Raw genomic sequence first — 57,671 nt, 5'->3', positions numbered from 1 at the left:
CCGGATGCTCCGACTGAACCGGGTCGTCCTCCCAATTGCACACATCACAAATCTCATATCCGCCCGACTCGCCAATCGTCCGATGTCCACAGCAGGGACAGGGCATCAAGGTATCGTTGATCTCGTTTGTGCTCATGGCTTGTCCTGGTCGTCCTTGCCGCCCGGAAATCTCGCCCCTACGTGAATCTCCGCGGTGCATGACAGTATCGGATCCGCCGATCCTGCCAGGACAGGCGGAAGCTCGTCGCAGAAAGGCCTGCCTGATAGGCATTGGCTGATTCTGGTATCTACGACATCGTCGGTCTGGACATTGTGCCGCCTTGCTGACCATCCCCGTAATGACGTTGACGACAGCATGCGCGCTTCGAGCTGCGCGGTTACACCTTGGCACAGAACTCGCTCGTTCTATCAGCGATCCTGGCCTCGTGCAGCCATTTGTCAGGGGATGAGTGGCGCGGCCCGGGACAATGCGGGCTTGGCCCCGTGCTGACGCATTGCGATACCCCGCTTCACGGGGTTCCTTTGACCGGCCAAGAGCCAAAACCATTACTGGGGGCGGTCTCGGCAGCAGACAGGACTTCCTGTGACTTGAACCTGGTGGGCCCACCAGGATTCGAACCTGGAACCAAAGGATTATGAGTCCTCTGCTCTAACCGTTGAGCTATAGGCCCGCTGCGGGGGCGGGCATTGTAGCGTCCGGGGCGCTCGCGTCGATGTGGTTGGGGGGTGGTGGCGTAGACCGCGTCTGGGCGAGCTGCGCTCTGGCGCTGGTTGCGGTCGAGCGTTGTGTGGAGCGCGGGGACCGGCGGGCGGGACGGGTCCCCTACATGGATGACGCCTGGGCGTGCGGTGCTCAGTCGCGTCGAGCACTCCAGAAAAAGCGAAGACGCCAGAGGTTCGGCATCTCTGGCGCGGCCCGGCTTCTTTGTCATCTCTGACACATCCAGTCGATGTCAGGCATCTGCGCTGCGGCAAGCCGGGCCGGGCCGCTTTGCGCATCGTCATTGCTGCTGCGCAGCACGCGCGAATGCGGGTTTGCAGCTTGCAATCAGCACCGCGGCTGCTATCGTGCAATCGATTGCATGGGGAGGCTCATGCGGCGTCATGTCCGGTTGGGAGGCCGAGGCGATGGCACGAAGCGACAGTGCGCGGGGCTTGGGCTGGATCTACGCGGAGGGTGAACCTTCTCCGTGGCGGGGGCGCTTTTTTTCTCGTTCCAGTGTCCAGCCCGCTGTGGCAATACGCGGGCTGAGGTCTGTGGCCGTTGCCCTCTCGCTGCGGCATGGCCGGCACTCGCCCCAGGCGCGCGCCCTGACCCAGGAGCGCCCCGCATGAACAACGGTCCCACCCGCCGCGATCTGCTGCGCATGGGCGTGCTGGCCGGCGTCGGGCTCGCTTCCTCCGCGTTGCTTCCTGCGTGGGCCGCGGCCCCTGCGGCGGCGCCGTCCGCGCCCAAGGGCCGGCTGAAGCAGTCGGTGGCGCGCTGGCTGTTCCAGCAGCCCATCGACCAGCTGTGCGTGACGGTCAAGCAGGTGGGCCTGTCGGCCATCGATCTGGTCGGGCCCGAGGAGTGGCCGGTGCTGAAGGCGCACGGCATCGACAGTCCGATGTGCAACGGGGCGGAGATCAGCCTGAAGCAGGGCTTCGCCGGCACCGAGTTCCATGACGAGCTGGTCGCGCGCTACACGCGCCACATCGACCTGGTCGCCGACGCGGGCTATCGCAACCTGATCTGTTTCTCCGGCAACCGCAACGGCATGGACCCACTGCAGGGCATGCGCAATGCCGAGGTTGGGCTCAAGCGGGTGCTGGGCCATGCCGAGAAGCGCGGGGTGGTGCTGGTGATGGAGCTGCTGAACTCGCGCGTGGACCACGCCGACTATCTGTGCGACCACTCGGCCTGGGGCGTGGAGCTGTGCAAGCGCATCGGCTCGCCCAACTTCGGCCTGCTGTTCGACATCTATCACATGCAGATCATGGAAGGCGACATCATCGCGAGCATCCGTCGCAACCATGAATACTTCGTCCACTACCATACCGCCGGCGTGCCCGGACGGCATGAGCTGGACGACACCCAGGAGCTCAACTACGCCGCCATCTGCCGCGCGATCCGCGACACCGGCTTTGGCGGCTACGTGGCGCACGAATTCAGCGCCGCCCATACCGACCCGATCGACGCGCTGCGCCAGGCCATCGCCCTGTGCGACGTGTGAGAGACCCACTATCCACCGAGGGAAGCAGTCACCCATGGCAGACAACCACTACGACGCGATCGTCGTCGGCTCCGGCATCAGCGGCGGCTGGGCCGCCAAGGAGCTGACCGAGCGCGGCCTGAAGGTCCTGATGCTCGAGCGCGGCCGCAACATCGAGCACATCAAGGACTACGTCAACGCGGGCAAGGAGGCCTGGGACTATCCGCATCACGACACGCCGACCCAGCAGATGAAGGCCGATCATCCGGTCCTCAAGCGCGACTATCCGCTGTCGGAGAGCACCTACGGCATGTGGGCCGACGAGAAGGACTGCCCCTATACCGAGACCAAGCGCTTCGACTGGTTCCGCGGTTACCACGTGGGTGGGCGCTCGCTGATGTGGGGACGGCAGAGCTATCGCCTGTCCGACATCGACTTCGGCGCCAACGCGAAGGAGGGCATCGCGGTGGACTGGCCGATCCGCTACGCCGACATCGCACCCTGGTACGACCACGTCGAGCGCTTCGCCGGCATCGCCGGCACGACCGAGGGGCTGGACGTGCTGCCCGACGGGCAGTTCCTGCCGCCGATCCCGCTGAACATCGTCGAGCAGGACGTGGCCGCGCGCCTGAAGAAGGCCTTCGGCGGCACGCGCCACATGATCCACTCGCGCACGGCCAACATCACCCAGCCCAAGCCCGAGCAGGGCCGGGTCAACTGCCAGTACCGCAACAAGTGCATCCTGGGCTGTCCGTTCGGCGCGTATTTCTCGACGCAATCGGCCACGCTGCCGGCGGCGATGGCCACCGGCAACCTGACGCTGCGGCCGTTCTCCATCGTCAAGGAAGTGCTGTACGACAAGGACCGCAAGCGCGCCAAGGGCGTGGAGATCATCGACGCGGAAACCGGGCAGACCTACGTCTACACGGCCAAGGTGGTGTTCCTCAACGCCTCGGCCTTCAACTCGACCTGGCTGCTGATGAACTCGGCCACCGATGTGTGGGAAGGCGGGCTGGGTTCGTCCTCCGGTGAGCTGGGCCACAACGTCATGGACCATCACTTCCGCGTCGGCGCCTCGGGCCGGGTGGATGGTTATGAGGACAAGTACTACTACGGGCGCCGGCCGTGCGGCTTCTACATCCCGCGCTTCCGCAATCTGGGCGAGGAGCGGCGCGACTACGTGCGCGGCTTCGGCTACCAGGGCGGCGCCAGCCGCACCGGCTGGTCGCGCGACATCGCCGAGCTCAACATCGGCGCCGACCTCAAGCAGGCGCTGACCGTACCGGGCGAATGGCGCATCGGCATGACCGCCTTCGGCGAGATCCTGCCCTACCACGACAACACCATCAGCCTGAACCGTAACGTCAAGGACAAGTGGGGCCTGCCGGTGCTGGCGATGGACGTGTCCCTGCGCGAGAACGAGCACGCGATGCGCAAGGACATGGGCGCCGACGCGGCCGAGATGCTCGAGGCCGCCGGCGTCAAGGACGTGGAGGTCTACGAGAGCGACTACGCGCCGGGCATGGGCATCCACGAGATGGGCACCGCGCGCATGGGCCGCGACCGCAAGACCTCGGTGCTGAACATGCACAACCAGGTCTGGGATGCGCCCAACGTGTTCGTGACCGACGGGGCGTGCATGACCTCGGCGGCCTGCGTGAATCCATCGCTGACCTACATGGCGCTGACCGCGCGCGCGGCCGACCATGCCGTGCGCGAACTCAAGGCGGGGAACCTGTAATGCAACGACGCGAACTGCTCAAGATGATCACCGCCGCCACCGGCATGGCCATGATCGGCCTGCCCTCGGTGGTGTTCGGCCAGGCCCAGCTGCCGGTGCCGCCGGCCAACAACGCCTTCTCCAAGACGCAGGTGGCGCTGCTGGACGAGATCGCCGACACCATCCTGCCGCGCACCGACACGCCCGGCGCCAAGGACGCGGGCGTGGGGTTGTTCATGGCCCGCTTCGTGACCGATTGCTACGACCCGCAGCAGCAGGCGGTGTTCCGCGCCGGCCTGGCCGATCTGGACAAGCGGGCCAAGGGCGGCTTCCTGGCGCTCAAGCCGGCCCAGCGCACCGAGCTGCTGGACAAGCTGGCCGCCGAGGCCCGGGCCGCCAGCCCCGATCCGAAAAAGGCCGACGACGAGGGCGCCGACAGCGCGGCGATCCCGCCGCATTACTTCACCATGATCAAGCAGCTGGTGCTGTTCGGCTTCTTCACCTCCGAGGTGGGCGCGACCAAGGTGCTGCGCTACGTGCCGGTGCCGGGCCGCTTCGACGGCGATCTGCCCTACGAGCCGGGCACCCCGGCCTGGGCGACCTGAAGGCCAACAACGCGCGATGCCAGGGCATCGCCCAAGGGAGAGCAAGATGAGCAAGCAAGCGATCGCGATGCTGGCCTGTGCGCTGGCCGCCGTGCCGGCGTGTGCGCAGCAGACGCAGGGCGACCCGGCCAAGACCGAGGTGTGGAAGCCGGTGCCGGCGGTCGTGGCCACGCCGGTGGGCGCGGCGCCGTCCGATGCGGTGGTGCTGTTCGACGGCAAGGACCTGTCGGCCTGGGAGGGCGAGGACGGCGGCAAGCCGGGCTGGAGCGTGGCCGATGGCGCGGTCACCGTGGTGCCGGGCAGCAAGGGCATCCGCAGCAAGAAGAGTTTCTGCGATGTGCAGCTGCACGTGGAATGGCGCACGCCGACCGAGACCAAGGGCCTGGAAGGGCAGAACCGCGGCAACAGCGGCATCTTCCTGCAGGACCGCTACGAGTTGCAGGTGCTGGACAGCTACCAGAGCGCGACGTATTCCAACGGCCAGGCCGGTTCGATCTACAAGCAGGCCATCCCGCTGGTCAACGCCTCGCGCGCGCCGGGCCAGTGGCAGACCTACGATGTGATCTGGACCGCGCCGCGCTTCTCGCAGGGCGGCGGCCTGACTGCGCCGGCGCGCATCACCGTTCTGCACAACGGCGTGCTGGTGCAGAACGACACGGTGATCGCGGGCAAGACCGAATACATCGGCGCCCCGTCCTACGCACCGCATGGCTGCGCGCCGATCTTCCTGCAGGACCACAACGCCAAGGTGAGCTACCGCAACATCTGGGTGCGGGAGCTGTAGCCGGTTCGACTCGCCAGCGGCGTCATTGCACCCATCCGTAGAGCGGAGCTTGCTCCGCTGGGGCTTTCCCGACGATCCCGGCGAAGAGCAGCGGAGCGAGCTCCGCTCTACAGGGAGGGAGCGACTCGATCTGAGACAGTTGCTCAAACAAAGGCATCGCTTCAGAAGCCGATCGCCGCGATGCCGGCCAGGACGACGACCGCGCCGGTAACGCGGCGCGCGAGATGGTCCTCGCCGAACAGCAAGCAGGCGAGCAGGGCGCCGATGACGATGGACGACTCGCGCAGCGGCGCGACCAGCGCCACCGGTGCGCGCTGCATGGCGGTGAGCACCAGCAGGTAGGCCAGCGGCGAGAACAGCGCCACCACCAGGATCGGCCTGGCGTCGCTGCGCAGGGTCGCCGCCAGCCGCTGCCTGCGGCGCAGCGCCAGCGGCATCATGATCAGGCCCTGCAGCAGCAGGGTGCCGGCGTAGTAGCTCGCCGGCGCCAGGCGCCAGGTGGTGACCGCGTAGCTGTCCCAGAGCGTGTAGGCCGCGATCGCGGCCCCGGTCGCGCCACCCCAGAGCATTCCCGGCAGCGCATGCCGGCTCCCTGTGCGGAAGGGATTGCCGATGACGACGAGGATGCCGGCGACGATGAGCAGCGCGCCCAGTACCGCCACCGGTGTCAGGCGTTCGCCCAGCACCAGCACCGCGAAGCCCATCGTCAGCATGGGCCCGGTCGCGCGCGCCACCGGATACACCACGCCCAGCGCGGCGCGGTCGTAGCCGGCCTGCAGCGTCAGCGAATATGCCGTGTGCAGCCCTGCCGAGAGGACCGATGCCAGGACCAGCCGCGCATCGAAGGGCTGCTGCTCGCGGATCGCCATCGCAATGCCGAGCGGGACGAACAGCAGCGTGGACGCCCAGGTATAGGCCCAGACGAACAGGAAGGCGTCGCCGCGCTTGGACTTGGAGGCGAGGTTCCATACCGCGTGCGCCCCGGCCGCGCCGAGGACCATCGCGACCGTGCCAGGCGACATCAGGACAGGTCGGGCAGATCGATGCCCGCCCGCTCCGCGCGGCGCGTGCGCGCCGGATCGCGCAGCGCGAGCGCGGCGACCAGCGCATCGACGACGACCAGCTGGGCCAGCCGGCTGCCCGCCGCGGCCATCTGCGCCGGCAGCGGTGGCCCGCCGACGACCAGCGCGATATCGGCCAGCTTCGCCAGCGGCGTGCCGTACTGGTTGCTGATGGCGATGAGCGAGGCACCGGCGGAGGCGGCCGCATCGGCGATGGCGAGCGTGGTGGCGGTGCGCCCCGTCGAACTCACGACGATCACGGCATCGCCTCGGCCGAGCAGGCGCACCGCGATCATCGCCGACAGATGATCCGCGATGCCGATGGTGGTGACGCCGACCGCGCGCAGGCGGAAGACCGCATCGGCGGCCACCGTTGCCGAAGGCCCGGCGCCGAAGACGATGACCTGGCGCGCGGCGTGCAGGACGCCGACCGCCTTGCCCAGCGCCGCCGGTTCCACCGCGCCACCGAGCGCGGTCAGCGCATCGGTGCCCGCGCGGATGGAGGCCTCCAGCACGGCGGCCAGCGGCGCATCGGCGGCGAGCGCGGCGGGAGGCGCGAAGAAGCCGGCGGTGCCGCGGGCGCGCGCGATCTCGAGCTTGAGTTCGGTGAAGCCGGCGAAGCCGATCGCCCGCGCGGCGCGCACCACGCTCGGCGGCGACACGCCGGCGCGTGCGGCGACCTCCGCGGTGGTGCTGGCGCCCACGAACAGCGGATCGGCCAGCAGCAGCGCGGCGACCTTGGCCTCGCTCGCGGCGAGATCGCCGCAGCGCGCCTGGATGCTGCCGAGCCACTGGCCGAGCCGTCCTTCCGCCTGCGTAACGGAGTTACCTTTTTTCCTGCTCATATGGAATATGTTACATATCCGACTCGGCCCGCGCGACTGGCGCGTAAGCAAGCCCTTCCCACCAAGCAACAGGTGCGCGATGTACAGGCAGTCCAATCCTTCCGACATTACCGTCGCAGTTGTCGGCCCCGGCGCCATCGGCACCACGGTCGCGGCGATGCTGCACGAGGTCGGCCGCACGCCCCTGCTGTGCGGCCGCACGGCCCGCGATCAGCTCTGGCTGCAGGACGGCGATCGCCGCATCGGCGTTCCTGGGCCGGTGCTGACCGACCCCGCGCGGTGCGATCGCAGGGTCGACCTGGTCTTCCTGGCGGTGAAGGCGACGCAGAACGCGGCAGCGGCGCCGTGGCTCGCGGCGCTGGGCGGCCCGCGCACGGTGGTGTGCGCGCTGCAGAACGGTGTCGAGCAGGTCGACTCGCTCGCGCCGCACTGCCCGCAGGGACGGATCGTGCCCGCGGTCGTGTGGTTCCCCGCACAGGCGCAGGCCGATGGCAGCGTCCGCCTGCGCGCGCCGGCGCGCCTCAGCCTGCCGGAAACGCCCTATGCCGGCGTCGTCGCCGAGGCGCTGCGCGGCACCCGCTGCGCCATCGAGCTGGTCGCCGACTTCCGTACCGTTGCCTGGCGCAAGCTGCTGCAGAACGCGGTGGCCGGCCTCATGGCGCTGACGCAGCGCCGCTCCGGCATGTTCGCCCGCCCGGACATCGCCGGACTCGCCCTGGCGTATCTGCGCGAAGGCCTCGCCGTGGCGCGGGCCGAGGGCGCCGCACTCGGCGACGAGGTGCCGCAGGCGATCCTGGAGAAGTTTCAGTCCTCGCCGCCCGATCTGGGCACCTCCATCCTCGGCGACCGCCAGGCCGGCAGGCCGCTGGAATGGGACATCCGCAACGGTGTCATCGCCCGCCGCGGCCGCGCCCACGGCATCCCGACCCCCGTCAGCGACATCGTGGTGCCGCTCCTGGCCGCGGCCAGTGACGGACCAGGCTGATCTGTTCGGCGGCCTGCTCCCACCTGTAGAGCGGAGCTTGCTCCGCTGGGGCTTTCCCGATGATGGCCGAAGCGCAGCGGAGCAAGCTCCGCTCTACAGAAATGGCGCGACGTGGAAGGCATCAGAGGCCGTGATGACCACGACCTGCAAAGAACGACGGCGCCCGAGGGCGCCGTCGTTCCGGTCCTGTGCCTGCGTGCCGCGCCTCAGCGCTTCACATCGGCCGGCAGATGCTCGACCAGATAGGCCGCGCCGGCCTTATCCCGACGCCAATCAGCGACATCGTGGTGCCGCTCCTGGCCGCGGCCAGTGACGGTCCAGGCTGATCTGTTCGGCGGCCTGCTCCCACCTGTAGAGCGGAGCTTGCTCCGCTGGGGCTTTCCCGATGATGGCCGAAGCGCAGCGGAGCAAGCTCCGCTCTACAAAAATGGCGCGACGTGGAAGGCATCAGAGGCCGTGATGACCACGACCTGCAAAGAAAGACGGCGCCCGAAGGCGCCGTCGTTCCGATCCTGTGCCTGCGTGCCGCGCCTTAGCGCTTCACATCGGCCGGCAGGTGTTCGACCAGATAGGCCGCGCCGGCCTTGACCACGGCGGCCGGGTCGCGCGGGTTGTCGTGCTCGATGATGTACCACTTGACCCCGGCGCGATCGGCGGCGGGCAGGATCGCCTTCCAGTTCAGCACGCCGTGGCCGACAGCGGCGAAGCCGCTCTCATCGACGGCCTGGCCTTCCGGCGCATTGTCCTTGGCGTGCACCGCGTACAGACGGCCCTTGAGCTTGCCCAGGTACACCACCGGATCGTTGCCCGAACGCGCCACCCAGGCCAGGTCCAGCTCGGACTTCAGTGCCGGGCCGGCGCCCTCGAGCAGCAGCTCCAGGCCGGTCTTGTCGCCGAAGCGGACGAACTCGAAGTTGTGGTTGTGATAGGCCAGCGTCATGCCCTGCGCCTTGAGCGTGGCGGCCAGCTGGCCCAGCGACTTGCCCAGCGCGGTCCAGCCCGCGGCGTCCTTGGGCCGGTCGGCATCGTCCAGATAGGGCACCACCAGCACGCGGTTGCCGATGGCCTTGTTGAAGGCGACCACGCCGGGCAGATCCTTGCGCAGCTCGGCCAGCGGCACGTGCGAGGAGGTGACGATGATCCCGTACTTGTCCAGCAGCGCCTTGAGCTGCGGCGCGGTGGTGTCCTGCGTGCCCACGGTTTCCACCGCGGTGATGCCGGCGTCGTGGACCAGCTTGAGGCGGTCTTCCAGCGAGGGGATGTTGCGCAGCGAGTACATCTGCACGGCGATGGGCAGCTGCGCGGCGGTGCGCTCCTTGGCCAGCGCGGGAAGCGCTGCGCAGAGCAGCAGGGCGGTGGCGGCAAGGCGGCGGGGCAGGGTGAGCGTCATAGGTCCTCCCGGAGATTCGACGATCGAGGATGGCGGCGCGTGGTCACGCGTCGATGGATGTCCAGGCGCGCGTGCGCGCCGAGGCGATCACGCCCTCGACGATGCGCGCCGAGCGCAGGCCGTCGGCGAAGGTCGGCAGTCCTTCGGGCGTCTGCCCGGCGATGGCGCGGTAGGTGTCGGCGACGAAGGCCTCGAAGCACTGCGCATAGCCCTGAGCATGGCCGGGCGGCAGCGAGGAGAGCCGGCGCTGCTCGGCGCTGCCCGCGCCCGGGCCGCGCACGAAGATCTCCTCGCGCTGGTCGGACCGGCCGATCCACAGGCGCTCGCAGTCCTCCTGGTCGAAGGCCACGGCGGCCTTGGCGCCGTCGATCTCGAACCACAGCCGGTTGTGGCGCCCGGCCGAGACCTGGCTCACTGTCAGCGTGGCCAGCGTGCCGCGCGTGGTCTTGAACAGGGCCGCGGCCACGTCCTCGCTGGACACCGCCTGCAGCGCACCGCCGGCGGCCGGCGTGGCGAAGCTCTCGCCGGTGCTCGCGCCGCGCTCGGCGATCACGGTCTCGAAGGCCGCGCTCACCTCGGCGAAGCGCTCGCCGCCGACCCATTCCACCAGGTCGCACCAGTGCGAGCCGATGTCGGCGAAGGCGCGCGACGCGCCGCCCAGCTTAGGGTCCACGCGCCAGTTGTTGCTGGCCGGATCCAGCAGCCAGTCCTGCAGATAGCTGCCGTGGATCAGGCGCAGCGGGCCCAGTTCGCCGTCGGCGATGCGGGCGCGCGCCTCGCGCACCACCGGGTGGTAGCGATAGACGAAGGGCACGGTGGCCACCAGGCCCGTGGCGGCGGCCAGATCGGCCAGCGCCTGGGCGTCGTCCAGCGTGGTGGCCAGCGGCTTTTCGCAGATCACGTGGCGGCCGGATTCCAGTGCGGCCTGCGCCATCGGCCGGTGCAGGTGGTTGGGCGTACAGACGTGCACCACCTGCACCTGCGGATCGGCCAGGGCCTCGTCCAGGTCGCGGTAGGCGCGCGGCAGGTTCCAGGCGCGCGCGGCCTCCTCGCCGCGTGCGGGCGAAGAGCCGACCACGCCGCGGACCTGCGCGCCGGCCAACAGCGCGGCGCGGCGATGCACCGCGCCGATCATGCCGGTGCCGACGATGACGATGCCAAGCGGGGTCATGCGGTGGCGCTCCTCAATGCGTGGCCGAGGCGACGGCGGCCTTGGCCGGCCGATCGCGGAACAGCAGCAGGAAGGCGATCAGCACCACCAGCGCCACGCCGGCCGGGAACAGCCAGATGCTCTGCCAGTCGCGCCCCGCGGCGGTGGTGTAGTGCTCGACCACCGCGCCGGACAGGAAGGTGCCGATCAGCATGCCCACGCCGTAGGTGGCCAGGGTGATGAAGCCCTGCGCGCTGCTGCGGAAGGCCGGACCGGCATGGGCGTCGGTGTAGATCTGCCCGGTGACGAAGAAGAAGTCGTAGCAGATGCCGTGCAGCACGATGCCGATCACCAGCAGCGCGAAGCCGCCGCCGGCATCGCCGTAGGCGAACAGCGCATAGCGCGCCACCCACGCGGCCATGCCCAGCGCCAGCATGGTCTTGACCCCCAGCCGCGCGAACAGGAACGGCATCGCCAGCATCAGCAGTACTTCGGACACCTGGCCCAGCGACTGCAGCCCGGCCGCGCCACGCACGCCCAGGTCGTTGAGATAGGGATTGGTGAAGTTGTAGTAGAACGACAGCGGGATGCAGATGGCGATCGAGGCCAGGAAGAACACCAGGTACGAGCGCGACTTCAGCAGCCCCAGCGCATCCAGGCCGATCATCTTGCCCAGGCTGGCGTTGCGCTGCTGCTCCAGCGGCGGGGTGTGGGGCAGGGTGAAGGCGTACAGGCCCAGCAGCGCCGAGGCCAGCGCGGCCATGCGGAAGGTCAGCTCCAGGCGGTGGGCCTGTTCCCAGCCCAGCCAGCCGATCAGCACGCCGGCCACGATCCAGCCGACGCTGCCGGCCACGCGCACCGGCGGGAACTGCTTCTCCGGCACCTGCATGTGGCGCATGGCGATGCTGTTGGCCAGCGCCAGGGTGGGCATGAACAGCAGCATGTAGCCCATCACGCAGGCGGCGAAGGTGTCGAACGTGGTCGCCACCGAGGCCCCCCACATCAGCGCCGCGCCGGCCAGGTGCAGCACGGCCAGGATGCGCTGGGCGGCGAAGTAGCGGTCGGCGATCAGGCCCACCAGGAAGGGCGCCACGATCGCGCCGATGGACTGGCTCAGGAAGGCCGTGGCGACCTGGCCGGCGCTGGCCTGCAGCGGGCCCTGCACCAGATAGGTGCCCAGGGTCACGAACCACGCGCCCCAGATGAAGAACTGCAGGAACATCATCGCGCCGAGGCGCGACAGGATGGACGTCATGACTTCCCCTCCCAGGTCAGTGGTGTCTTAGAGCCCCAGCAAACCGCGCAGCGCTTCCGGGCTGGCGCCGCTGCCGGCGAAATCGTCGAAGGCGTGTTCGGTCACGCGGATGATGTGGTCCCGGATGAAGGGCGCGCCTTCGCGCGCGCCGTCCTCGGGGTGCTTGAGGCAGCACTCCCATTCCAGCACCGCCCATCCGGGGAAATCGTACTGGGCGAACTTGGAGAAGATCGCCTTGAAGTCGATCTGCCCATCGCCCAGCGAGCGGAACCGCCCGGGCCGGTCGATCCAGTCCTGGTAGCCGGCGTACACGCCGCTGCGCGCGCTGGGGCGGAACTCGGCGTCCTTGACGTGGAAGATGCCGATGCGCGCGTGGTAGCGGTCGATGAAGCCCAGGTAGTCCATCTGCTGCAGCAGCAGGTGGCTGGGGTCGTAGAGGATCTTGGCGCGCGGGTGATGGTCGACCACCTCCAGGAAGCGCTCGAAGGTGGCGCCGTCGTGCAGGTCTTCGCCTGGGTGGATCTCGAAGCACAGGTCCACATCGCAGGCGTCGAACGCATCCAGGATCGGCCGCCAGCGGCGACCGAGTTCGGCGAAGGCCTCATCGACCAGACCGGCCGGACGCTGCGGCCAGGGATAGAAGTACGGCCAGGCCAGGGCGCCGGAGAAGCTGGCGTGGGCCTTCAGGCCCAGGCGCTGGCTGGCCTTGGCCGCCAGCTTGAGTTGTTCGACCGCCCAGGCCTGGCGCGCGGGCGGGTTGCCGCGCAGCGATTCCGGCGCGAAGCCGTCGAACAGCGTGTCGTAGGCCGGATGCACCGCGACCAGTTGGCCCTGCAGATGGGTCGACAGCTCGGTGATCTGCACGCCGTGGCTGGCCAGCATGCCGGCCAGATCGTCGCAGTAGTCCTGGCTCTCGGCGGCCTTGGCCAGATCGAAGATGTGCGGTGCGCTGGTCGGCACCTGCACCCCGCGATAGCCCAGGCCTGCGGCCCACTGCGCCAGCGTGTCCAACCGGTTGAATGGCGCGGTGTCGCCAATGAACTGCGCCAGGAACAGCGCCGGGCCCTTGAGCGTTCGCATGCTTTGCGTTCTTGATGCAATCGATTGCACGATCCTAGCATGGCGTCATGGCCGCGCACGTTGTGCATTGCACCGCACGGCCGCGCCTGCCCCGGCGCCGCCGCCCGCGGCATAGCCATGCCCACCAAGGACGTGACACGCTTGCCCCATGCCGACCATCTACGACATTGCCAAGCACGCGGGCGTTTCGGCCGGCACGGTCTCGCGCGCGCTGTCGCGGCCGGAGAAGGTGCTGCCGGAAACGCGTGCGCGCATCGAGCGCGCCGTGGCCACGCTGGGCTACGTGCCCAACGCGGCCGCGCGCACGCTCAAGACCCAGCGCACCGGCAAGATCCTGGTCACCGTGCCGGACATCGCCAACCCGTTCTTCGCCCAGATCCTGCAGGGCGCCGAGGACGCCGCGCAGGCGGCCGGCTATGCGGTGCTGCTGGGCGATACCCAGCAGCAGCCCGCGCGCGAGGAACGCTATGCGCAGATGCTGCGTCGGAACGAGGCCGATGGGCTGATCGTGCTCGGCCACCGGCTGCCGCCGACCGCGCGGCAGATCGTCAAGCAGCTGGGCGCCGCGGCGCCGGTGGTCAACGGCTGCGAGTTCGATCCGGCGCTGGGCATCCCCAGTGTGCACATCGACAATGCCGCCGCCGCGCGCGCGGCGATGGAGCATCTCTATGCGCTGGGCCACGCGCGCATCGCCGTGGTCGGCGGTCCGCCGGACAACCCGCTGCACCAGCAGCGCCTGCAGGGCGTGCGCGCGGCGGCCAAGGCGCGTGGCCGGGTGCGCCAGCTGCGGCTGGTGCCGGGGGACTTCTCGGTGGAATCGGGCCATGCCGCGGCCAGCGCCTGGCTGGGCACCGACGATGCGCCGACCGCGGCGTTCTGCTTCAGCGACCAGTCGGCGCTGGGCGTGCTGGCGGCCTGCCGCGAACGCGGCCTGCGCGTACCGCGCGACCTCTCGGTGGTCGGCTTCGACGACCTGGCCTCTTCGCGTTATCTCACCCCGCCGCTGACCACCGTGGCCCAGCCGATGCGCGAGATCGGCGTGCGCGCGGTGCAGCTGCTGCTGGACATCCTGGCCGCGGCCGACGTACCGCTGCAGCAGACGCTGACCTTCGAACTGATGCTGCGCGGCTCGACGGCTGCGCCTAAGGCGTAAGCGCCGCGGCGGCTCGGCACCGCTGACCGACGCCGCTCAAAGATCCCCAGCGTCATCCCCCCGAAGCCGAAATCCGCCCCTCCCCTTTCGCGCAGCGAAGGGGGAGGCTGGGAGGGGGTGCTTTTGCCTTTGCCTTTGCCGCGAAGAGCAACCCCTCCCCATCCCTCCCCTTGGCCTTCGGCCAAAGGGAGGGGGCAGAAGCGCGCGCCGCTTCGAGACGGCTGGCGTTCTTAGACCGGGCAGGCCGCCGCCGGTGCGGCGTTGGCGGCGGTGCCCCAGCCCTGCGGGTCGGGCTGCGTGCCCAGGGTGTAGTCCAGCGTGCCGCCCTGCTTGAGCGCGTCCACGTCCATCCACACCGCCGACTGCGGCTTGCCGTTGAAGCGCACGCCCTGCACGTAGCGCGGGCCGGCCTGCGGTGCGGCGTTGCCGCGCACGGTCAGGGTGCGGCCGTCGCCCAGGTCGATGCGCGCGCGGGTGAAGCGCGGCGGGTGCAGCAGCATCTGGCCGGTGCCCGGCATCAGCGGCGAGAAGCCCAGCGTGCTGAACAGATAGAACGCCGACATCGTGCCCAGATCGTCGTTGCCGGTCACGCCGTTGGGCGCGTTGGTGAACAAGGTCTGCACCGAGGACAGTACGGTGGCCGTCTTCCACGGCTGGCCGATCAGGCTGTACAGCGCCGGCACGTGCATGGTCGGTTCGTTGTTGGGGTTGTAGCGGTACTGGCCGTAGTAGCTGTACGGCCCGCCGACCCAGGCCTTGCGCGCCGCGCCCTGCGGATCGGCCACGAGCTGGTCGTAGGCGAAGAAGTCGTCCAGCCGCTTGCCCATCGCCTCGCGCCCGCCCATCGCCGTGGCCAGGCCCGGGATGTCCTGCGGCACCAGCCACTGGTACTGCCACGCCGTGCCCTCATGGAAGCCGTAGTGCGAGCGCGGGTCGTAGGTGCCGGTGGGCGGGGTGAACCACTGGCCATCGGCCAGGCGCGGACGCGGGAAGCCCTGGTAGCCCGAGGCCTGCTCATGCAGGTCCGCATCCCAGACCTTGTGCCAGTTGCCGCCACGCGTGCGCAGCGCGGCCGCGTCGTCGCCATGGCCCAGCCTGCCTGCCATCAGCGACAGCGCGCAGTCGCCCAGCGCGTACTCCAGCGTGGCCGAGCCGCCGTTCTGCGGGTCCACGTCCATGCCCTTGGCGGGGAAGGTGCGGTCGAAGAACACGAAGCCGTTGCGCAGATAGTTCACGTTGCCCGCGCGGCCCTCGTGGCGCGAGGCCAGCGGCGGCACGCCCCAGGCGTTCTTGCGCAGCGCGGCCCAGGCCTGCGGCTCCAGGCCCTTGAGCGCGCCGTAGCGCCACAGGTCCACCAGGAAGGGCGTGACCGGATCGCCGGTCATGGTGTTGGTGTCGAAGTTGGCATAGCCCCAGCGCGGCAGCCAGCCGCCCTGCGCGTCGATGGCCAGCAGCGAACGGCCGATGTCGCGCGCGCGCTGCGGCTCGATCAGCGCCAGCAGCTGGTTCTGCGAGCGGTAGGTGTCCCACAGCGAGAAGAACTCGTAATAGGTCCAGTCCTTGGCCTCGTGGATGGCGTCGTCGTAGCCGCGGTAGCGGCCGTCGGCGTCGTTGCCGGTCATCGGCTGCAGCAGCGCGTGGTAGAGCGCGGTGTAGAACACGGCGCGGTCGTCCTTGCTGCCGCCGTCGATGCGGATCTTGGACAGCGCCTGCTGCCACAGCGCACGCGCGTCGCGGCGCATCGGCTCGAAGGCGCGCAGCTTGCCGCCCTGCATGCCCTCGCTGCGCAGGTTGACGCGCGCGCCCTCGGCATCGACGTGCGAGATCGAGGTGATCGCGGTGACCTGCTTGTTCTTGCTGGTGTCGAAGCTGACCCAGGCGCCGTTGAGCGGCTCGTACTCGCTTTCCATGCTGTCGCGCGCGCCCGGCGTACCGCCGGCCTGGCCCCACACGCCGAAGGCCTTGAACGGGCGGTCGTACTCGATGCGGAACCAGGTCGCGTACTGATGTCCGCCGCAGAAGCTCAGCGTGGTGATCTTGCCCTCGACCACGCGATCGCCGACCACATGCACCTGGCTGCCGATCACCCGATGCTTCTGGTTGGCCTGGCCGACGTTGATCAGCACGTGGCCTTCGCCGGCGGAGGCCGGGTAGGTGTAGCGCTCGCCCGAGGCGCGGGTCAGGGCGGTGGTCTCCACCTCGATGCCGCCGTAGTCGGTCAGGCGCACGCGGTAGTCGCCGGCCTGGCCGGTCGAGCCGGCCTGCGTGTAGCGCGCGCCGTACTTGGTCTGGTCGAAGACGTCGTTCTTGGACGTATCGAAGTCGCCGCCGGGGCCGATGCGGCCGGTCACCGGCAGCACCGAGACCTGGCCGCCCTGTTCCCAGCAGCCGGCGCCGGAGATGAAGGAATGGCCGAAGCCGCGGATGCGCTCGTCGCCATCGCGCCAGCCGGCGTAGTGCGAGCCGATCGGGCTGACCTGGATCATGCCGAACGGTGCGGCGGCGCCGGGGAAGGTGTTGCCCTCATCGCGCGTGCCGATGAAGGTGTTGACCTGCGCGGCCAGGTCGTCGTCGGCGGCGCGCGCCAGCGTGCCGGTGACCGGCAGCGCCAGCAGCAGGGCCACGCAGACGGCGCGGCGGCCATGGCGCAGCAGGGCGCGGCGGCGTGCGTGGGGGGCGGCGGCCGACAGCGGCGCGCGGGTGGGGTGGTCCATCGTGCTTCCCTCGTGATCGATGCAATGGCGGCGCGCCGCGGCGGCGGAGCCAGCCAGGCGTCGGCCGGATTTAGAACGATCCAAATCGACATTTCAAGCCGATTTGCCTTGAGACGACGCAAATGTCAGCCACGCCTGCGAAAACCGGCGATCGTGTCGAACGATGCACCGCGCCGATGCTGCGGACGCACATGGATCCAGCGCGCGGCATGCCGTCGGGGCCGCCATGGCGACGACGCCATCGCCATGCCTGACGCCGCGCCACCGACGCGGCGACTTGCGGCCGGCACCGGCCATCGCGCAGCATGGCCGGTGCTGGGCCGTTCCAGCCAGGCCCAGGGCATGCGACACATGGCCGATACCCCCCGCAGGATCACGCTCAACGACATCGCCCATGCCTGCGGGGTGTCGCGCGCCACCGTCTCGCTCGTCCTGCGCAGCAGTCCACTGGTGCATGCCGACACGCGCGAGCGTGTCGAGGCCGAGATGCGCCGCCAGGGCTACGTCTACAACCGCGCCGCGGCCAATCTGCGCCAGCGCGTGTCCACCGCGGTGGCGCTGGTGGTCAATGACCTGGCCAACCCGTTCTTCGCCGAGTTCGCCGCGGGCGTGGACGAGGCGCTGGGCGCCAAGGGCTATGTCACCCTGCTGGGCAGCAGCGGCGAATCGGCGCAGCGCCAGCGCCAGGTGCTGGGCTCGCTGATGGAGCACAACCCGGCCGGGGTGATCCTCTCGCCGGCCGAGGGCAGCGCCTTCGCCGACCTGGAGACGGTGATCGGCCGGCACACGCCGCTGCTGGTGTTCAACCGCGAGGTGGCCGGCAGCGCGTCCAAGGGCTTCCTCTACGATTTCATCGGCCTGGACAACCGCGCCGGCGCGCGCGCGGCCACCGAACTGCTGCTGGCGCAGGGGCACCGCCGCATCGCGTTCTATGGCGGGCATGCCGACTCGAGCTCGTGCCGCCAGCGCCGCGCCGGCTATCGCGAGGCCATGGCGGCGGCGGGGCTGGACGTGCCCGATGCCTGGATGATCGAGACCGCGCCCACGCGTCTGGAAGGCAATGCCCGCGCCGGCCTGCTGTTCGCCGGTGGCGCCACGCCCACCGCGGCGGTCTGCTACAACGACGCGGTCGCGCTGGGGCTGATGCTGGGCCTGGTGCGCGAGGGGCGTCAGCCGGGCGTGGACTTCGCGGTGACCGGCTTCGACGATATTCCCGAGGCGGCGGTGGGCGTGCCGCCGCTGACCACCATCAGCACCGATCCACGCGAGCGCGGCCGTCAGGCCGCGGCGATGGTGGTCGAACGCGCCGCCCACCCCGGCATGGCCCGCCGCACCAGCGTCGTGCCGGCGCTGTTGACCCAGCGTGCGAGTACATACGGCAAGGCGAAGGCGCGGCGCTGAAGCAGGGCGTACGGGATCGCCATTGGCGATGTGCGTTGCCTACAACGATTCGAAGATGCGCGAAGACGTTTCTTCCCGCCGGCCGCAGCCGTGGCCGCACGCGCTTGCGCAGCCACCGGCCGCGGATGCAATTGCACAGCGCTCCGCACCTGTCAAATGACGTCACTGCGCGACGCGCCTGGTGGGAGCCGCCATGGCGGCGATGAGGCCTTACCTGTAGAGCGGAGCTTGCTCCGCTGCGTTTCGGCCGGATCGTCGGGAAGCCCCAGCGGAGCAAGCTCCGCTCTACAAGGAGGCTGCGATTCGATCTGAGGGACGGTTGCTTCCACAGGGAACTTCGGCGCCACCGCGGGGCGTGCGCGACATGCGCGTGATGCACGCCTTTCAGACGAAACCTACGCGCCACGGACGTGGCAGCGTTTTCAGGCCGCGGGCCTGTCCGGTGTTCGCTGCAGGGCAGCATGCCTTTTCGGAAGCGGCGTGATATTTCTACGCCGCGCCAGTTAGATCGATCCAAATGCGGGTTTCATGAACGGGCCATCGCCAGGCCTGGCTGCCCCGTCGTGGATGCGACCGCCTGGTACACGCCACCGCATCGTCGTGAAGTTCATTCAACGAGAGAGAGACGCAATGAACGACAGCTCATTCCCCAAGCGCCAGCTGCTGGCGCTTGCCATCGCCGCCAGCTGCGCGGCGGCATCCGCGCCAGGCTGGGCCCAGCAGGCCGCCACGCCCGCGCCCGCCAATGCCGCCCCGGCCAACGCGCCGCAGACCGATGCGTCCCAGACCGGCGCGCCGCAGCAGGCGACCGACCTGGACAAGGTCACCGTCACCGGCTACCGCTATTCGATCGAGCAGAGCCTGGATCAGAAGCGTGAGGCCAATGCGGTGGTCGAAGTGGTCACCGCCGAGGACGTGGGCAAATTCCCCGACAAGAACGTGGCCGACGCGCTGCAACGCGTGCCCGGCGTGATCATCACCCGCGACGGTGGCGAGGGTAAGAACGTCAGCGTGCGCGGCCTGTCCTCCGAGTTGACCCTGACCGAGCTCAACGGCAACTACGTGGCCAGCGCCGAGACCAACGGCGATCCCACGCGCTCGTTCAACTACACGCTGCTGCCGTCGAACATGCTCTCCAGCGCCGAGCTGTTCAAGACGCCCGAGGCGCGCCTGGACGAGGGCGGCATCGGCGGCACGGTGATCCTGCACACGCGCCGTCCGCTGGAGCAGGAGGCCAACACCGGCTTCGTCTCGGCCGAAGGCACCTGGGCCGACACGACCAAGAAGACCGATGGTCAGTTCTCCGGCTCCTATTCCTGGCACGACAAGGACGACCGCTTCGGCGTGTTCGTCGGCTATACCCAGCAGAAGCGCACCGTGCGCACCCTGGGCGTGGATACCAGCGCCTGGAACTGGTACAGCGACGACAACGAGGCCCACCCGGCCACCGACGTCAACGGCAAACCCTCCAACTTCGACAGCTACTGGTGGGGCGAGTCGGGCTTCTACGACCAGAACGGCAAGTACTACACGAATTTCATGATGCCCAACGTCGTGAACTTCAAGTCGGAGAAGGAGGAGCGCGAGCGCAAGGGCGGGCAGATCACCCTGCAGTTCAAGCCGACCGACGATCTGACCTTTACCGCCAACTACTTCCGGTTCGACATGGACCGGAACTCCCAGACCAATACCTTGTCGGTGCCGGAGTGGAACCTGGCCCGCTATTCGGGCGACGGCAACTGGCCGGGCGGGCGCCTGCTGGACGGGCTGACCATGGACCCCAGCGGCACCGTGGTCACCGGCGCGCAGTACAGCGTGCACCCGAACAAGACCTACTACTGCAGCGAGGCGGCCGCCGCGGCCGGCGGCATGCGGCCCGGTGGCTGGGGCCCCGACGATTGCACCATCCCCACGCCGTGGCTGACCGGTTCGTACAACCGCGAGAAGGCGCGTTCGCAGATGGCCGACTTCGAGCTGGCCTGGACCAGCGAGCGGCTGGACATCGCGGTCAAGGCCGGTCGCACCTGGGCCGATGGCGGCCCGCAGGTGCAGATGACCATGCCGGTCAAGCCGCGCCTGCCCACCACGGCCGGCAGCAACGGCACCACGGTCAACGGCACCGGCGCCTACACGCTGGGCAACTACTACACCGCCTGGGATCTGACCGGCACGCCCTCGCTGCAGGTCTCGCCCGAGCTGATGAACAACCTGCGCAACGGCATCGGCGAGATCGACCTGGGCTCGACCGGTTCGTCGTGGACGCGCAACAGCACCTGGCAGAAGTTCGCGCAGAGCGACTTCACCTGGCGCGGCGAGACCGGCAGCGTGCTCGATTCGATCCAGTTCGGCATGAAGTACCGCGACGGCGGCACGCGTCGCAGCACCGGCAACAACTACTGGGTCTGCCAGGGCGCCGATCCGTCCGACTACGACAGCCGCTTTCAGAACGGCTGCGATCCGGCCGCCTCGGTGTTCCAGTCGCAGTTCCTGTATCCGGAGCAGATCGGCAACATCGCCGGTGCGTTCAACACCAACGCCTTCCCGGCGATCAACTACCCGGCCTACATCGACTATCTCAACAAGACCTACGGGCCGATGCAGACCCGGCAGGAAGACAACTTCGTCTTCAACGTCGGCGAGAAGATCTATTCGGCCTATCTGCAGGCCAACTTCCGCACCGAGCGCCTGCGCGGCAACATCGGCCTGCGCCTGGTGCACACCGACCAGCATGCCGACTCCACCGACCGGGTCGATTACTACAACGACTACTTCTTCGACGATGCGGCCGGCAATCCCGCGCCCTGCCTGCCGGGCAACCTGCCGGCGGCCGGCGCACCGGCGGGCTCGGGCTGCGTCAGCGGCTTCACCACGCTGCCGGACAGCCAGACCAACCCGGCCAGCGGCCACATCTCCTCGTTCGTGGTCAGCTCGCTGGACCGCAGCTACGTGGACCGCCTGCCGAGCTTCAACATCGCCTACGACCTGACCGACAACCTGGTGTTGCGCGGCGCCGCGTCCAAGGTGATGGCGCGCCCGAGCTACGGCGACATCGCCGCGCCCGGCGGCCTGCAGTACTACAGCCAGGAATACGTCAACGACCGGCGCCTGATCGGCGGCGGCGACGTGACCGGCTGGTACGGCTCGGGCAGCAACAAGGCGCTGGAGCCCTACAAGGCCAACCAGTACGACTTAGGGCTGGAGTGGTACTTCCATCCGGGTTCGGTCGCCGGCGTCGGCCTGTTCCGCAAGGACGTGAGCAACTTCCTGCTGCCGGTGGTCCAGGACGTCACCCAGAACATCGGCGGGCAGAGTGTGGTGGTGCAGAACTACTCCACCACCGCCAGCGGCCGCGACGCGGTGTCCGAGGGCGTGGAGGTCTATGCCCAGCACACCTTCGACTTCGGCCTGGGTCTGCAGTTCAACTACACCTACAACAAGACCAACGAGGCACCGGTCACGCTGGAGGACGGCACCGAGATCGGCAAGTCGCCGCTGGTGGGCAGCGCCAAGAACCAGACCAACCTGACGGTGTTCTACGAAACCGAGAAGCTGCTGCTGCGCGCGTCCTACAACCGGCGCGGCCAGGTGGTCGACGGGCTGGTCAGCGGTCTGAACGTGTACGAGGAGCCGTATCAGCAGATCGACCTCAACGCGGCCTACAACTTCACGCCGGCCTTCAGCCTGACCGCTTCGATCCTCAACCTGACCAAGGAAGAGACGCGCACCTACCTGGGCAACGACACCAAGGCGCGCTTCAACTCCAACGGCTATGCCGGTCGGATCGCGTTCCTGGGCCTGACCTACAAGTTCTGATGCGGGACTCCCCGCGCCTCTCCCCGGGGGCGCGGGGCTTTTTTTGGTTTTCTCCGGATTGAGGCATCTTGGTTTGGGGGTGTCGCGGCTTCCTTCGGAGGGCGGATTCTCCGGCTTCGGAAGGGCGGCGGTCCGGCGGGCGGTGTCCGCTTTTCCCTCAATCAGGGCATCGGCGCCCTGATTCGGGCGCTCGGCTCCTGCCTCGCTCGTCGCTGCCACCGCCCGCCGGCCCGCTGCCTCGTGCGTCGGGTTAGAGCGCTTCGGTTTGAGCCCCCTCCCTTGCGCGTAGCGCAGGGGAGGGATGGGGAGGGGTTGGGGCTTTACCGGGCAAGCCACAGAAGCAAAAGCAACAGCACCCCACCCCCTCAGTCGCTAGTTCGCGACTTCGAGCTCCCCTTCGCCTGCGGCGAAAGGGAGGGGGCAGAGCGCTTGCCCGATGCCTTCGAGTTTTAAGAAGTCCTGATCTATTCGTTGCAGAGCCTCGACCCGGTCGGGCGCGCGGAGAGCGGGCCAGGATGGAACGCGGCGGCGAGTCCGCCGTAGATTGCGGACCGAGCCGAGGAGCCGCGCCTGACCGGGGCGAGGCTGGTCGGCGAAGTCCGCTCACCGGCGCGCGCATGTCGTCAGCAAGCGCACGTCGCCGTACTCCGGCGAAGAAACCTCTTCTTCGAGCATGATGCGGAACAGTGTCTACAGCATCACCAACGGATACACGCATGGGTGACAACCGTATCGGCAGCGTGGTGGTGGTCGGCGGCGGCAGCGCCGGCTGGATGGCCGCCGCGGCGCTGGCCACTTACCTGGGCCGGCAGGCGCGCGTGCGCCTGGTGGAGTCCGAACAGATCGGCATCGTCGGCGTGGGCGAGGCCAGCGTGCCGCATATGCGCACCTTCAACGCGCAAGTGCTGGGCCTGGACGAGCGCGAGTTCGCCCAGCGCACGCAGGCCACGGCCAAGCTGGGTATCGCCTTCGAGGACTGGGGGCGGATCGGCGAGCGCTATGTGCACGGCTTCGGCACGATCGGCCAGTCCAGGGGGCCGCTGCCGTTCCACCAGTTCTGGCTCAAGCAATTCCTGGCCGGACGCGCGGAACCGATCGGGGCGTATTCGCTGCAGACGGTGATGGCACCGCTGGAGCGCTTCGTGCCGGGCGTGGCGAATGCGCCGGCCGGCTCGCCGCTGGCCGATATCGCCTATGCCTACCACTTCGATGCCGGGCTCTACGCCCAGTACCTGCGCCAGGTGTCCGAGGCGCGTGGCGTGGAGCGCATCGAGGGCCGCATCGTGCAGGTGCACCAGCATCCCGAGACCGGCCACGTGACCTCGCTCACGCTGGACGGTGGACAGCTGGTGGAAGGGGAACTGTTCGTCGACTGTTCGGGCTTCGTCGGCCTGTTGATCGAGCAGACCTTGCAGGCCGGCTACATCGACTGGTCGCAGTGGCTGCGCTGCGATCGCGCGCTGGCCGTGCCGTGTGCGCGCAGCGGGCCGATCGCGCCGTACACGCGCGCCACCGCGCGCGGCGCCGGCTGGCAGTGGCGCATCCCGCTGCAGCACCGCACTGGCAACGGCTACGTGTATTCCAGCGCCTATGTGGACGACGACCAGGCCGCCGCCACGCTGCTGGGGCATCTGGATGGCGCGCCGCAAGGACAGCCGCGCCAGCTGCGCTTCACGACCGGCATGCGCCGCAGATTCTGGCAGGGCAATGTGGTGGCGCTGGGGCTGGCGGCCGGGTTCCTGGAGCCGCTGGAATCGACCAGCCTGTACCTGGCCCAGTCCGGCATCAGCCGGCTGCTGGCGCTGTTCCCCACGCGCGACTTCGACCCGCTGCTGGCGCAGCGCTACAACCGCGAATCGGCGTTCGAGTACGAGCGCGTGCGCGATTTCCTGATCCTGCACTACCACGCCACCACGCGCGAGGACACGCCGTTCTGGCGCGACTGCCGGACGATGCAGGTCCCGGAGAGCCTGCGCGAGGCGATGGAGCTGTTCGCTGCCGACGGGCGCTACTTCCGCAACGGCGAGGATTTCTTCGCGCTGCCCAGCTGGGTGCAGGTGATGCTGGGGCAGGGCATCGTGCCGCGTGGCTACCATCCGATCGTGGACGACATGCCGCAGGAGGCGCTGGCCCGCTACGTCGAAGGCACGCGCGAGCGTTTGGCCGAAGCGGTGGCGGCGATGCCGACCCACCAGCAGTTCTTGGATCGTTACTGGAAGGCGGAAGCACCATGATCGAACGTGTGATGGCAAGCGCCCGGCCCGGGCTGCGGTGGTCGCGTGCCTGGCTGGCCGTGTTGCTGTGGCTGGTCGTCGCGCCCCTGCAGGCCATGAACGTGCAGGACCTGGGCGCCATGGGCCACTGGCAGCTGCGCCTGTTGCCTGGCAGCGCGCAGGCCGCGGCGCATCCGCGGTTCACCGCGTGGCAGGAGGCGCAGGTGCCGGGCACGGTGCATACTGATCTGTTCAAGGCCGGCCTGATCGCCGACCCGTATGTCGGCGCGCCGGAGGCCGGGCTGCAGTGGATCGGCCTGGGCGACTGGGAGTACCGCCTGGTGTTCGACGCCGATGCGGCCGCGCGCCAGGCCGCGCGCACCGAGCTGGTGTTCGACGGGCTGGACACCTTCGCCGAGGTGACGCTCAACGGCACGCGCGTGCTGCAGGCCGACAACGCCTTCCGCCAGTGGCGGGTGCCGGTCACCGGCCGGCTGCGCGCCACCGGCAACGAGCTGGGCGTGGTGCTGCGCTCGCCGATCGCCACGCTGCTGCCCAAGGTGCAGGCGATGCCGGTCAAGATCGCCGGCAACTATCCCTCGCCCTACGGCGACGAGCCGCGCGATGCGATGACGGCCAACTTCGTGCGCAAGCCCGGTTATCACTACGGTTGGGATTGGGGTCCGCGCTATGTCACCGCCGGCGTGTGGCAGCCGGTGCGCCTGGAGAGATGGGACACGCTGCGGGTGGCCGACCTGCACCTGCGCCAAGACCAGGTCACCGAGCAGGTCGCCAGGCTCACCGCGCAGGCCACGCTGGAGGTGCAGCGCGCCGGCGACTACCAGGCGAGGCTGTGGCAGACCGCGCCGGACGGCACGCGCACGCTGGCCGCGCAGCAGCGCGTCGCGCTGGCGGCGGGCCAGGCGCAGCTCGCCCTGCCGGCGCAGGTGGCGCGGCCGGCGCGCTGGTACCCGGCCGGCTACGGCGCACAGCCGCTGTACCGCTATACGCTCGAGCTGCTCGATGACCAGGGCCACGGCGTGGCGCAGGTCACGCGCCGCACCGGCCTGCGCAGCGTCGAGCTGCGCCGCGAGGCCGATGCTGGCGGGCGCAGCTTCGAATTCGTGATCAACGGCATCCCGGTGTTCGCCAAGGGCGCCAATGTCATTCCCTTCGACATGTTCGTGCCCAGGGTGACGCATGCGCAGCTGCGGCGCGTGCTGCAGTCGGCGGTGGACGCCAACATGAACATGGTCCGCAACTGGGGCGGCGGTTACTACGAGAGCGACGATTTCTTCGACATCGCCGACGAGCTGGGCCTGCTGGTGTGGCAGGACTTCATGTTCGGCGGCGGCATGCAGCCGGCCTACGATCCGGCCTTCCGCGCCAACGTGGTCGAGGAGGCGCGCCAGCAGGTGATCCGCCTGCGCAACCATCCCTCGCTGGTGCTGTGGTGCGGCAACAACGAGGAGGAGACCGCGTGGAAGTCCTGGGGCCAGGGCAAGACGCTCAAGGAGGCCGATCCGGCCTTCGCCCAGCGCGTCTGGCAGGGCTATGTGCAGCTGTTCGGCACCGACCTGCGCGAGGTGGTGGCGCGCGAAGGCGGCGGCATCGCCTACTGGGCCAGCTCGCCTAGCGATGACCTCGCCGAGCAGGCCAACATCCCCTCCAGTGGCGACATGCACTACTGGGAGGTGTGGGGCAACCCGGCCCGGCCGCCGACCGCCTATCTCGACATCACCCCGCGCTTCATGTCCGAGTACGGGCTGCAGGCCTGGCCTGCGCTGCGCACCATCGACGCGTTCGCCACCAAGGCCGAGCAGGGCGTCGACACGCCGGTGATCCGTGCGCACCAGAAGTTCATGGCCGGCGAGGGCAATACCCGCCTGCTGCACTACATCGCGATGGAGTTCGGCCAGCCGCGCGACTTCCCCAGCTTCGTCCAGGCCAGCCAGGCCATGCAGGCCGAGGGCATCGCGCTGGCCGCGCTGCATCACCGCGCCAGTCGGCCGCATACGATGGGCTCGCTGTATTGGCAGCTCAACGATGTCTGGCCGGGCGCGTCGTGGTCCTCGGTCGACTGGTTCGGGCGTTGGAAGGCGCTGCAGTTCCAGGCGCGGCGCTTCTTCGCACCGGTCACGGTGGCGGCGCTGCGCGCGCAGGGCGAGACCGAAGTGAGCGTGATCTCCGACCGCACCACGCCGCGCACGGGCACCTTGCGCCTGCGGGTGATGGATCTGGATGGCAAGGTGCTGCGCGAGGAGCGCCGCACGCTGACGCTGGCGCCGCTGTCGGCCACGCAGGTGGCCCGCTACAGCGACGCGCAGCTGCTGGGGCAGGCCGATCCGGCGCGCACGGTGGCGGTGTTCGAGCTGCAGGTGGCCGGCGAACCGGACGCGCGCCAGGTGGTGTACTTCAAGCCGGCCTATGCGCTGGCCTGGTCGCGGGCCAAGGTGCAGGCGCGCTGGATGCAGGACGATAGCGGTCTGCGGCTGGAGCTGTCCTCGCCGCAGCTGGCGCGCATGGCGTGGATCGACTTCGGCGCGCTGGATGCGCAGGTCTCGGACAACGCGCTGACCCTGCTGCCGGGCGAGCCGGTGGTGGTACGGGTCGCTTCCAGCGCCGCTCCCGCCGCGCTCAAGGCGGCGCTGCGCGTGAGCAGCGTCGCCGATGTGGTGGGGCCGGCGCCGGCGAGCCCGAACTGATCGGCTCGGTGGGCTCCTCCCTGTAGAGCGGAGCTTGCTCCGCTGGGGCCTTTCCCACGAACTGAACGAAGAACAGCGGAGCAAGCTCCGCTCTACAGGGAGGCTGCTGCGAGACCTTGCTTCTACGCATCAAGGCGCATGCAGCCGGTTGTAGGACACATCCAGCCAGGCGGGCTTCTCGGCGTACATCTCGCGGATCAGGCGCTTGAGCAGGCCGATCAGCGCCTCGTCCTCGTGGTGGCGGTAGCTGAGGATGATGGGCGAGGTCGCGCGTTCGTCGTCGACCAGCCGGTAGTGCAGGTCCGAGCGCTGCAACCGCGCCGAGGCGGGGATCAGGCAGATGCCGGTCTCGGCCGCGACCAGGCCCAGGGCGGTCTGCAGCTCGCGCACCTCCTGCACCTCGGGCGGGCGCACGCCGTGGTCGCGCAGCAGCGAGAGCACGTGGTCGGCGAAGCTGGGGCGCGGATCGCTGGGGTAGACGATCAGCTTCTGCTCCTTCAGCTCGGCCGGCGACAGCGGCGCGTCGTCGCCCGCCAGGGGAAAGGCGGGCGGGATCGCCACCACCAGCCGCTCCTCGCGCAGCACCAGGCGCTCTACGCTGGTGTCGCTGGTGCGCAGGCGGCCGAAGCCGATATCGATGCGGCCGCTCTTGAGCGCCTCGACCTGCTGGCCGGACATCAGTTCCACCAGCCGCACGTCGGTGTCGGGCAGCGCCTGGCGCAGGCGACGCACCACGGTGGGCAGGCCGCCGTAGAGGGTGGAGGCGACGAAGCCGATGTTGATCACCCGGCGCTGGCCATGGCCGACGCGGCGCGCGGCGTCCTTCATCTGCTCCACGCGGCCCAGTACCTGCTGGGCCTCCTCGTAGAACAGCCGGCCGGCGTCGGTGAGGCGGATGGGGCGGCTGCTGCGCACGATCAGGGTCACGCCCAGGTCCTCTTCCAGCTGCTGGATCTGGCGGCTCAGCGGCGGCTGGGCGATATGCAGCAGTTCGGCGGCGCGGGTGAAGTTGCGCTCGCGGGCGACGGTCACGAAGTACTTGAGCTGGCGCAGGTCCATGGGCATTCGACCAAAGTTTGGCCATGACGGAAAGGTAATGATGCGGCGCAATAAAGCATAAGAATCGCGGCTCTAGGCCTAGATCATACCTTCAGGGTATCGATCCAGATCAAACATGTCTTGGACGCGGCGCGCGGTCGGTCCCAAGAATCCACCCCATGGAACCGCGCACCCTGTCCCCCGTCCCCACCTCCGCCGCGACGATCGAGCGGGTAGAGACGCTGCTGATCGATCTGCCCACCATCCGACCGCATCGCCTGTCGGTGGCCACCATGAGCGGCCAGACGCTGATGCTGGTGCGCCTGCACTGCAGCGACGGCGTGGTCGGGCTGGGCGAGGGCACCACCATCGCCGGCCTGGCCTATGGCGCCGAGAGCCCCGAAGGCATGAAGCTGGCCATCGACACCTATGTCGCGCCGGTCCTGCTGGGCAGCGACGCCCGCCGCGTGCAGGCGCTGATGGCGCGCGTGGGCAAGCTGGTCAAGGGCAACCACTTCGCCAAGTGCGCCGTCGAGACCGCGCTGCTGGACGCGCAGGGCAAGCGCGTGGGCCTGCCGCTGTCCGAGCTGCTGGGCGGACGCGTGCGCGACCGACTGGGCGTGGCCTGGACGCTGGCCTCGGGCGATACCGCCCGGGACATCGCCGAGGCCGAGGCGATGCTGGCCGCGCGCCGGCACAACGTGTTCAAGCTCAAGATCGGGCGCAAGCCGGTGGCCGAGGACGTGGCGCACGTGGCCGCGATCAAGCGCGCGCTGGGCGATGCCGCCAGCGTGCGCGTGGACGTCAACATGGCCTGGAGCGAGACCGAGGCGGTGCGCGCACTGCCGGCGCTGGCCGATGCCGGCTGCGAGCTGGTCGAACAGCCGGTGGCCTCGGCCTCGGCCCTGACTCGGCTGATGCGCCGCTTCCCCATCGCGCTGATGGCCGATGAAGTGCTGACCGGCCCGGACAGCGCGTTCGAACTGGCCAGGGTGGGCGGGGCGGACGTGTTCGCGGTCAAGACCGAGCAGTCCGGCGGCCTGCTCGCCGCGCAGAAGGTCGGCGCCATCGCCGATGCGGCCGGCATCGAGCTCTACGGCGGCACCATGCTCGAAGGCAGCGTGGGCACGATCGCCGCCGCGCATGTATTCGCCACCTTCCCGCGCCTGCAATGGGGCACCGAGCTGTTCGGACCGCTGCTGCTGACCGAGGAGATCCTGGCCACGCCGCTGGTCTACCGCGACTTCCATCTGGAGGTGCCCAGCGCGCCGGGCCTAGGGATCGCCCTGGACGAGGAGCGCATCGCCGCCTTCCGCCGCGACCGCAGCCGCACCACGGTCGCGCCCACCGGCACGGAGGGCTGAGCCATGCTCTTCCACGTACGCATGGATGTGAAGCTGCCGCTGGACATGGATCCGGCCCGCGCGGCCGAGCTCAAGGCCACCGAGAAGGCGCGCTTCCAGGAGCTGCAGCGCAGCGGCCAGTGGCGCCACATCTGGCGCATCGTCGGCCAGTACTCGAACGTGTCGATCTTCGACGTGGACAGCCCGGCGCAGCTGCACGAGCTGCTGCTGTCGCTGCCGCTGTTCCCTTACATGGACATCGCGGTGATGCCGCTGTGCCGGCATCCGTCCTCGCTGCACGAGGACGACCGCTAGAGATTTCGCATTCCCGCGTGCGCTCCCTGGGAGGGAACGTCACAAGGCAGCCTTCGCCACCAAGAGGAGACATCGCATGAGCGTCAGCATCTTCGCCAGCCAGGACGTGCAGGATTTCCTGCGCACCGTGGCCAATCTGGACGGCCAGGACGGCGATGCCCGGACCAAGCAGGTCCTGCACCGCATCCTGTCGGACCTGTTCAAGGCCATCGAGGACCTGGACCTGACCCCGGACGAGATCTGGGCCGGCATCAACTATCTCAACAAGCTCGGCCAGGACAACGAGGCGGCGCTGCTGGCCGCCGGCATCGGCCTGGAGCACTACATCGACATGCGCCTGGACGAGGAGGATCGCCTGGCCGGGATCAGCGGCGGCACGCCGCGCACGATCGAGGGCCCGCTGTACGTGGCCGGCGCCCCGGTCACCGTGCGCAGCGCGCGCATCGACCGCGATCCCGATCCGGACGCCGGCCCGCTGCGCATCCACGGCGTGGTGCGCGGCCAGGACGGCGCGCCGCTGGCCGGGGCGCTGGTGGAGTGCTGGCATGCCAATTCCAAGGGCTTCTATTCGCACTTCGACCCGACCGGGGCGCAGAGCGAGTTCAACCTGCGCGGCACGGTCAAGACCGGGCCGGACGGGCGCTACGAGTTCCTGACCCGCATGCCGGTGGGCTATGGCTGCCCGCCGCAGGGCGCGACCCAGCAGCTGCTCAACCGTCTGGCGCGGCACGGCAACCGTCCCGCGCACGTGCACTTCTTCGTCAGCGGCGACGACCACCGCAGGCTGACCACGCAGTTCAACATCGACGGCGATCCGCTGCTGTGGGACGACTTCGCCTTCGCCACGCGCGATGGACTGGTGCCGCCGGTGAAGACCGGCGAGGGCGGCAAGGCGCTGGGCTTCGAGGCCGAGACCTACCAGGACATCGAGTTCGACTTCGACCTGCTTCCGCTGGAAGCGGGCAAGGACGTCCAGGCCGTCCACCGGCTGCGCGCCGCCGCCTGAGCACCACCCGCGGGCGCCGCCGGACGCGCCGCCCGCGCGCCTTTCAAGCCTTCGGCCCCGCGCGCATGCGCGCGGCGCCCTTGCCATCCTCGAACGGGAGGACCCTGCATGTCCGCGATCATCGAACCCACCCACGACGTCGAGCAGCTGCTGGCCACCGCGCTGCAGGACGATCCGCAGGCCGGCGTCTTCCGCTGCCGGCGCGACATCTTCACCGACCCGGAGCTGTTCGAGCTGGAGATGAAGGCCCTGTTCGAGTCGAACTGGGTGTATCTGGCGCACGAGAGCCAGATCCCGAACAACAACGACTACTTCACCACCTACATCGGCCGCCAGCCGGTGGTGATCACCCGCGACAAGACCGGCGAGCTGCACGCGGTGATCAACGCCTGCGCGCACCGCGGCGCGATGCTGTGCCGGCGCAAGCACGGCAACAAGGGTAGCTTCACCTGTCCCTTCCACGGCTGGACCTTCAGCAACACCGGCAAGCTGCTCAAGGTCAAGGACGAGAAGACCACCCAGTATCCGCCGCAGTTCGGCGAGGGCGGCTCGCACGATCTCAAGCGCGTGCCGCGCTTCGCCAGCTATCGCGGCTTCCTGTTCGGCAGCCTGTCCGAGGACGTGCTGCCGCTGGAGGAGCATCTGGGCCAGACGCGGGTGATCATCGACCAGATCGTCGATCAGGCGCCCGAGGGCCTGGAGGTGCTGCGCGGCAGCTCGTCCTACATCTACGACGGCAACTGGAAGCTGCAGATGGAGAACGGCGCCGACGGCTATCACGTCAGCTCGGTGCACTGGAACTACTCGGCCACCATGGGCCGGCGCAAGGAGACCGGCACCAAGGCGGTGGACGCCAACGGCTGGAGCAAGAGCATCGGCGGCGTCTACGGTTTCGAGCACGGTCACATCCTGCTGTGGACCCAGTCGCTCAACCCGGAGGTGCGGCCGGTGTGGGCGCACCGCGAGGAGATCGCCCGGCGCGTGGGCGCCGAGCGCGCCGAGTTCATCACCCGGCAGACGCGCAACCTGTGCCTGTATCCCAACGTCTATCTGATGGACCAGTTCTCCACGCAGATCCGCGTGGCCCGCCCGATCAGCGTGGACAAGACCGAGATCACCATCTACTGCTTCGGCGTCAAGGGCGAGAGCGCCGAAGAGCGCGCCACGCGCATCCGCCAGTACGAGGATTTCTTCAACGTCTCGGGCATGGGCACGGCCGACGACCTGGAGGAATTCCGCGCCTGCCAGCAGGGCTATGCCGGCACGGCGGCCCTGTGGAACGACCTCAGCCGCGGTGCGCCGCTGTGGGTGGAGGGGCCGGACGAGAACGCCAGGAAGATGGGCATGCAGCCGCTGCTGTCCGGCGGCCGCAGCGAGGACGAGGGCCTGTTCGTGCGTCAGCACGCGTACTGGGCGCAGGCCATGCGCCGCGCGCTGGCGCGCCAGGACGATGGAGCGGCCGCGTGAGTCACGAGATCGCCACCATCGCGGCCTTCCTGTATCGCGAGGCGCGCCTGCTCGACGATCGCCAGTGGGACGAGTGGCTGACGCTGTACGCCGAGGACGTCACCTACTGGATGCCGGCCTGGGACGACGACGACCGGCTGACCGAGGACCCGCAGTCGCAGATCTCGCTGATCTATTACCCCAGCCGCGACGGCCTGGAAGACCGCGTGTTCCGCATCAAGACCGAGCGCTCCAGCGCGTCCACGCCCGAGCCGCGCACCGGCCACAACACGACCAACATCGAGGTGCTCGCCGAGCGCGGCGACGAGGTGGACGTGCGCTACAACTTCCACACGCTCAACCACCGCTACAAGGTCACCGACCACTTCTTCGGCACCTGCTACGCGACGCTGCGCCGCGAAGGCGGCGGCTATTTGATCGCCGACAAGAAGATCGTGCTGAAGAACGACTACATCCGCCAGGTCATCGACATCTACCACGTCTGAGCCGGGCGCGAAGGAGGACACCATGAGCTACCGCATCGCGTTGAACTTCGAGGACGGCGTCACCCGCTTCATCGACTGCAATCCCGGCGAGAAGGTGCTGGACGCCGCGTTTCGCGCCAAGGTCAACCTGCCGATGGACTGCTCGGACGGGGTGTGCGGCACCTGCAAGTGCCGCGCCGAGGCCGGCGCCTACGACCTGGGCGAGGACTACATCGACGATGCGCTGAGCGCCGACGAGGCCGCCGCCGGCCTGGTGCTGACCTGCCAGATGGTACCGTCCAGCGATTGCACGATCGCCGTGCCGACGACCTCGGCGGCCTGCAAGACCGGCACCTCCCGCTTCAAGGCCGCAGTGGTGGACGTGGTGCCGCATGCGGACGCCGCGCTGGAACTGAAGCTGGAGGCGCTGGAAGGCGCGCCGGCGTTCCTGCCCGGCCAGTACGTCAACATCGCCGTGCCCGGCAGCGGCGGGCAGACGCGCTCGTACTCCTTCAGTTCGCCGCCGGGCTCGGATGCACCGTCGTTCCTGATCAAGCGCGTGCCCGGCGGGCTGATGAGCGGCTACCTGGACAGCGCCAGCCCGGGCCAGGTGCTGGAGCTGACCGGCCCGCTGGGCAGCTTCTACCTGCGCGCGGTGACGCGGCCGGTGCTGATGCTGGCCGGCGGCACCGGCCTGGCGCCGTTCCTGTCGATGCTGGCCCAGCTCGCGCAGACCGGCAGCGCGCATCCGGTGCATCTGATGTACGGCGTCACCCGCGGCGCCGACCTGGTGCTGGTGGAGCAGCTGCAGCGCTTCGCCGAGCGGCTGGACTTCTTCAGCTTTACCACCTGCGTGGTCGATCCGGCCTCGCGCCATCCCAAGCTGGGCTACGTCACCGACCATCTGCCGCCCGAGGCGCTGCACGCCGGCGAGGTGGACGTCTATCTGTGCGGCCCGCCGCCGATGGTCGATGCGGTGCGCAACCACTTCAGCGCGGTCGCGCTGACGCCTGCCAACTTCTACTACGAGAAATTCACGCCCAACGCGCCGGCCAGCGCGCCGCAGGACCTGGCCGCGTGAGCGGACGCTTCGCCGGGCAGGTGATGGTGGTGACCGGGGCCGCGCAGGGCATCGGCCAGGGCGTGGCGCAGCGCGCCGCGGCCGAGGGCGCGCAGGTGGTGCTGGTGGACCGCGCGGACTTCGTGGGCGAGGTCGCCGCGGCGATCGGGTCGCAGGCGGTGGGTTTCAACGCCGACCTGGAGACCCATGCCGGCGCGCAGGCGGCGATGGATTTCGCCGCGCGCCACTTCGGCGGCATCGACATCCTGGTCAACAACGTCGGCGGCGCGATCCGCATGCGGCCTTACGCGGCCTTCGAGCCGGCGCAGATCGATGCGGAGATCCGCCGCTCGCTGATGCCCACGCTGTACGGCTGCCACGCCGTGCTGCCGCACCTGCTGGCGCGCGGCGGCGGCACCATCGTCAACGTCTCCTCCAACGCCACCCGTGGCATCCACCGCGTGCCGTACTCGGCGGCCAAGGGCGGCATCAATGCGCTGACCCAGTCGCTGGCCATGGAGCTGGGGGAACACCACATCCGCGTGGTCGCCACCGCGCCGGGCGGCACCGCCGCGCCGCCGCGGCGGGTGCCGCGCAATGCCGAAGGCGACAGCGCGCAGGAGCAGGCGTGGATGGCGCAGGCGGTCGAGCAGGTCACCGCCTCCACCTTCCTCAAGCGCTACGCGACCGTGGACGAGCAGGTCGCGCCGATCCTGTTCCTGGCCTCGCGCGAGGCCTCCTACATCACCGGCTCGATCCTGCCGGTGGCCGGTGGCGACACCGGCTGAAGCACTCGACGCCAACGACCGCATCCACGCCACGCACGACCTGGGAGGGAACATGCCCGCGCACCACACGTACACCACCGGATACCTCATGTCGCTGATCGAGCCCGCGCACGGAGGCCGGCCATGAGCGCATCGGCGCCGCTGCGCATCGGCATCGTCGGCGGCGGCATCGCCGGCGTGGGCCTGGCGCTGGGGCTGGCGCGCCGGCCGCATCTGGAGGTGCGCCTGTTCGAGTCGGCGCGCGCCTTCGGCGAGATCGGTGCCGGCGTGTCCTTCGGCCCCAACGCGGTGCGCGCGATCCAGGGTCTGGGCATGGGCGAGGCCTATGCCGAGCTGGCCGATCGCACGCCGGCGCCGCATGGCGATGTGTGGTTCGAATGGCGCCGCGGCGAGGATGCGCGCCTGCTCGGCGCCACGCGCGCGCCCGGGGTCGGGCAGTCGTCGGTGCATCGCGCCGATTTCCTCGACGCGCTGGCCACGCGCCTGCCGCTGGGGATGACCGCCTTCGACAAGCGCGCGGTCGGCGTGGAGCAGGGCGACGACGCGGCCCGCGTGCACTTTGCCGATGGCAGCCACTACGAGGGCGATCTGCTGATCGCCGCCGACGGCATCAAGTCGGCGCTGCGCGCCGAGGTGCTGCGGCCGCTGGGGCAGGCGCCGGTGGCGCCGCGCTTCACCGGCACCTGCGCCTACCGCGGCATGATCGAGAGCGAGCGCCTGCGCCGGGCCTTCATCGCCGCCGGCGTGGACACGCATCTGGTCGACGTGCCGCAGATGATCCTTGGATTGGACGCCCACATCCTGACCTTCCCGGTCAAGCAGGGGCGGCTGATCAACGTGGTGGCCTTCGTGTCCGACCGCAGCGATCCGGACCCGCAGTGGCCGCAGGGCCAGCCCTGGGTACGCGAGGCCAGCCGCCGCGAGATGCTCGAGGCCTATGCGCACTGGGGCATCGCCGCGCGCACGCTGCTCGAATGCATCGACGCGCCCACGCATTGGGCGCTGCACGAGGGCGCGCAGCTGTCGCGCTACGTGCACGGCCGCCTGGCGCTGATCGGCGATGCCGCCCACGCCATGCTGCCGCATCAGGGCGCCGGCGCCGGCCAGGGGCTGGAAGACGCCTACTTCTTCGCCCGGCTGCTGTCCGACCCCGCGCTGACGCGGGCGCAGCTGCCGGCGCTGCTGGAGGCCTACGACACGATCCGCAGGCCGCGCGCGTGCCGGGTGCAGCGCACCTCGTGGGAGGCCGGCGAGCTCTACGAACTGCGCGATCCCAAGGTCGGCAGCGACGACGCGGCGCTGGGCGCCACGCTGGCCTCGCGCTTCGACTGGATCTGGAACCACGACCTGGACGCCGAGGTGGAACAGGCGCGCCAGGCCATCAACACCGTCGCGGCCTGAGGGGACGCAGGCCGCGACGCCATCAACGCCGCGCCGCACCTGCCTGCCGGCAGGCCAGCGCGGTCAATCAGCAGTGTCATCGGTCTTCGGAGGGAGGAGACATGCACAGCGTCGACGTGAACCAGGCAATCGAACGCGGCCGCTTCGGCCGGCTGCAGTGGACGGTGGTGGCCCTGTGCGGGCTGCTGCTGGTGGTGGATGGCTACGACGTGTTCATCGCCGGCACGGTGCTGCCGACGCTGATCAAGGAATGGGGACTGACCAAGCCCGAGGCCGGCGTGCTGCAGGCCTGGGCGCTGTTCGGGATGATGTTCGGCGCGCTGATCTTCGGCTCGCTGGCCGACCGCTTCGGCCGCAAGAAGGGGGTGGTGATCAGCTTCCTGCTGTTCACCGTGGCCACGCTGCTGACCGGCTTCGCCCAAGACCCGACCCAGTTCAAGGTGGCGCGCTTCTTCGCCGGCATGGGCTGCGGCGGGCTGATGCCCAACGCGGTGGCGCTGGTCAACGAGTACTCGCCCAAGCGGCTGCGCGGCACGATGGTGGCGCTGATGTTCAGCGGCTACTCGGTCGGCGGCATGGTCTCGGCCGGGCTGGGCATCTGGATGATCCCCAACCTGGGCTGGCGCCCGATGTTCTGGATCGCGGTGCTGCCGCTGCTGTTCCTGCCGCTGGTGTGGTGGAAGCTGCCCGAGTCGCTGGGCTTCCTGATCCGGCGGGGCGAACAGGCGCAGGCGCGCGCCATCCACGCGCGTCTGCCCGGCGCCACACCGCTGGGGCCACAGGACGTGCTGATCTACGACGCACCGAGCGGGGCGACGGCGTCGGTGGCCGAGCTGTTCCGCGGCGGCCGCGCGCTGCGCACGCTGATGCTGTGGACGGCGTTCTTCTGCTGCCTGCTGCTGGTCTTCCTGCTCAGCTCGTGGCTGCCCAAGGTCATGCAGGAGGCCGGTTACGCGGAGAAGGCCAGCCTGCTGACGCTGTTCTCGCTCAACTTCGGCGGCATGGCCGGCGCGATACTGGGCGGGCGCCTGGGCGACCGCTTCGGCCTGCCGCGGGTGGTGGTGGCGTTCTTCGTCGCGGCCACGCTGTCCATCGCGCTGATCGGCTTCAACCTGCCGGTGGCGGCGCTGTTCACGCTGGTCTTCGTCGCCGGCGCGGCGACCATCGGCACGCAGATCCTGCTCTACGCCAGCGTGGCGCAGCTCTACGAGTTGTCGATCCGCTCCACCGGCCTGGGCTGGGCGTCGGGCGTGGGCCGAATCGGCGCGATCGTCGGGCCGACGCTGGGCGGCGTGCTGCTGGCCAGGGAGCTGCCGCTGCAGCAGAACTTCCTGATCTTCGCCATCCCCGCGGCGGTGGCCACGCTGGCGACCCTGGTCTACGCGCTCGCCAGCCAGCCGGCGGCCGCCGCGCCCCGCGTGGCGGTGGCCGACGCGCCCTGACCATGCGTGCGGCGCTGCGCCAGCTCGGTCGCGATGCCTCCCTGTCGGCGGTCCTGGCCGGGGTGGTGGCCACGCTCATCTCCTTCGCCGGGCCGCTGGTGATCGTGGTCCAGGCCGCGGCCGGGCTGCCGGCGCCGCTGCTGGCCTCGTGGGTCTGGGCCATCTGCATCGGCAGCGGCGTGCTGGGGATCGTGCTGAGCCTGCGCCATCGCGTGCCGGTGGTGATCGCCTGGTCGATTCCCGGCTCGGTGCTGCTGGTCAGCCTGTTGCCCACGGTCGACTACGCGGTGGCGATCGGCGCCTACCTGGTGGCCAGCGCGCTGCTGCTGGTCATCGGGCTGTCCGGCGCCTTCGACCGGATCGTGGCGCGGCTGCCGCCGGCGATCACCGCGGCGATGCTGGCCGGGGTGCTGTTCGGCTTCGCCACCAAGGCCTTCGTCGGCATGGCCGCGCAGGTGTGGCTGGTGCTGGCGATGTTCGCGGCGTTCTTCATCGGCCGGCGCTGGTTCGCGCCTTACGCGGTGATGGCGGTGCTGGTCACCGGCGTGCTGGTGGCGGCGCTGTGCGGGCAGTTGCAGGGGCCGCTGCCGACGCTGGCGCTGACCGCGCCGGTGTGGGTCGCGCCGCGCTTCGAGTGGCAGGCCATCGTCGGCCTGGGCCTGCCGCTGCTGGTGGTGGCGCTGACCGGGCAGTTCCTGCCGGGTATCGCCGTGCTGCGCACGGCCGGCTATGCGCGGCCGGCGGCCAGCACGCTGCTGGTGTGGTCGGGCGCGGCCTCGGCGCTGCTGGCGCCGTTCGGCTGCCATGGCCTCAACCCCGGCGCGGTCACCGCCGCGCTGTGCACCGGGCCGGAGGCGCATCCGCGCGCCGAGCGGCGCTATGTGGCCGGAGTCTCGGGCGCGTTGGCCTACCTGCTGCTGGGCAGCGTCGCGGGCACCGTGGTGGCGCTGTTCTCCACCTTGCCCAAGGAACTGGTCGCCACGCTGGCCGGGCTGGCACTGTTTCCGAGCATCGCCCACGCGCTCAGCACCGCGCTGGCCGCGCCGCGCGAGCGCGACGCGGCGCTGGTGACCTTCATCGTCGGCGCCTCGGGCATGTCGCTGCTGGGGCTGGGCGCGGCGTTCTGGAGCCTGGTGTTCGGCCTGGCCGCGCATCTGCTGCTGGCGTGGCGACGACCGCGTCTGCTGGTGGGCGTCGAACAGCCGCGCTGAGCCCATCCGTCTTGTATTGGCCCGTCCCGCTCAGTGCGCGGCGCGACGGGGAGGTCTTGCCGCACGCCTGTCATCGCGCGCCCGCTGCCGGGTCGCGCCCGTGCTTCATCACACCTGGTTTGGGGAGAACCACATGCCGTCATCCATCGTCACGCCGCGCCGCGCCACCCTGGCCTGCGCGCTCGCTCTTGCCCTCTGCGCGCCGGGCCTGGCCCAGGCGCAGGACACCACCGATGCGCGCCAGGACGCGCGCATCGCCCAGCTGGAAAGCGAGGTGCTCGCGCTCAAGCAGATGGTCGAACAGCAGCAGACCCAACTGGTCGATGCCCGCACCCGCCTGGCGGAGGCCACCGCGCCAGGCGCACCGCCGCTCAAGGGGCCCGGCGTGCAGGCCAGCGGCGCGCTGCCGCCGGCGCTGACCTCGGCCACCGCGGCCGGCACCGTGGCGCCGGCGACCGCGCCGGGCAAGGCGCCGATCCAGAACACCGCCATCGTCGCCGGCGGCGACAGCCACTTCAGCTTCGGCGGCTTCATCAAGCTGGACATGCTCTCGACCTGGACCAGCGATGGCCCGATCGCCGACAGCACGCCGGGGCGGCTGTTCTATTTCCCCGCGGCCACGCCGGTCGATGCCGGCCCCGGCAAGCAGTACGCCGACTTCCATGCGCAGTTCTCGCGGGTGTGGTTCGGCGTGGACCGCGTCACCGACGCCGGCGACAAGCTCAAGGGCTATGTCGAGTTCGACTTCTTCGGCGGCGGCAACAACAACGTGGGCAACGAGAAGTTCTCCAACGGCTATCCGCCCACGCTGCGCCACGCCTATGTGCAGTGGAACCACTGGCTGGCCGGCCAGACCTGGACCAATCTGATGGACCTGGGCTCGCTGCCGGAGACGGTGGACTTCGTCGGCATCGTCGACGGCACGCTGTTCGCGCGTCAGGCGCAGATCCGCTACACCACCGGCAACTGGTCCTTCTCGCTGGAGAACCCGCAGACCTGGTACCAGAACCGCAGCCCGACCCAGGTCAGCTCCGGCGAGAACGATCTGCCCGACCTCACCGCGCGCTGGACGACCAAGGGCGACTGGGGCCACTTCACCGTCGCGGCGCTGGCCCGGCAGCTGCGCACGGCCGACGACAGCACCTCCGGCTTCGGCCTGAGCGTGGCCGGCTCGATCAAGGCCGGGCCGAAGGACCTGCTGCAGTACACGGTCAGCGGCGGGCCCGGACTGGGGCGTTACATCGGCTTCGGCCTGATCCCCGATGGCTACATCGACACCGCCGGCCGGCTCAAGGCGCAGGACGGCTATGCGGGCTTCGCCGCGTGGCGCCACAACTGGACCGCCAACCTGCGCAGCACGCTGGCCTATTCGGCCGCCTACATCGCCGTGGACGAGCGGGCGGTCGGCGTGCAGGCCACCGAGCGCACCCAGTCCTGGCGCGTGAACCTGATCTACTCGCCGTTCCCGCGGCTGGACGTGGGCGCCGAGCTGAGCTGGGCGCGACGCGATCTGGGCAACGATGCCGAGGGCGAGCTGGGCCGCGTGCAGACCACGGTCAAGTACACGTTCTGAGCACGCGCGGGTCGGTGTGGCCGATGCCGCGAACAGGTGCGCGCGCTGCTGCCACAGCGCGCCACCGATGCACGTCGGCACATCGAACGAGGCACCGCCGCCATGGCGGTCGCCGCATCGATGGCGCCAGCTCAGCGCGGTCGATGCTTGCCGCGCGGCTTGGCAGGCCCGGGCAGGGTGAGCCGGTAGACCAGCACGCGGTTGTCGTTGTCGAAGGCCGAATCGCAGCCATGGCCCTGCATCACGCAGCGGCGGGCGATGAAGTCGTTGTCGTTGCCGACCAGCAGCAGCCAGTCGTCCGGCCGCGCCGGGTCCAGCGCCGGCAGCAGCGCCATGGCTTCCCATTTCTCCGACATCAGCCCGGGGTGTGGGCCCGCGGCGACGTCGAGGTCCAGGCCGACCTGCGCCAGCCGGTCCGGGTCGAGCAGGTTGATCAGCTCGGTCCAGCGCATGGGCTTGATGCCGGGCTTGAGCGCCGTGGACGCGGGCGATGCCAGCAGCGAGGTGTCGCCGCGCTCGTAGCGCGAGCCAGCCAGATTGCTGGCCCCGGCAGTGTCGACCAGCAGGATCGACTTGTAAACGACCGGCTCGGGCTTGTCCGCGCCCAGCCCGGCGCCGTCGCGGGCCAGCAGCAGGAAGCGCGTGTCGTCCAGCACGCGCAGTTCGCTCTGCGCCGCGGTGCGATCGGCCGGCTTGCCGTTGCCCTTGTGCGTGTAGATCGGCAGCTGCACCACGTAGTGGCCGATCGGCCGCTTCGGCAGCGCGTGCCCGGAGACGTCGTAGACCAGCACGCGCGTGTCGCGGCGGCCGGCGTGTTCGCCTGCGGCGGTGTCCTGCACCAGCGCGCTCTGCAGCGCCACGAACAGGCGCGTGCCATCGGGCGACAGGCCCAGGCCCTCGACGCCCTGGTTGTTGCGGCGCCCGTGCTGCGGCGCCTGCAGCGAGCCGAATGCGGGCAGCCCGTCGCGGCGTGGCACGATCGCCGGCGGCGGCTCGATCACCCCGCGCAGACGGCCGGCCGGATCGAAGTAATAGACGTTGGCCGTGTACTCGTCGCCGATGTAGAAGTGCCCGTCGGCGGTGAACTGCAGCGACTCGGCATCGAGCGAGATCTTGCCCGCGCCCGGCCCGCTGGCCGGTGAGGGCAGGGTGAAGCCACCCTGCACCACGGTGTGCGCGCCGGGGTCTGCCCCGGTGAAGGGCTGGCCTTCGAAGTCGCGCAGCGTCAGCCCGCCATCGGGCACCAGGGTCAGCGTCTCGCCCGCCGTCTGGCCCGCGCGCGGTAGGCGCAGCGTCATGCGCAGGCGTTCGAGACGGCCGGCGTAGTCGTAGAACAGGCCGGCGTCCGGATCGTTGCGGCCGCGGTCGGGCAGGGTCCACAGCACGCCCTCGTAGCCATCGCGCGTATGCCGCCACTGGCCGGCCTGCACGCCCAGCGAGGAGAACGACCCCAGCGTGTCGCCCATGAAGTCCAGCGTGCCGGCCGGCACGCGCCCGGCGGCGACCAGGCCGTGATCGACATAGGTCTTGCCGTCGAACTGCACCGCATGCGGCGGCGGTGTGGTGGCCAGGTGCGGCGTGGTGAAGCCCGCCGTGCTGGCCGCGGCCGCCAGCAGCCAGGGCGCCAGACTCATGCGCGCACCCGCGTGCGGGAGCAGGACGTTGCGTGGACTGCGGAACAACAGCGGAATGCAGGCATGGCAGGATCGGAAGAAGAAGAGGGCAGCGAGGCGGCCACGGCCGCACGGCGCGAGCGTAGCAGCCGCCCGCGCCGTGCCGCATGACCGCAGCGCCCTGGCCGCGACGCGTCGGCGCACAGTAAAACGCCCCGGCAGAGAGAGGGGCCGGGGCGTCTTGGGGATTGGCTCGCGCGATCTTGGGAGCCCGTGGGCTTTCCGCGACGCGGAAAGGATCGCGCACCAACTGCCGGGGTTTTGCTCTGGACGGCACTCCCGGCTAATCCGTCTGTCGCCTCGCGCAGGTCCTGGCCGTCGATCACGCACCGCGCCGGACCTGCGGGCACAGGATGGCGAGCGCGTGCGTCGCCGATGTGACGGTCGGACGATGATTTGGTTGCAGCCTGCCGCGCGCTGATGGCGCGCTCACGGCCGCGCGTGCAGGCTGGCCGTACTGAAGTCACCCAAGGTGCGCTCCGATGGAAGAACCCCGCAAGCACTGGCGGTCCGGCACGGTCGAGGACACGCCGTTCCGCGTGGAGATCTGGAGCCACGACGGCAAGACCATGATCAAGTCGCTGCAGATCGACGATCTGCCGCCCGAGCTGTACGGCGACGACGAACTGCACGTGGCCGATGCCGAGGCCGCCTTCGCCAAGGCCGAGCGCATGGTCGCCGAGCAGCTGCAGCAGCGGCGCCAGATCGAGCAGGACCAGGCCGACCTGGGCCGCGCTCCGGACGCCGACTGACGCCCGGGGGCGCGATCGCCGCGCGCCCCGCAGGTGCGGCAGAACCTGCCGAGACGGCACAATGGGCGCCCTCCGTCCGCGGGACGCGGCGCCGCATCGGCGTCGCCGTGCCGGACGCCCTTCCTGCCCGGGATCAACGCCGGCCATGCGCCTGACCGACTCCGCCGTGCCGCGCTTCGACTGTGACGACCCCCCGGTCGACTCGCACGGCCCCTGTCTTCGACTCGATGGCCGAGCTGGCGCAGGCATGCGGCGGGTGCGCGCGTGATCGATCGCCTGCCGCGGCTGGACCGCATCGATCTGAACATCCTGGCCGAGCTGCAGCGCCAGGGACGGATCACCAACGCCGACCTGGCCGACCGGGTCGGTCTGTCGCCCAGCCCGTGCCTGGCGCGGGTCAAGCGCCTGGAGCGCGCCGGCTACATCGCCGGCTACGGCGCGCGGCTCGACCTGGCCAAGCTGTTCCGCGTGCAGGTGGTCTATACCTCGGTGACCCTGGACAACCACCGGCGCGAGGACTTCGACACCTTCGAGGCCGGCCTGCGCAGCGTGGAGGAGCTGACCGAATGCCACCTGGTCAGCGGCGGCTTCGACTACCTGCTCAAGTTCGTGGTGCGCGACGTGGCCCACTACCAGTCGCTGGTCGAAGGCCTGCTGGATCGGCACATCGGCATCAGCAAGTACTTCTCCTACATCGTGATCAAGTCGCCGATCCTGCGTGGCGAGGTGTCGGTGAAGTCCTTGGCCTGAGCGCCGCGTTGAGCCGCGGTTGGGGTGTGGGTCGGCAGGATCTGCTGCATGGTAGATGCGGAAATTCTCCGTGAAATCGCCGATAATTCTCACGCCAAGAGCTTCCTTCCCGAATGAGCGCAGCAGCATGTGCCGCGCAACCGCGCCAGACCTCAAGCTTTCACCGCGCAGGGGTGGCGAACGCGGCCAATCTGCCGGAGGGGTTCGGGTAAGGTTTTCTCCGCTGGCCGCGATGGGCCTGACGAACGACAAGGTGAGGCCATGCGTGTGCTGGTGATGGGAAGTGGCGTGATCGGCACGACCACCGCGTGGTACCTGGCTCAGGCCGGGTTCGAGGTGTGCGTGGTCGATCGCCAGCTCGGCCCGGCCCTGGAGACCAGCTTCGCCAACGCCGGCCAGATCTCGCCGGGCTATGCCTCGCCGTGGGCGGCGCCGGGCGTGCCGGCCAAGGCCTTCAAGTGGCTGTTCCAGAAGCACGCGCCGCTGGCGATCAAGCCCGGCCTGGACCCGCGCCAGTACAGCTGGCTGCTGCAGATGATGGCCAACTGCACCAGCGCGCACTACGCGCGCAACAAGGCGCGCATGGTGCGCCTGTCCGAATACAGCCGCGACTGCCTGGACGAGCTGGTCGCCGCCACCGGCATCGCCTACGAAGGCCGGCGCCTGGGCACCATCCAGCTGTTCCGCACCCAGGCCCAGCTGGACGGCGCGGCCAAGGACGTGGCGGTGCTGGACGAGTACGGCGTGCCCTACGAACTGCTCGACCCGGCCGGCATCGCCCGCTACGAGCCGGCGCTGGCTTCAGCGCCGGTGGCGCTGGTCGGCGCGCTGCGCCTGCCCAACGACCAGACCGGCGACTGCCATCTGTTCACCCGACGGCTGGAGGCGATGGCGCGCGAGGCGGGGGTGGAGTTCCGCTACGACACGCGCATCGAGGCGATCGAGGCCGACGGCCGCCGCATCACCGGTGTGCGCCTGGACGGCCGGCTGGAGACCGCCGACCGCTACGTGCTGGCCCTGGGCAGCGAGTCGCCGCGGCTGCTGGCGCCGCTGGGCCTGGACCTGCCGGTGTATCCGCTCAAGGGCTATTCGCTGACCCTGCCGATCCTTGAGCCGGCGATGTCGCCGGTGTCCACGATCCTGGACGAGAGCTACAAGGTCGCCGTGACCCGCTTCGATGCGCGCATCCGCGTGGGCGGCATGGCCGAGGTGGCCGGCTACGACCACGTGCTCAACCCGCAGCGCCGCGAGACGCTGGAGCTGGTCGTGCGCGACCTGTATCCGCAGGGCGGCGCGCTGGAGCAGGCGCAGTTCTGGACCGGGCTGCGCCCGGCCACGCCGGACGGTACGCCCGTGGTCGGGGCCACGCCGCTGGACAATCTCTACACCAACACCGGGCACGGCACGCTGGGCTGGACCATGGCGTGCGGCTCGGGCCGCTACCTGGCCGACCTGATGGCGGGCCACGCGCCGGCGATCGACACCGAAGGCCTGGACATGTCCCGTTACCGCAACAGCGCCGCCCGCGGCGCGGCCGCCTGATGCGCCCGGCCCGTGCACTGATCGACCTGGGCGCGCTGCAGGACAACTACCTGCTGGCCAAGCGCCTGCGCGGCGGCAAGGCCGTGGCGGTGGTCAAGGCCGACGCCTACGGCCACGGCGCGGTGCGCTGCGCGCGCGCGCTGACCGGCATCGCCGACGCCTTCGGCGTGGCCTGCCTGGAGGAAGCCATCGAGCTGCGCGAGGCCGGTATCGAGACGCCGATCCTGCTGCTGGAAGGCTTCCTCGAGGCGGCCGAGCTGCCGCTGATCGATCACCACCGGCTGTGGACCGCGGTGGCCTCACCCTGGCAGCTGCAGGCGCTGGCGCGCTACAGCCCGCAGCAGCCGCTGCACGTGTGGTTGAAGCTGGACAGCGGCATGCACCGCCTCGGCCTGTCGCCGGCGCAGTTCGCCGAGGCGCTGGTCGCGCTGCAGCGCGATCCGAAGATCGCCTCGGTGGTGGCGATGAGCCACCTGGCGCGCGCCGACGAGCTGGACAGCGACTTCAGCGAGGTCCAGCGGCGCGTGTTCGAGCAGGCCACGGCCGACTTCGCCGGGCCGACCAGCTTCAACAACTCGCCGGCGCTGTTGGGCTGGCCCGGCATCCGCAGCGACTGGGTGCGCCCCGGGCTGATGCTCTACGGCGCCAGCCCGTTCGCGCTGGACGCGGGGCCGGCGCACCCGCTGCGGCCGGTGATGCAGCTGGAATCGGCGCTGATCGCCGTGCGCGACCTGCCGGCCGGCGAGTCAGTCGGCTATGGCGCGCGTTTCACCGCGCCTGTGCCGATGCGCATCGGCGTGGCCGCGATGGGCTATGCCGACGGCTATCCGCAGCGGGCGCCCAACGGCACGCCGGTGCTGGTCGATGGCCAGACCACGCGCGTGATCGGGCGCGTGTCGATGGACATGCTGACCGTGGACATCACCGATCTGCCCGGCGCCGATGTCGGCAGCCGCGTGACCTTCTGGGGCGCATCGCCCACCGCGACCCGGATCGCCGAGACCTGCAGCACCAGCCCTTATGCGCTGCTGTGCGGCCTCAAGCGTGTGCGCCGCGAATATCTCGATGCCCCGATGGGATCCGCCGCGCGCGTTGCGTCTACGGCGTCGGCGTCTGGCTGATCGAGTCGCGCGCTTCCGCTGCTCTGCAAGCCTAGGGTCTCGCTGTCTTCCGAGCTTGGAGCCTCGTCTTCCTCCGAGTCTCGAAGCTCGCCATCTCAAAAGCCTCAAAGGTCGCCATCCCTCAAGCCTCCAAGTCGTCATCCCCGCGAACGCGGGGTCCAGCGACTTCATCTTCTCCGCGCGCAAGGCACTGGATCCCCGCCTTCGCGGGGATGACGGGGGATGTGTGCGATATCGAGCGCGCGTTCCGGCGCACGGGCAGATCCCCGGAACCGTCACTCCCGCGAAAGCGGGAGTCCATGGACGTCGCGCGGCCTGGGTCAGCGTCCATGGATCCCCGCGTTCGCGGGGATGACAAGACAGATCTGCGATATCGAGCACGCTCTTCGGCGCACGGAGGATCATCGGACCCGTCGCTCCCGCGAAGGTGAGAGCCCATGGACGTTGCGCGATCTGGACGAACGTCCCTGGATCCCCGCGTTCGCGGGGATGACGCCTTCAAGCCAAGTTTGCTGAGGGCGGGTCTCGACGTGCCCGCGCGGATTTCCAATCGCCCGGCTACCGCCAGGGCAGGCAGACCGGCTACCGCGTCTCGGCCAGCTCGAACATCCGCATGACCTCGCAGAAGCCGGCCTGCACGGCGGCGCGTTCGCCCGGCGGCAGGTCGCGGGTGGCGGCAGCCAGCAGCTTGATCGCCCAGGTGCGCTGATCGTCGCGGCTGCTGCGCGCGAAGCCAGCCAGCTGCGTTGCGGCCGTGGACACACGTTCCTGTACGAGTTCGCGTTGGATCGGCATGGTTCCCCCTGCAGGGCCGCTCCCCAGCGGCCCGGCCATCCTAGCGCGGCCGCGCCGACGATCAAGCCGGCGAGCCCCGGGGCCGGTGCGATGTCGCGCCCGATGGCGCCCGGATGACCGCGCCATGGCCCAAAAGGGACATGCGCTGTCCGCTGGCGGCCCCCGATTTTTTGCGCAGTTGGCGAGGAAGGCGCGGCACAGGCGCAGGGTCCGCTTCGGCAACTGCGCAAAACCCCAGACTGGCCTCTGATCCGAAACCCTTAAGAATCCGTTATTTGGTGCATGCGCACCCGTGTGGTGCGCAATGACACATCCGGGCCCGGATGTGCATCTTGCGGCGCAGCATGTAAGCGGTTGCAACTCCTGATACGGTGCCGCCCGCCAACGAACCCGAGGCCCGGAAGAGGAGAGCTTCCAGTGCCAAACGCCACAGCCAATCCGCACGCCACGCACCAATTTGATGCTGCACTGCAGCAGGCCGCCGGGTCCCGGACGGGCGGTCGTTCCCTGTGTGTCACCGCCGGCACGTCGCGTCGATGAACGTCACGATCAAGGACGTCGCCCGCGCCGCCGAGGTGTCCGTGGCCACCGTGTCGCGTGCCCTCAACGGGCGCCAGTACGTCGCCGACGAGGTGCGGGCCCGCATCCTGCAGGTCGCCAGTGAGCTGCGCTACAGCCCGCACCATGCCGCCCGCGCGCTGAGCAGCCGCCGCACACACACCATCGGCGTGGTCCTGCCCGACCTGTACGGCGAGTTCTTCTCCGAGCTGATGCGCGGCATCGATCACGCCGCGCGCGAACGCGGCCTGCACCTGCTGGTCTCCAGCTGCCACGGCAGCCTGGCCGAGCAGCGCGATGCGCTGCGCGCCACGCCCGGGCGGGTGGACGGCGTGCTGGTGATGTCGCCGTTCCTGGGCAGCGTCGAATCCCTGGACGAGGCCCTGGCGCCGGACGTGCCGGCGGTGCTGATGAACTGCGCCGGCAGCCCGCGCGCGGCCGTGCTCAACGTGGACAACCACGGCGGCGCCTTCGCCATGACCCGGCACCTGCTGGACGTCGGCCATCGCCGCATCGCCTTCATCGCCGGGCCCGAGGACAACTTCGATGCCCGCGAGCGCCTGCGCGGCTACTGCGAGGCGCTGGCCACGGTCGCCGATGCGGCCGAACCCTGGGTGGTGCAGGGCAACTTCGACGAGGCCTCCGGCTATGCCGCGGGCGAGGCCTTCGCCGCCGGCGAGCGCCCCGATGCGGTGTTCGCGGCCAACGACATGACCGCGCTGGGCTGCCTGTTCGCCCTGCGCAAGGCCGGCCTGCGCGTGCCCGAGGACATCGCGGTGGCCGGCTTCGACGATGTGCCGATGGCGCGCTACGTCAACCCGGCGCTGACCACCATGCGCGTGGACATCGCCAGCCTGGGCGCGCGCGCCCTGCATCTGCTGCTGCAGCACCCGGCCCTGGGCGGCGAGTCCGGCACGCCGGTCGATACCGCCCCGCTGATCCCGCACCTGGTCGTGCGCGACTCCAGTGCCACCCCGGAGCGCCGCATGGCCTGACCCCTCCGTCCAGCCGCTGTCTTCTTCCCGCTTTCCCGCACGACACGTCCCACAAGAAAAACACGCGATCCGACTGCCCTAAGGAGGGCACCGTCATGAAGAATAAGCACGCCATCTCCCGCTCCCCGTCCCGCAGCATCCTGGCCATCGCACTGGCCGGCTGCATGGTCGCCTCGGTGCCTGCGTTCGCGCAGTCGTCCAACGCCACGCTTCGCGGCAAGGCCGAAAGCGGCGCGGACGTCACCGCCACCAACACCGCCACCGGCCTGAGCCGCCGCGTGACCGCCAGCGCCGACGGCAGCTACGCCCTGGTCGGCCTGCCGCCGGGTACCTACAAGATCCAGGCCGGCGGCGTGGAAAAGACCGTCACCCTGGCCGTGGCCACCTCGGTCAGCCTGGACATGCAGGCCGCGGACGCGGCGCCGGCCGGCGACGCCAAGGAGCTGGACACGGTGCGCGTCAAGGCGCCGCCGCTGCAGGAGGTCAAGACCTCCGAGGTCGGCACCAACGTGTCGCTGCAGCAGATCAACTCGGTCCCGCAGCTGACGCGCAACTTCCTCGAGTTCGCCGACACCGTGCCGGGCATGCAGTTCACCACCGACTCCTCGGGCCATAGCGATATCCGCGGCGGCGCGCAGCAGACCTCGGCGGTCAACGTCTACATCGACGGCGTGGGCCAGAAGAGTTACCTGTTTGGCGGCGTGTCCGGTCAGCAGCAGAGCGCGGGCAACCCGTTCCCGCAGCTGGCCATCGGCGAGTACAAGGTCATCACGTCCAACTACAAGGCCGAGTTCGACCAGGTCGGTTCGGCGGCGATCGTGGCGGCGACCAAGTCGGGCACCAACGAGTTCCACGGCGAAGTGTTCGGTCGCATGACCAACTCCGACTGGCGCAAGCCGACCGTGGCCGAGGAGCAGTCCGCCGACGGCAAGCAGAAGACCCACCAGAACGAGTACGGCTTCGCGCTGGGCGGTCCGATCATCCAGGACAAGATGCATTTCTTCGTGGCCTACGAAGGCAAGGGCTTCGAGATCCCGGCCGACCCGGTCGCGGTGACCAACAACAACTTCCTGTCTTATTCCGATGACCTGCCGGCGTCGGTGCAGGCCAAGTACGGCCCGATCACCCGCCCGTTCAACGAGGACCTGTACTTCGGCAAGATCGACTGGGAGATCGGCGACAACGATCGCCTGGAGCTGACCGCCAAGGTGCGCCGCGAGGACAGCATCGACAGTATCGGCGGCAGTACCACCGCGCAGGCGGCCAAGATCAACAACAACAAGGAACACCGCTACGACCTGAAGTGGGAACACTACGGTGAGGGCTTCTTCAACGAGGCGCGGATCACTTACGAAGATGTCCTGTTCAACCCGACCGCCAGGGTGTTTGGTGGTCAGCAGGTCTACACGGCCCGACAGAACCAGAACGATGTCCTGATCTACGACGGTGCGACCTCGGGCTTGTCCATCCAGCAGAAGGGGCAGAAGGGCCCGGCGTTCCAGGACGACCTGACGTTCAACAGCTTCAGCTGGCACGGCGACCATGTCATCAAGATGGGCGTCAAGTACAAGGATGTGGAGCTGACCCAGAGCGAGAATTCCACCGTCAATCCGTCGTTCTATTACGCGGTGACCGATGGTGGTGGTACTCAGTCCATCCCCTATCAGGTCGTCTTCAACTATCCCTACGAGGGCTTCTCGCCCAAGGTCACCACCAAGGACAAGCAGATCGGCCTGTACATCCAGGACGACTGGGACGTCAACGACAAGCTGCAGCTGAACCTGGGCGTGCGCTGGGACTACGAGAAGGTGCCCTCGTACCTCGATTTCCAGACGCCGCAGGCTGTCGTCGACGCGATCAATTCGCAGGATCCCAATGCGCCGGCCGGCCAGACCTTCGCCCAGACGATGGCCAAGGGCGGAGTGGACATGAACGACTACATCAGCACCGGCAACAACCGCAAGGCGCAGAAGGGCAACATCGCTCCGCGCCTGGGCTTCTCGTATGACTTCAACGCCGACCAGCGCTGGGTCTTGTTCGGTGGCGCCGGCCGCAGCTACGACCGCAATCTCTACGACTACCTGGGCCTGGAGCAGGTCAAGGGCGCGCTGTCGCAGTACACGGTCAAGTTCATCGAGTCCGGGTCCTGCGCCGCCCTGGTGCCGCAGGAGTGCGTGAACTGGAATCCGTCTTACCTGTCCGGCATCGATGCCGTGTCGGGCCTGGTGGTCGACCCGACCTCGCGCGCTGGCACCGAGGTCGACATGCTCAACAACGACCTCAAGACGCCGTATTCGGACCAGTTCTCGCTGGGCCTGCGCCACCAGATGGGCGACTGGAACACCTCGGCCACGCTGGCCTACGTGCACAGCAAGGACGGTTTCGCTTTCACCCTGGGTGCCCGCTATCCGGATGGCAGCTTCTGGGATGGCAGCAGCCAGCCCTGGGGCCACAACGCCACCGGCCTTGGGACCATCATCCTGGGCGACAACGGCATCGAGACCAAGACCAAGCAGCTGCTGCTGTCGGCCGACAAGCCGTACACCAAGGAATCGGGCTGGGCCTTCTCGGCGGCGTATACGTTCTCCGACGCCAAGGGCAACCGCGGCGGCGACGAGCATTACTCGTTCGATGCGGCGAGCATCCATGACTACCCGTTCATCAACCTGCAGGCGGTACCCAAGCATCGCCTGGTGCTGACCGGGACCTACGACCTGCCGTGGGAGATCAGCCTGTCCGGCAAGCTGACCCTGGCTACGACCCAGCCCCTCAACGTCTCGGCCACGCCGGACACCTGGGGTGCGGCGCCTGGCCCGGCGTACGTTGCCGCGCTGAAGGACCTGCCGGGTCAGAAGTTCCTGGTGGGCGGCCCGATCTTCGGCACCCGTCAGTTCGACCTGTCCCTGTCCAAGGACATGCACGTCACCGAGAACGTCACCGTCCAGGTGCGCGCCGACATGATCAATGTCTTCAACTGGGACAACCTGAGCAGCTACTTCATCAACTACGGCTCCGGCGGCGTGTACTCGCCTATGGTCACCTACAACGACACCAACACCGCCGTCAGCTACACCCCGCCGCGTACGCTGTTCCTCAGCGCGCGTGTGACCTGGTAAGCACTGCGGCATTGGCATCGTAGTAAAGACATGGCCCGCGCAAGCGGGCCTTGTCTTGTGAGGACATGGGGAGCGCGCACGTGGCATCAGAGAGCATCGCCAGCATCGTGGTGGTCGGCGGGGGCGCGGCCGGTTGGTCGGCCGCCGCGGCCTTGATCCGTCATCTGCCCCATTGCCGGGTCCAGCTGGTGGAATCGGAGGAGATCGGCATCGTCGGCGTGGGCGAGGCCACCGTGCCGAACGTGCGCTATTTCAACCGGCAGGTCCTGGGACTGGAGGAGGGGGAGTTCGTCCGGCGCACGCAGGGCACGTTCAAGCTCGGGATCGAGTTCCGCGACTGGCGCCGGCCCGGAGATGCCTACATGCATGGCTTCGGGGCGGTCGGTTACGACATGGGGCCGCTGGCCTTCCATCAGCTCTGGCTGCACGAAGTCCGCGCGGGGCGGGCCGATGCCGATATCGGGCGCTACGTCCTGCAGAACCTTGCGGCCCGGCAGGGGCGCTTCATGACCGCGCCCGCCGATGCGCCGGCGGGCTCTCCGTTGGCCGATATCGCCTATGCCTACCACTTCGACGCCACGCTCTATGCCGGCTATCTGCGCGAGCGGGCCGAGCGCCAGGGCGTGGTCCGTGTGGAAGGGCGCGTGGTCGAGGCGACGCTGCGCGCGCAGGACGGATTCGTCGAGGCCGTCGTGCTGGCCGACGGTCGCCGCATCGAGGGCGACCTGTTCATCGATTGCTCCGGCTTCCGCAGCCTGCTGCTCGGCGAGGCCCTGCAGGTGCCCTGGGTGGACTGGAGCCACTGGCTTCCCTGCGATCGCGCCGTGGCCGTGCCCTGTGCGCCGGCCGGGCCGCCCGAGCCTTTCACCCGCTCGACCGCACGGACGGCGGGCTGGCAGTGGCATATCCCGCTGCAGCATCGCGTCGGCAATGGCCACGTCTACAGCAGCGCCTTCATGGACGATGCGACCGCCACCGAGCAGCTGATGTCCAGCCTGGAAGGGCCGGCGCGCGCCGAGCCGCGCCTGCTGCGTTTCGCCACCGGGCGGCGCGCGCGCTTCTGGGAGCGCAACGTGGTGGCGATGGGGCTGGCCAGTGGTTTCATGGAACCGCTGGAATCCACCAGCATCCTGCTGGTCCACAACGCGGTGTTGCGCCTGCTCGACGTCTTCCCCGACAAGCGCTTCGATCCGGCCCTGCTGCGGCGCTACAACGAGACGACCGTGTTCGAATGGGAGCGCATCCGCGACTTCCTGATCCTGCACTACAAGGCGACCGAACGCGACGACAGTGACTTCTGGCGGCATTGCGCCGCCATGGCGATCCCCGATTCGCTGCAGCAGGTCATCGACCTGTTCGCCGGCAGCGGGCGCTATCACCGCAATGGCGAGGAATTCTTCTCGACCAGCAGCTGGGTTCAGGTCCTGCTCGGACAAGGCATCGTGCCGCGGCGGGAGCATCCACTGCTGGCGGCCATCCCCGAGCCGCAGATCCAGCAGTTCGTCGGTCGCGTCGCCCAGGTCCTGGACAACTGCGTGGCCGCGATGCCGCCGCACGAGCAGTTCATTGCGCGGACATGCGCCGCACCGCCGCCGCGCCTCAGCTGAACCGGGCGCGGTTTCTGCACGCGACACGCAGGGCGCGACAGGCATCATGAGCGCCCGACCCAAAGCGGCAGGTGTGCGTCATGGCCAGCGATGAACCGAACGTCCCCGGCGTCGAGGACTACGAGGCCGCCGCGGGCGGCTGGGGCGCGCTGCGCGCGGTGGCCAAGGCGCTGAAGGACCAGATGGACGTGCCGCGCGAGACCTCGGCGCTGCGGCGGGTCAACCAGCCCGATGGCTTCGACTGTCCGGGCTGCGCTTGGCCCGATCCGGCGCATACCTCGTCCTTCGAGTTCTGCGAGAACGGGGCCAAGGCGGTCAGCTGGGAGGCCACCGCCAAGCGCGCGACCCCCGAGTTCTTCGCCCGGCACCGTGTCAGCGAGCTATGGGCGTGGAACGACCACCAGCTTGAGGACGCCGGTCGCCTGACCGAGCCGATGGTCTACGACCACCAGAGCGACCGCTACATGCCGATCGGCTGGGACGAGGCGTTCGAGCGCATCGGTCGCGCGCTGCGTGCACTGCCGTCGCCGGACATGGCCGAGTTCTATACCTCGGGGCGCGCGTCGAACGAGGCCGCGTTCCTGTACCAGCTGATGGTGCGCGAGTTCGGCACCAACAACTTCCCCGACTGCTCCAACATGTGCCACGAGGCCACCAGCGTGGGCCTGCCGCAGTCCATCGGCGTGGGCAAGGGCACGGTGACGCTGGAGGACTTCGATCACTGCGACGCGCTCTTCAGCTTCGGACACAATCCGGGCACCAATCATCCGCGCATGCTCACCACGCTGCGGGCGCTGGCCAAGCGCGGCGTGCCAATCGTCGCGGTCAATCCGCTCAAGGAACGCGGCCTGGAGCGCTTCGTCTCGCCGCAGCATCCGACCGAGATGCTGACCAACCACGGCACGCAGATCGCCCAGGCCTACTACCAGGTCAAGGTCGGCGGCGACGCGGCCATGCTCAAGGGCATGATGAAGTGGCTGCTGCAGGCCGATGCGGACGACATCGCGGCCGGCGGCACGGGGCTGCTCGACCGCGCCTTCATCGGCGAACACACAGAGGGTTTCGAGGCGCTGCGCGCGGACATCGAGGCCACGCGCTGGGAGGACATCGTGCAGGCCTCGGGCCTGGCCCGCGCCGACATCGAGGCCGCGGCCCAGGTCTATGCCAAGGCCGAGCGCGTGATCCTGTGCTACGGCATGGGCATGACCCAGCACCTGCGCGGCACGCAGAACGTGCACCTGATGGCCGACCTGCTGCTCCTGCGCGGCAACATGGGCAAGCCCGGCGCCGGCATCGCGCCGATCCGTGGCCATTCCAACGTGCAGGGCGACCGCACGGTCGGCATCACCGAAAAGCCCACCCAGGCGCTGCTCGACGGCATCCAGGCCAAGTACGGGTTCTCCTTCCCACTCAGCCATGGGCACGATGCGGTGGAGGCGATGAAGGCCATCCGCGACGGCCGCTCCAAGGCCTTCGTCGCGCTGGGCGGCAACCTGGCCGTGGCCATGCCCGATCCGCAGGCCTGCTTCGCCGCGATGCGTTCGCTGGACCTGGCCGTGCATATCGCCACCAAGCCCAACCGCTCGCATCTGATCCCGGCCAGGGAGACCTTCCTGCTGCCGTGCCTGGGCCGCACCGAGCGCGACGAGCAGGCCGGCGGCCCGCAGTCGGTGACGGTGGAGGATTCGATGTCGATGGTGCATGCCTCGCAGGGCGCGCTGACGCCGGCGTCGGAGCAGCTGCGCTCGGAGCCGGCGATCATCGCCGGCATGGCCGGTGCGCTGCTGCCGCACAGCAAGGTCGACTGGGCGTGGCTGGTCGAGGACTACGACCGCATCCGCGACGGGATCGAGGCGGTGTTCCCGATCTTCCGCGACTACAACCAGCGCATCCGCACCCCGGGCGGGTTCCGCCTGCCCGTCGGCGCCTCGGTGCGCGATTGGGGCGGGCCGGGCAAGAAGGCGCAGTTCCTGGTCGTCGAAGGGCTGGCCGAAGACGCGCCGGTGGCGCAGCCGGGCCTGCTGACCCTGACGACGCTGCGCGCGCACGACCAGTACAACACCACGCTCTACGGCCTGAGCGATCGCTACCGCGGTGTGCACGGGCGGCGCGACGTGGTGTTCCTCAACGCCGAAGACCTGGCCATGCTGGGGCTGGAGCAGGGCGATCTGATCGACGTGGCCTCGCGCCTGCCCGGCGCGAACGGCGAGGACCACACCGTGCGCGGCTTCACCGCAGTGGCCTACGACATCCCGCGCGGCTGCGCGGCGATGTACTACCCGGAAGGCAATTGCCTGGTGCCGCTGGAGAGCTACGACCGGCAGTCCGGCACGCCGACCTACAAGTCGGTGCCGGTCAAGGTCAGCGCCGCGGCCTGAGGGCGGGTGCTGCGCATCGCCGGAGCGGTGCTCAGTCGAAGCGCCAGCCGCCGTCGGAATCGCGCGGATAGACCTCCACGCGTGCGCCGGCGGGCAGCGCGTCGGCGTCGGGCGCCAGCGTCGCCCAGGCGTTGGCCTGTAGCAGCGAGGCGATACGGAAGGACTCCTGCCCGGCCAGGACGCGCACGCGCAGCGTGCCGTCCCCGTCGTGGCTGACGCGCGCCTTGAGAAAGCCACGCAACGCCCCGCTCCCGCGCACCGGTTCGGCAAGGCGGGCCAGCAACGGCCGTTCGGGCGGTCTACCCCGCCAGTGCCGCAGCAGGGGCACGGCGAAGAAGCGAAATCCCAGCACGGTGGCGACCGGATTGCCCGGCAGCCCCAGCAGGAGCGGGCCCTGCGCCAGACGCGCGGCCAGCAGCGGTTTGCCCGGACGGATGGCCACGCCCTGGAACAGCAGCTGCGCACCGGCCTTGCCCAGCGCGGCCGGAACGAAGTCGTGCACGCCGGCCGAGACCGCGCCGGTGGTCAGCACCAGATCGGACTCGACCACGACCTCGGCCAGCGCGGCGGCGAACTGCGCCGGGTCGTCGCCCAGGGTGCGGCAGGCCATCACGCGCGCGCCGAGCTCGGTCAGCGCGGTCTGCAGGAAGGGACCGTTGCTGGCGCGGATCTGGCCCGGCCGCAGCGGGGCGTCCGCATCGGTGACCAGTTCGTCGCCCGTAGACAGGATCGCCACGCGCGGCGCGCGCCCGACCTGGACCTGCCCGATCCCCGCCGCGGCCAGCAACATCCGCAGCGTGGCATCGACCGGCGTGCCGGCCGTGGCGATCGGGTCGCCGGGCTGCAGGTCGCTGCCGGCGCGGCGGATGTGGCGCCCCGGTGCGAGGTCTTCCAGGACGCGCATGCGCGCCGCGTCCAGGCGCTCGGTGCGCTCGTAGGGCACCACGCTGTCCGCGCCCGGCGGTAGCGCCGCGCCGGTCATGATCTCCCAGGCCGCGGCCGGCGCCTGCGGCGGCGCGTCGCCGGCGACCACGCGTCCGGCGATCGGCCACACGCTGCCGGCAGCGATGGCCCGGCCATCGCTGCGCAGCGCGTAACCGTCCATGGCGGCGTTGTCGAACGGCGGCAGCGCCGCCTGCGCGCGCACCGCTTCGGCCAGCACGTGCCCGGCCGCCTGGTCGGTGGCGCAGGCTTCGGCCGGCAGCGCGCCGGCCGAGGCGATCAGCCGGGCCAGCGCGGCTTCGTAGGACAGCAGGCCTTCGCCCGCGCAGGGATCAGCCATGCCGCACCTCGCCGCGCAGCCGCGCCAGGTCCTCGGGCGTGTTGGCGTTGTCCAGCACCTGCGCCGCCTGCGGCGCGAGCAGGCGCACGTCGTCGGCGTCCATTGCGCGGCGCAGACCGAAGTGTCCGCCCTCGACCTGGCGGCGCAGGCGCTGCAGCGCGGGCGGTGCCCAGAGCGCGCACAGCGGCTCGGGCAGGCCGTCGCCGGCGCTGCGGAAGGCCACCGCACCGTCGCCCGGGACGAAGGCCGCGGTCAGCCGCCGCAGCGTGGCCGCCTCGAGCCCCGGCAGGTCGCAGGCGATGACCAGCCACGCGGCCTGGGGCGCGGACGCATGCGCGGCGAGCAGGCCGGCGGCCGGGCCGATGTCGTGATGCCGATCGAGCAGCTGCGGGAAGCGCGCCCGCAGCGGGTCGTCCTGCTGGTTGGCGCGCACCGATACCAGGCAGCGCTGCACCTGCGTCTGCAGCAGGGCGAAGGCCACCTCGAGCTGCGGCTGGGTGTCGTAGACCAGCGCCGCCTTGTCGCGGCCCATGCGCCGGCTCGCGCCGCCGGCCAGGACCAGGCCGTGCAGTGCGAGGGGGGCGTCGGTCGAGGCAGGCCGAGGCGTGGTCATCGCGACCGATGTTAGCGCCGGCCGCCCGGCGCGCCTGTGGCCCGTGCTTGTGTTCGCGATGTCGCCTCCACGCGCCGGCTCATGAGCGCATCACCATGCGATTGCGGCCGCCGGCCTTGGCGTCGTACAGGGCCAGGTCGGCCAGATGGATCAAGGTGGCCGGGCCTTCGTCCTCGCCCATGCGGCTCGGCCACAGCGCCACCGCGCCGACGCTGATGGTGACCACGCTGGCGCTGTAGCTCTCGGCGTGGGGAATCTTCAGCGCGCGCACGTTGCGGCACACGGCCTCGCCCATCGCGCGCAGGGCGTCGGCAT

42 protein-coding genes and 1 tRNA gene (1 of these 43 only partly in view) are annotated in these 57,671 nt (G+C 69.7%); 29 read left to right on the top strand and 14 right to left on the bottom strand.

The features are described from left to right. Positions 1-595: 595 nt before the first annotated feature. Positions 596-671 (bottom strand) — tRNA-Ile (locus WFQ05_RS11770). A gap of 660 nt (positions 672-1,331) precedes the next feature. Here WFQ05_RS11770 and WFQ05_RS11765 point away from each other — a divergent pair. The 4 genes from WFQ05_RS11765 (at position 1,332) to WFQ05_RS11750 (ending at position 5,301) form a co-directional block, all read left to right on the top strand. After that, a complete protein-coding gene (locus WFQ05_RS11765) occupies positions 1,332-2,213 on the top strand; it encodes a TIM barrel protein (protein WP_337053948.1) in 882 nt (293 codons plus the stop codon). A 34-nt stretch (positions 2,214-2,247) separates the two neighbouring features. After that, positions 2,248-3,933, top strand: a complete 1,686-nt coding sequence (locus tag WFQ05_RS11760) for a GMC family oxidoreductase (protein ID WP_130528336.1) — start codon at positions 2,248-2,250, stop codon at positions 3,931-3,933. Next, on the top strand, positions 3,933-4,517 hold the full coding sequence (locus tag WFQ05_RS11755) for a gluconate 2-dehydrogenase subunit 3 family protein (protein WP_130516903.1): 585 nt from the start codon (positions 3,933-3,935) through the stop codon (positions 4,515-4,517). Before WFQ05_RS11760 ends, WFQ05_RS11755 begins: the two co-directional genes overlap by 1 nt. 67 nt (positions 4,518-4,584) lie before the next feature. After that, entirely contained in the window at positions 4,585-5,301 is a 717-nt protein-coding gene (locus WFQ05_RS11750) for a DUF1080 domain-containing protein (RefSeq protein ID WP_130517626.1), read from the top strand. 161 nt (positions 5,302-5,462) lie between these two features. On the opposite strand, the gene WFQ05_RS11745 is transcribed toward WFQ05_RS11750, so the two are convergent. Together WFQ05_RS11745 and WFQ05_RS11740 are read right to left on the bottom strand one after the other, a co-directional pair. Next, a complete protein-coding gene (locus WFQ05_RS11745) occupies positions 5,463-6,323 on the bottom strand; it encodes a DMT family transporter (RefSeq protein ID WP_337053947.1) in 861 nt (286 codons plus the stop codon). Beyond that, entirely contained in the window at positions 6,323-7,345 is a 1,023-nt protein-coding gene (locus WFQ05_RS11740) for a MurR/RpiR family transcriptional regulator (protein ID WP_337053946.1), read from the bottom strand. The genes WFQ05_RS11745 and WFQ05_RS11740 overlap by 1 nt, the downstream gene beginning before the upstream one ends. A gap of 19 nt (positions 7,346-7,364) precedes the next feature. On the opposite strand from WFQ05_RS11740, the gene WFQ05_RS11735 reads away from it, so the two are divergent. Further along, the gene (locus tag WFQ05_RS11735; protein WP_337053945.1) at positions 7,365-8,192 is read left to right on the top strand and encodes an oxidoreductase; all 828 of its coding nucleotides are present in this window, start codon (positions 7,365-7,367) and stop codon (positions 8,190-8,192) included. A gap of 532 nt (positions 8,193-8,724) precedes the next feature. On the opposite strand, the gene WFQ05_RS11730 is transcribed toward WFQ05_RS11735, so the two are convergent. Genes WFQ05_RS11730 through WFQ05_RS11715 form a run of 4 tightly spaced genes read right to left on the bottom strand, consistent with a single transcriptional unit; the run spans position 8,725 to position 13,067 of the window. After that, the gene (locus tag WFQ05_RS11730; protein WP_337053944.1) at positions 8,725-9,582 is read right to left on the bottom strand and encodes a sugar phosphate isomerase/epimerase; all 858 of its coding nucleotides are present in this window, start codon (positions 9,580-9,582) and stop codon (positions 8,725-8,727) included. Positions 9,583-9,625: 43 nt separating this feature from the next. Further along, the gene (locus tag WFQ05_RS11725; protein WP_337053943.1) at positions 9,626-10,753 is read right to left on the bottom strand and encodes a Gfo/Idh/MocA family oxidoreductase; all 1,128 of its coding nucleotides are present in this window, start codon (positions 10,751-10,753) and stop codon (positions 9,626-9,628) included. A gap of 13 nt (positions 10,754-10,766) precedes the next feature. Next, the gene (locus tag WFQ05_RS11720) at positions 10,767-11,987 is read right to left on the bottom strand and encodes a nucleoside permease (protein ID WP_130516913.1); all 1,221 of its coding nucleotides are present in this window, start codon (positions 11,985-11,987) and stop codon (positions 10,767-10,769) included. A 27-nt stretch (positions 11,988-12,014) separates the two neighbouring features. Further along, on the bottom strand, positions 12,015-13,067 hold the full coding sequence (locus tag WFQ05_RS11715; RefSeq protein WP_337053942.1) for a sugar phosphate isomerase/epimerase family protein: 1,053 nt from the start codon (positions 13,065-13,067) through the stop codon (positions 12,015-12,017). A gap of 148 nt (positions 13,068-13,215) precedes the next feature. Here WFQ05_RS11715 and WFQ05_RS11710 point away from each other — a divergent pair, with 148 nt between their 5' ends. Beyond that, positions 13,216-14,220 (top strand): LacI family DNA-binding transcriptional regulator, encoded by a 1,005-nt coding sequence (locus WFQ05_RS11710; RefSeq protein ID WP_131659033.1) that lies wholly within the window; start codon positions 13,216-13,218, stop codon positions 14,218-14,220. A 230-nt stretch (positions 14,221-14,450) separates the two neighbouring features. On the opposite strand, the gene WFQ05_RS11705 is transcribed toward WFQ05_RS11710, so the two are convergent. After that, on the bottom strand, positions 14,451-16,934 hold the full coding sequence (locus WFQ05_RS11705) for a GH92 family glycosyl hydrolase (RefSeq protein ID WP_337053941.1): 2,484 nt from the start codon (positions 16,932-16,934) through the stop codon (positions 14,451-14,453). Between the two features lie 351 nt (positions 16,935-17,285). Between WFQ05_RS11705 and WFQ05_RS11700 the strand changes: the two genes are divergently transcribed. The 4 genes from WFQ05_RS11700 to WFQ05_RS11685 all read left to right on the top strand — a co-directional run bounded on the left by WFQ05_RS11700 (position 17,286) and on the right by WFQ05_RS11685 (position 27,066). Then, positions 17,286-18,335 (top strand): LacI family DNA-binding transcriptional regulator, encoded by a 1,050-nt coding sequence (locus WFQ05_RS11700; protein WP_337053940.1) that lies wholly within the window; start codon positions 17,286-17,288, stop codon positions 18,333-18,335. 630 nt (positions 18,336-18,965) lie between these two features. Further along, entirely contained in the window at positions 18,966-22,148 is a 3,183-nt protein-coding gene (locus tag WFQ05_RS11695; protein WP_130528345.1) for a TonB-dependent receptor, read from the top strand. Positions 22,149-22,864: 716 nt separating this feature from the next. Next, entirely contained in the window at positions 22,865-24,382 is a 1,518-nt protein-coding gene (locus WFQ05_RS11690) for a tryptophan halogenase family protein (RefSeq protein WP_337053939.1), read from the top strand. Further along, complete coding sequence (locus tag WFQ05_RS11685) at positions 24,379-27,066, top strand: glycoside hydrolase family 2 protein (protein ID WP_337053938.1); 2,688 nt, start codon at positions 24,379-24,381, stop codon at positions 27,064-27,066. The genes WFQ05_RS11690 and WFQ05_RS11685 overlap by 4 nt, the downstream gene beginning before the upstream one ends. Before the next feature lie 129 nt (positions 27,067-27,195). Here the strand turns inward: WFQ05_RS11685 and WFQ05_RS11680 are convergent, their stop codons facing one another. Continuing rightward, positions 27,196-28,125, bottom strand: coding sequence for a LysR family transcriptional regulator (locus WFQ05_RS11680; protein WP_337053937.1), 930 nt, complete (start codon positions 28,123-28,125; stop codon positions 27,196-27,198). A gap of 158 nt (positions 28,126-28,283) precedes the next feature. On the opposite strand from WFQ05_RS11680, the gene WFQ05_RS11675 reads away from it, so the two are divergent. The 11 genes from WFQ05_RS11675 (at position 28,284) to WFQ05_RS11625 (ending at position 40,174) form a co-directional block, all read left to right on the top strand. After that, complete coding sequence (locus tag WFQ05_RS11675) at positions 28,284-29,468, top strand: muconate/chloromuconate family cycloisomerase (RefSeq protein WP_337053935.1); 1,185 nt, start codon at positions 28,284-28,286, stop codon at positions 29,466-29,468. 3 nt (positions 29,469-29,471) lie between these two features. Beyond that, on the top strand, positions 29,472-29,762 hold the full coding sequence (gene catC / locus WFQ05_RS11670; protein WP_130528348.1) for a muconolactone Delta-isomerase: 291 nt from the start codon (positions 29,472-29,474) through the stop codon (positions 29,760-29,762). 76 nt (positions 29,763-29,838) lie between these two features. Further along, positions 29,839-30,768, top strand: a complete 930-nt coding sequence (gene catA, locus WFQ05_RS11665) for a catechol 1,2-dioxygenase (RefSeq protein ID WP_337053933.1) — start codon at positions 29,839-29,841, stop codon at positions 30,766-30,768. Positions 30,769-30,876: 108 nt separating this feature from the next. Next, positions 30,877-32,235, top strand: coding sequence for a Rieske 2Fe-2S domain-containing protein (locus WFQ05_RS11660; protein ID WP_131659026.1), 1,359 nt, complete (start codon positions 30,877-30,879; stop codon positions 32,233-32,235). Further along, entirely contained in the window at positions 32,232-32,720 is a 489-nt protein-coding gene (benB, locus tag WFQ05_RS11655; RefSeq protein ID WP_130516934.1) for a benzoate 1,2-dioxygenase small subunit, read from the top strand. The genes WFQ05_RS11660 and benB overlap by 4 nt, the downstream gene beginning before the upstream one ends. A gap of 22 nt (positions 32,721-32,742) precedes the next feature. Continuing rightward, the gene (gene benC / locus WFQ05_RS11650) at positions 32,743-33,780 is read left to right on the top strand and encodes a benzoate 1,2-dioxygenase electron transfer component BenC (RefSeq protein WP_337053931.1); all 1,038 of its coding nucleotides are present in this window, start codon (positions 32,743-32,745) and stop codon (positions 33,778-33,780) included. Next, the gene (gene benD / locus WFQ05_RS11645; RefSeq protein ID WP_131659024.1) at positions 33,777-34,547 is read left to right on the top strand and encodes a benzoate diol dehydrogenase BenD; all 771 of its coding nucleotides are present in this window, start codon (positions 33,777-33,779) and stop codon (positions 34,545-34,547) included. The genes benC and benD overlap by 4 nt, the downstream gene beginning before the upstream one ends. A gap of 123 nt (positions 34,548-34,670) precedes the next feature. After that, complete coding sequence (gene salA, locus WFQ05_RS11640; RefSeq protein ID WP_337053930.1) at positions 34,671-35,948, top strand: salicylate 1-monooxygenase; 1,278 nt, start codon at positions 34,671-34,673, stop codon at positions 35,946-35,948. 101 nt (positions 35,949-36,049) lie between these two features. Further along, positions 36,050-37,390, top strand: coding sequence for an MFS transporter (locus WFQ05_RS11635; RefSeq protein ID WP_337053929.1), 1,341 nt, complete (start codon positions 36,050-36,052; stop codon positions 37,388-37,390). A 2-nt stretch (positions 37,391-37,392) separates the two neighbouring features. After that, the gene (locus WFQ05_RS11630) at positions 37,393-38,601 is read left to right on the top strand and encodes a benzoate/H(+) symporter BenE family transporter (protein ID WP_337053928.1); all 1,209 of its coding nucleotides are present in this window, start codon (positions 37,393-37,395) and stop codon (positions 38,599-38,601) included. Between the two features lie 133 nt (positions 38,602-38,734). Next, on the top strand, positions 38,735-40,174 hold the full coding sequence (locus WFQ05_RS11625) for a DcaP family trimeric outer membrane transporter (RefSeq protein ID WP_337053926.1): 1,440 nt from the start codon (positions 38,735-38,737) through the stop codon (positions 40,172-40,174). A gap of 131 nt (positions 40,175-40,305) precedes the next feature. Here WFQ05_RS11625 and WFQ05_RS11620 read toward each other — a convergent pair whose 3' ends face one another. Beyond that, on the bottom strand, positions 40,306-41,808 hold the full coding sequence (locus WFQ05_RS11620; protein WP_337053925.1) for an esterase-like activity of phytase family protein: 1,503 nt from the start codon (positions 41,806-41,808) through the stop codon (positions 40,306-40,308). Between the two features lie 521 nt (positions 41,809-42,329). Between WFQ05_RS11620 and WFQ05_RS11615 the strand changes: the two genes are divergently transcribed. From WFQ05_RS11615 to alr, 4 genes are all read left to right on the top strand, one after another. Continuing rightward, complete coding sequence (locus WFQ05_RS11615; protein ID WP_130524319.1) at positions 42,330-42,599, top strand: hypothetical protein; 270 nt, start codon at positions 42,330-42,332, stop codon at positions 42,597-42,599. A gap of 267 nt (positions 42,600-42,866) precedes the next feature. Beyond that, positions 42,867-43,349 carry a winged helix-turn-helix transcriptional regulator gene (locus WFQ05_RS11610; protein ID WP_205954359.1) on the top strand — a complete coding sequence of 161 codons (483 nt, stop codon included), beginning with the start codon at positions 42,867-42,869 and terminating at the stop codon, positions 43,347-43,349. A gap of 261 nt (positions 43,350-43,610) precedes the next feature. Then, positions 43,611-44,891, top strand: coding sequence for a D-amino acid dehydrogenase (locus tag WFQ05_RS11605; RefSeq protein WP_337053924.1), 1,281 nt, complete (start codon positions 43,611-43,613; stop codon positions 44,889-44,891). Continuing rightward, positions 44,891-46,012: an alanine racemase gene (gene alr, locus WFQ05_RS11600; protein ID WP_337053923.1), complete on the top strand. Its 1,122-nt coding sequence runs from the start codon at positions 44,891-44,893 to the stop codon at positions 46,010-46,012. The genes WFQ05_RS11605 and alr overlap by 1 nt, the downstream gene beginning before the upstream one ends. A gap of 582 nt (positions 46,013-46,594) precedes the next feature. Here the strand turns inward: alr and WFQ05_RS11595 are convergent. Then, a complete protein-coding gene (locus WFQ05_RS11595) occupies positions 46,595-46,807 on the bottom strand; it encodes a hypothetical protein (RefSeq protein ID WP_130516958.1) in 213 nt (70 codons plus the stop codon). 536 nt (positions 46,808-47,343) lie between these two features. Between WFQ05_RS11595 and WFQ05_RS11590 the strand changes: the two genes are divergently transcribed. From WFQ05_RS11590 to WFQ05_RS11575, 4 genes are all read left to right on the top strand, one after another. Continuing rightward, the gene (locus tag WFQ05_RS11590; RefSeq protein ID WP_130524315.1) at positions 47,344-48,360 is read left to right on the top strand and encodes a LacI family DNA-binding transcriptional regulator; all 1,017 of its coding nucleotides are present in this window, start codon (positions 47,344-47,346) and stop codon (positions 48,358-48,360) included. 95 nt (positions 48,361-48,455) lie between these two features. Next, the gene (locus tag WFQ05_RS11585; RefSeq protein WP_337053922.1) at positions 48,456-51,476 is read left to right on the top strand and encodes a TonB-dependent receptor; all 3,021 of its coding nucleotides are present in this window, start codon (positions 48,456-48,458) and stop codon (positions 51,474-51,476) included. Between the two features lie 80 nt (positions 51,477-51,556). Continuing rightward, positions 51,557-53,083, top strand: a complete 1,527-nt coding sequence (locus WFQ05_RS11580) for a tryptophan halogenase family protein (protein ID WP_337053921.1) — start codon at positions 51,557-51,559, stop codon at positions 53,081-53,083. Positions 53,084-53,163: 80 nt separating this feature from the next. Next, positions 53,164-55,461 carry an FdhF/YdeP family oxidoreductase gene (locus WFQ05_RS11575; protein ID WP_337053920.1) on the top strand — a complete coding sequence of 766 codons (2,298 nt, stop codon included), beginning with the start codon at positions 53,164-53,166 and terminating at the stop codon, positions 55,459-55,461. A 31-nt stretch (positions 55,462-55,492) separates the two neighbouring features. Here WFQ05_RS11575 and glp read toward each other — a convergent pair whose 3' ends face one another. From glp to WFQ05_RS11560, 3 genes are all read right to left on the bottom strand, one after another. Continuing rightward, a complete protein-coding gene (glp, locus tag WFQ05_RS11570; protein ID WP_337053919.1) occupies positions 55,493-56,743 on the bottom strand; it encodes a gephyrin-like molybdotransferase Glp in 1,251 nt (416 codons plus the stop codon). Next, positions 56,736-57,356, bottom strand: a complete 621-nt coding sequence (locus WFQ05_RS11565) for an NTP transferase domain-containing protein (protein WP_337053918.1) — start codon at positions 57,354-57,356, stop codon at positions 56,736-56,738. Before WFQ05_RS11565 ends, glp begins: the two co-directional genes overlap by 8 nt. Before the next feature lie 79 nt (positions 57,357-57,435). Next, positions 57,436-57,671 carry the 3' portion of a sensor domain-containing diguanylate cyclase gene (locus tag WFQ05_RS11560; RefSeq protein WP_337053917.1) on the bottom strand. The gene runs 1,249 nt beyond the window's last position, so 236 of the gene's 1,485 nt are visible here — the last part of the coding sequence; its start codon lies beyond the right edge, outside the window — the gene reads right to left on this strand; its stop codon occupies positions 57,436-57,438.

The organism is Pseudoxanthomonas sp. USHLN014, from assembly GCF_037153335.1.
GTDB classification, from domain to species: domain Bacteria; phylum Pseudomonadota; class Gammaproteobacteria; order Xanthomonadales; family Xanthomonadaceae; genus Pseudoxanthomonas_A; species Pseudoxanthomonas_A winnipegensis.
This window is presented reverse-complemented; position numbering and strand designations above follow the sequence as displayed.

Excerpts from the sequence above, each read along its gene's own strand:
- WFQ05_RS11690 (WP_337053939.1), top strand. The coding sequence starts at position 22,865 with ATGGGTGACAACCGTATCGGCAGCGTGGTGGTGGTCGGCGGCGGCAGC.
- WFQ05_RS11685 (WP_337053938.1), top strand. The coding sequence starts at position 24,379 with ATGATCGAACGTGTGATGGCAAGCGCCCGGCCCGGGCTGCGGTGGTCG.
- WFQ05_RS11585 (WP_337053922.1), top strand. The coding sequence starts at position 48,456 with ATGAAGAATAAGCACGCCATCTCCCGCTCCCCGTCCCGCAGCATCCTG.
- catC (WP_130528348.1), top strand. The coding sequence starts at position 29,472 with ATGCTCTTCCACGTACGCATGGATGTGAAGCTGCCGCTGGACATGGAT.
- WFQ05_RS11605 (WP_337053924.1), top strand. The coding sequence starts at position 43,611 with ATGCGTGTGCTGGTGATGGGAAGTGGCGTGATCGGCACGACCACCGCG.
- glp (WP_337053919.1), bottom strand. The coding sequence starts at position 56,743 with ATGGCTGATCCCTGCGCGGGCGAAGGCCTGCTGTCCTACGAAGCCGCG.
- WFQ05_RS11675 (WP_337053935.1), top strand. The coding sequence starts at position 28,284 with ATGGAACCGCGCACCCTGTCCCCCGTCCCCACCTCCGCCGCGACGATC.
- WFQ05_RS11740 (WP_337053946.1), bottom strand. The coding sequence starts at position 7,345 with ATGGCGCCGGGGCCGACAACTGCGACGGTAATGTCGGAAGGATTGGAC.
- WFQ05_RS11660 (WP_131659026.1), top strand. The coding sequence starts at position 30,877 with ATGTCCGCGATCATCGAACCCACCCACGACGTCGAGCAGCTGCTGGCC.
- WFQ05_RS11590 (WP_130524315.1), top strand. The coding sequence starts at position 47,344 with ATGAACGTCACGATCAAGGACGTCGCCCGCGCCGCCGAGGTGTCCGTG.
- alr (WP_337053923.1), top strand. The coding sequence starts at position 44,891 with ATGCGCCCGGCCCGTGCACTGATCGACCTGGGCGCGCTGCAGGACAAC.
- WFQ05_RS11715 (WP_337053942.1), bottom strand. The coding sequence starts at position 13,067 with ATGCGAACGCTCAAGGGCCCGGCGCTGTTCCTGGCGCAGTTCATTGGC.
- benC (WP_337053931.1), top strand. The coding sequence starts at position 32,743 with ATGAGCTACCGCATCGCGTTGAACTTCGAGGACGGCGTCACCCGCTTC.
- WFQ05_RS11710 (WP_131659033.1), top strand. The coding sequence starts at position 13,216 with ATGCCGACCATCTACGACATTGCCAAGCACGCGGGCGTTTCGGCCGGC.
- WFQ05_RS11755 (WP_130516903.1), top strand. The coding sequence starts at position 3,933 with ATGCAACGACGCGAACTGCTCAAGATGATCACCGCCGCCACCGGCATG.
- WFQ05_RS11615 (WP_130524319.1), top strand. The coding sequence starts at position 42,330 with ATGGAAGAACCCCGCAAGCACTGGCGGTCCGGCACGGTCGAGGACACG.
- WFQ05_RS11700 (WP_337053940.1), top strand. The coding sequence starts at position 17,286 with ATGGCCGATACCCCCCGCAGGATCACGCTCAACGACATCGCCCATGCC.
- WFQ05_RS11765 (WP_337053948.1), top strand. The coding sequence starts at position 1,332 with ATGAACAACGGTCCCACCCGCCGCGATCTGCTGCGCATGGGCGTGCTG.
- WFQ05_RS11620 (WP_337053925.1), bottom strand. The coding sequence starts at position 41,808 with ATGAGTCTGGCGCCCTGGCTGCTGGCGGCCGCGGCCAGCACGGCGGGC.
- WFQ05_RS11760 (WP_130528336.1), top strand. The coding sequence starts at position 2,248 with ATGGCAGACAACCACTACGACGCGATCGTCGTCGGCTCCGGCATCAGC.
- WFQ05_RS11735 (WP_337053945.1), top strand. The coding sequence starts at position 7,365 with ATGCTGCACGAGGTCGGCCGCACGCCCCTGCTGTGCGGCCGCACGGCC.
- WFQ05_RS11705 (WP_337053941.1), bottom strand. The coding sequence starts at position 16,934 with ATGGACCACCCCACCCGCGCGCCGCTGTCGGCCGCCGCCCCCCACGCA.
- WFQ05_RS11595 (WP_130516958.1), bottom strand. The coding sequence starts at position 46,807 with ATGCCGATCCAACGCGAACTCGTACAGGAACGTGTGTCCACGGCCGCA.
- WFQ05_RS11575 (WP_337053920.1), top strand. The coding sequence starts at position 53,164 with ATGGCCAGCGATGAACCGAACGTCCCCGGCGTCGAGGACTACGAGGCC.
- WFQ05_RS11720 (WP_130516913.1), bottom strand. The coding sequence starts at position 11,987 with ATGACGTCCATCCTGTCGCGCCTCGGCGCGATGATGTTCCTGCAGTTC.
- WFQ05_RS11565 (WP_337053918.1), bottom strand. The coding sequence starts at position 57,356 with ATGACCACGCCTCGGCCTGCCTCGACCGACGCCCCCCTCGCACTGCAC.
- WFQ05_RS11625 (WP_337053926.1), top strand. The coding sequence starts at position 38,735 with ATGCCGTCATCCATCGTCACGCCGCGCCGCGCCACCCTGGCCTGCGCG.
- WFQ05_RS11730 (WP_337053944.1), bottom strand. The coding sequence starts at position 9,582 with ATGACGCTCACCCTGCCCCGCCGCCTTGCCGCCACCGCCCTGCTGCTC.
- salA (WP_337053930.1), top strand. The coding sequence starts at position 34,671 with ATGAGCGCATCGGCGCCGCTGCGCATCGGCATCGTCGGCGGCGGCATC.
- WFQ05_RS11745 (WP_337053947.1), bottom strand. The coding sequence starts at position 6,323 with ATGTCGCCTGGCACGGTCGCGATGGTCCTCGGCGCGGCCGGGGCGCAC.
- WFQ05_RS11635 (WP_337053929.1), top strand. The coding sequence starts at position 36,050 with ATGCACAGCGTCGACGTGAACCAGGCAATCGAACGCGGCCGCTTCGGC.
- WFQ05_RS11680 (WP_337053937.1), bottom strand. The coding sequence starts at position 28,125 with ATGGACCTGCGCCAGCTCAAGTACTTCGTGACCGTCGCCCGCGAGCGC.
- WFQ05_RS11630 (WP_337053928.1), top strand. The coding sequence starts at position 37,393 with ATGCGTGCGGCGCTGCGCCAGCTCGGTCGCGATGCCTCCCTGTCGGCG.
- WFQ05_RS11750 (WP_130517626.1), top strand. The coding sequence starts at position 4,585 with ATGCTGGCCTGTGCGCTGGCCGCCGTGCCGGCGTGTGCGCAGCAGACG.
- WFQ05_RS11725 (WP_337053943.1), bottom strand. The coding sequence starts at position 10,753 with ATGACCCCGCTTGGCATCGTCATCGTCGGCACCGGCATGATCGGCGCG.
- WFQ05_RS11695 (WP_130528345.1), top strand. The coding sequence starts at position 18,966 with ATGAACGACAGCTCATTCCCCAAGCGCCAGCTGCTGGCGCTTGCCATC.
- catA (WP_337053933.1), top strand. The coding sequence starts at position 29,839 with ATGAGCGTCAGCATCTTCGCCAGCCAGGACGTGCAGGATTTCCTGCGC.